Genomic DNA, 57,671 nt, shown 5'->3' on the forward strand with positions numbered 1-57,671 from the left:
TCGGATCCGGCTGGCAGTCCGCCGCCACCGAGATCGGAGCGCCGCGGGCGTCGATTCCGATGACCGAGCTGCCCGGCCCATCCGACCCGTCGGCGCCTCCGCTCACCGACCAGGAAGGTCAGCCAGGTATCACCGGCCCCATCCCCAACACCGATACACCGACGACTCCCGACCAACCCGGGGTATCGCCGCCGGGCTGATCGGTATTCGGGGGCGTGAGATTTCGGCAGTCCAGCTATGTCCGGACACATCACCCAGCGCTCAACCCAGGTGAGCCGGCCGACGACTGCGGAACAGGAGTAGCAGCTCCCGTCGAGGACGTTGTCGTCGGCGCACACACGTAGCCCTCATCCCCAACACCGACACATCGGCGACTCCCGACCACCGGTGTATCCCCGGGGCCGATCGATAGTCGGTCGCGCGAGATTCGGCAGCCGCCGCCGGGCCGGGCGGAACGCGCCCCGCCCGGTCCGGGCACCGCTGTTGATCATCGTGGCGCGGCGGTAGGAACTCCGTCGAGAATGTTGTCGCCGACCGACACGGCGGCATCGATCGCGACGTTTCGACAGCCTTCTCATCGAACGGCTCGGCGGCGGAGCCGGAACGTCCAGAGGCCGAGTGGCTTTCGCGCTGCGGGTACGACTCTCGATCCGGAGCCGAGATGCCTACAGCTTCACCAGATCGTCGGCGTGAATGACGGGGCGTTGCATACCTTCCGGCAGTTCGGAGGTGGAGTGGCCGGCCATGGCTTGCAGTTCGGTGCTGTCGTATTCGACGACGCCGCGCGCTACGGTGCGGCCGTCGGGAGCGAGCAGGTCGACCACATCACCGCCGTAGAAGCGGCCCTTGACGCCGGTGATGCCGGCGGCGAGGAGCGACCGGCGCGAATGCGCGACGGCCCTGACGGCGCCGGCGTCGAGGTGGATGGCGCCGCGGCTGTCGGCGGCGTGCCGGACCCAGAACTTGCGGGCCGACAACCGGACCGGACGCGCGGCGAAGGCCGTGCCCACCGAGGCGTCGCGCAGTGCCAGCGCCGCATCGGAGGCGGCGGCCAACAGGACGGGCACGCCGGCGTCGGCGGCGAGGCGGGCGGCCGAGAGCTTCGACGCCATACCGCCGGTGCCGAGTGCGCCACCGCTACCGGCGATCACACCGTCGAGGTCGGCGCTGTTGCGCACCTCGGGAATGAATGTCGCGGCGCCCTTGCGGGGGTCGCCGTCGTAGAGTCCGTCCACATCCGACAGCAGAACCAGCGCATCCGCACCGACCAGATGCGCCACCAGCGCGGCCAGCCGGTCGTTGTCACCGAAGCGGATCTCCTCGGTGGCGATGGTGTCGTTCTCGTTGACCACCGCGACCGCGTGCAGGGCACGCAGACGGTCGAGGGTGCGCTGCGCGTTGCGGTGGTGTTCGCGCCGGGCGAAGTCACCCGCGGTGAGCAACACCTGCCCCACCACCCGGTCGAATCGGGCGAACGAGGTGCCCCAGGCGTGGGCCAGCGCCAGCTGGCCGACGCTCGCCGCGGCCTGCTTCGTCGCGAGATCCCTTGGGCGGGCGGCCAATCCGAGCGGGGCTATGCCGGCGCCGATCGCACCGGAGGAGACCACCACCACATCCGATCCGGCGCGCATACGGGCCTCGATCGCCTCGGCGAGCTTGTCCAGGCGCGCGTTGTCGAGTCCGCCCTCGAGGCTGGTCAGCGCCGACGAGCCGATCTTGACCACCACGCTGCGCGCGGTCCGGATCGACTGCCTAGTAGTTACCGCTCCCTTATCGTAATCCACCTGTGTCACAACAACACTCACTCACTTGACGCGCCACCACCGTGACGCACGACGACTACCGGACCGGCACGCCCGCACACACCGGCGAAACCGGCGTGGCGGGCGATCACGGTTGGTCCTCGTCCTCCGAGACCAGGCCGCGGCGCACCCGGGAGGCATGCTTGCGCTCGGCGGCGGAGATGCGGTCGGTCTGGTCCAGGCGGGGGTCGGTCCCGCGCCCGGTCATCACCATATCGACGCCGGCCGAGATCTGCGGCTCCCACTCGAAGCTCACATCGCCGATGGTGACCTCGGCGCCGGGCACCGCACCCTGGCGAACCAGCTCGTCCTCGACGCCGAGGCGCGCGAGCCGGTCGGCCAGGTAGCCGACGGCCTCGTCGTTGTCGAACTGCGTTTGGCGCACCCATCTTTCGGGGCGCTCGCCGCGGACGATGAAGCCGCCCTCGACCTCCGGATCGGGTTCGACGGTGAAGCCGGTCTCCCCGGCCACCACCGGCCGGATCACCGGACGCTTCGGCGCCGCCTTCGGATGCGCCTCGCGATACTCGCGGACCATATCGGCGAGCGCGAAGGTCAACGGCCGCAAACCTTCCCGGCTCACCGCGGAAATCGTGAACACCGGCCAGCCGCGCTCGGTGAACTCGGACGTCACCATCTCGGCCAATTCGGCGGCGTCGGGGATATCGGCCTTGTTGAGGATGACCACGCGCGGCCGATCGGCCAGATCGCCCAGGCCGGCGTCGGCCTGCAGGGCGGGGCGATAGGCGGCCAGTTCGGCCTCGAGCGCGTCGACGTCGGAGATCGGGTCGCGGCCGGGTTCCAGTGTGGCGCAATCGACTACGTGAGCCAGCACCGCGCATCGCTCGAGATGCCGCAGGAAGTCCAGCCCCAGGCCGCGTCCGTCGCTGGCGCCGGGGATCAGGCCCGGCACATCGGCGACGGTGAAGGTGGTGTCCCCGCTGGACACCACGCCGAGATTCGGCACCAGCGTCGTGAAGGGGTAATCGGCGATTTTGGGCTTGGCCGCCGAGAGCACCGAAACGAGCGAAGACTTTCCGGCCGAGGGGAACCCGACCAGGCCGACATCGGCCACGGATTTCAGTTCGAGAACGAGATCGCGTTCCTCGCCCTCCTCACCCAGCAGGGCGAAGCCGGGCGCCTTGCGGGCGCGCGACACCAGCGCCGCATTGCCGAGTCCGCCGCGGCCACCGCGCGCCGCCACGAACCGGGTGCCCGCGCCGACCAGATCGGCCACGACCTCCCCGCCGTCGCCGATGACGACCGTGCCGTCGGGCACCTTCAGCAGCAGCTCCGAACCCTGTTTGCCGTCGCGGTTACCGCCCTCGCCGGGTTTGCCGTTGCCGGCTTTGGCGTGCGGGTGGAAGTGGAAGTCCAGCAGCGTGTGCACGTTCGGGTCGACTTCGAGAATCACGTCCCCGCCGTTGCCGCCGTTGCCACCGTCGGGTCCGCCGAGCGGCTTGTACTTCTCCCGATGCACCGAGGCACAGCCGTGGCCGCCCTTACCGGCGCGGACGTGCAGTACCACACGATCGATGAATTTGGACATGCCAGCTGGACCTCTGTGTTTCGGTGGACGGTGGTGGTGAGCCTCCCGGAACGGCGAACGGGCCAGGGTTTATCTGCTAAACCCTGGCCCGCTTCGAAGAATGTGTGGAGAAGGCTCCGGCGCGGCTCAGGCCTGCACCGGCTCCGGTACCACGATGTTGACGGTCTTACGGCCCCGCTTGGTGCCGAACTGGACCGCGCCCGCCTCGAGGGCGAACAGCGTGTCGTCGCCGCCGCGGCCGACGTTGACGCCGGGGTGGAAGTGGGTTCCGCGCTGGCGAACCAGGATCTCGCCGGCCTTGACGGCCTGGCCGCCGAAGCGCTTCACGCCGAGTCGCTTGGAGTTGGAATCGCGACCGTTGCGAGAGCTGGACGCACCCTTCTTATGTGCCATGGCTGAAAACTCCTCGATTCGAAACCGGGTGGTTCCGCTAGGTCGAAATTACTTGATGCCGGTGACCTTCAGGACCGTCAGCTTCTGACGGTGGCCCTGACGCTTGTGGTAGCCGGTCTTGTTCTTGAACTTGTGGATCCGGATCTTCGGGCCCTTGGTCTGCTCGACCACCTCGGCGGACACCGAAACCTTGGCCAGCTTGTCGGCATCGGTAGTCAGCTCGGCGCCGTCAACCACCAGCACCGGCGACAGCGATACGGCCGTGCCCGGTTCACCCTCGATCTTCTCGACCTTCACCAGGTCACCGACCGCGACCTTGTACTGCTTTCCGCCGGTCTTGACGATCGCGTACGTTGCCATCGGTCGGCTGCCCTCTTTCCTCAACTAGTGCTCGGCACTCTGCTCACACGGCCGCCTGCCGGTGGACACCGGAAACCGCCGTACGACTGGTCTGATAGTCACCGCCGCCTCGGTACTTCTTCCGCACCGGAGGGCTCGTTTTCGAGCCGGATCTCATGACAGCGCAGCGTCTTCTCAACACAACACGGTGCTGTCACCGGGCAGCGACTGTCCAAGATTACAGGACTGCCACCCCACGCACCAAACCGGGTCGCCACCACTCCGAACGCGATCCGCGGCGGCGCCCCGCCCGCCGTGCGGGCGGGGCCTGTGCTGCGAGTTCTCCGGTTCGACGCCCCGGATCAGTTCGGCGATTCCGGCGCGCCCGCGGCTCGCCCGGCGGACCGGCGACGGGTCCGCTGCCGCGGGGTCACCTCGGCCGGAGCCAGCTCGTCGAGCGAGAACTTCGGCGCGCTGTCCTGATCGGCGTCGGTCAGGACGAAGACCGCGCCCCGGCTGTCGGTCGACGGAGCCGACGCGGTGCGAGCCACCCGGCGGCGGCCGCGACGGACACCTGCCTCCGGAGCCTGCTCGTCCGGCTTCTTCTCGACCGGCATCTTCTCGACCGGCTTCGTCTCCGCCGGAGCTGGAGTGGACGTGGGCTCGGCCGGCGCCAACTGTGCTCCGATTCGGCCGGTCACCGCGGGCACCCGTTCGGCAGCGGGCTCCTGTGCGGGCCGCTCGGACTCCGCGACCGGCTCGGAGCCGTCTCGACCGGCGGCGACCACGGAATCGGCTGCTTCCGCGGGCACGGGTTCCGCTCGCACGGCTTCGGCTTCAGCGGATTCGGTGACCTCCGCCGCTGCCGCCCTCGCACGTCCCCGGCGCGAATCCCGCGAGCCCTTGGCCTGCGGGCTCGGTTCCGCCTTCGCCTCGACCGGCGCGGCGGCCTCGGCCACCTCGTCGTCGGTGTGATGCGCGGCCATCGCGAGCGCGACCGGATGAGCGCGCTTGACGGCCGCCTCCTCCTCGGGATGCGAATCCGCGGTCTCGGGCGCGGCGGTGCTCGCCTGCTTGGTCTCCTTGTCGCGGTCCTTGTCCTTGCGGCGGCGACGGCCTTCGCGGCGGCCGGCCCCTTCCTCGGCGGGCGCGGTCTCGACCGGGTAGTTGTGCACGATGATGCCGCGGCCGTGGCAGTGCTCACAGGTGGTGGAGAACGCCTCGACCAGTCCGGTGCCCAGCTTCTTGCGGGTCATCTGGACCAGGCCGAGTGAGGTGACCTCCGACACCTGATGGCGAGTACGGTCGCGTCCGAGCGCCTCGGTGAGGCGACGCAGCACCAGATCGCGGTTGGATTCCAGCACCATGTCGATGAAGTCGACGACGATCATGCCGCCGATATCGCGCAACCGCATCTGGCGCACGATCTCCTCGGCGGCCTCCAGGTTGTTGCGGGTGACCGTTTCTTCCAGGTTGCTGCCGCCGGAACCGGTGAACTTGCCGGTGTTGACGTCGATCACGGTCATCGCCTCGGTGCGGTCGATGACCAGGGTGCCGCCGGACGGCAGCCACACCTTGCGGTCGAGGGCCTTCGCCAGCTGCTCGTCGATGCGCAGGCTGCCGAAGACGTCCGCGCCGTTGTTCTCGTAGCGCTCGACCCGGGCCAGCATGTCCGGTGCGACGGTGCGGACGTAGTTCTCGACGGTCGTCCATGCCCGGTCACCCTCGATGACCAGCTTGGAGAAGTCCTCGTTGAACAGGTCGCGGACCACCTTGACCAGCAGGTCCGGCTCTTCGTACAGGGTCTTCGGCGCGCCCGACCCGTTCTCGGCCTGCTTCTCGATGGTCTTCCAGGTGGCCTGCAGCCGCTCGACGTCGCGGGCCAGCTCGGTCTCGCTCACACCTTCGGACGCGGTGCGGATGATCACTCCGGCGTCCTGCGGGACGATATCGCGCAGGATCTCCTTGAGCCGCTTGCGCTCGGTGTCGGGCAGTTTGCGGCTGATACCGGTCGAGGTCCCGCCCGGAACGTAGACCAGGAAGCGACCGGCCAGGCTGATCTGCGTGGTCAGCCGGGCGCCCTTGTGCCCCACCGGATCCTTGCTGACCTGCACCAGGACGGTGTCGCCGGGTTTGAGAGCCTGCTCGATCTTGCGTTCCTTGCCGCCGAGCCCGGCGGCCTCCCAGTTCACCTCACCGGCGTAGAGCACGCCGTTGCGGCCGCGGCCGATATCGACGAACGCCGCCTCCATGCTGGGCAGCACGTTCTGCACCTTGCCCAGGTAGACGTTGCCGACCATGGACGCCGTGCCGGTGTTGGTGACGAAATGCTCGACCAGGATGTTGTCCTCGAGCACCGCCACCTGGGTGGTCGCGCCGACATGCGAGTGTTCACCGGCCGGGAACGACTTCTCGCGGACCACCATGACCCGGTCGACCGCCTCGCGACGGGCCAGGAATTCCGATTCGGTGAGGATCGGCGGGCGGCGGCGACCGGCCTCGCGACCGTCGCGACGACGCTGCCGCTTGGCCTCCAGCCGGGTCGACCCGCTGATGCCCTGCACCTCGTCGACCGCGCGGCGCTTGTTGCGCGGTTCCCGCTCGTGCACGACTGTGTTCGGCGGATCGTCGTCGGCAGGCTCGGATTCGTTGTCCTCACCGGCCTTGCGACGACGGCGACGACGGCGACGGCGGGTGGAACCCTCCGGCGTCGAACCCGACTCGTCGTCGCTCTCCTCGCCGGTCTGCTCGGCGGCCGCTTCCTCGGCGGATTCGTCGGAGTCGGCGTGCGACTCGGCGTCCTCGTCGTCGGATTCGTCGTCGGACTCGTGATCGGCGTGCTGTTCGCCCCGGCCCCGGCCGCGACCGCGACGGCCACGGCGGCGACGACGCGAGCGACCGCCGTCCTCCTGCTCGTCACGCGACTGCTCGTCGTCCCAGTCGCCGCCGGCTTCGGTCTCGGGCTCGGCTGCCGCGACGGACTCGGGCTCCGCCGGAGTTTCCTCCGGCTCGGTGTCGGTGACCTTTTCGCCGGCTTTCTCGGCGGCCTTTTCAGCGGCTTTCTCGGCCGCCTTTTCGGCGGCCTTGGCCTCGCGTTCGGCGCGCCGGCGGCGGCGCATCTCCTCGGCCGCCGCGGCATCCGGCGGCAGGAACAGCGGCGCGGCCGCGATACTCGCCGGCTCGAAGACGACCGGCTCCTCGGGCTGCGCGACGGGCTGCTGGAACGGGCTGGTGAACAGCGAAGTGTGGGGTGCCGATTCGGGCTCGGCGGGGGTCGCCGGCGACTCGGATGTCACTGCGGAGTTCGCCGTGCCGGCGGCCTCGGCGACGCCCGCGGCCTGCACGGTATCGGCGACCTCGGTTTCGGCGACCGCGGTGGAGGCGCCGGACTCGCTCGGCACGGGCTCGCCGGCCGTATCCGGCGCGGTGGCGGTCTGCGCGGTATCGGCCGCGGCGGTGGATGTGGTCGCCGGAGACGCACTCTCGGCGGGCGCCGGAGCAGGCGTCTCGGCCTGTTCGGTCGCGGGCTCGGCCACCGGTTGCTCGGCGCCGGCCTGTGGGGGAACGAGCGCGTCGCGCACGGATTCGGCGACGGTCCGGTCCAGGCTGGATTGGGCACTGCGGGCTTCCGCACCCAGTTCGGTCAGGTGGGCAAGGATGCGCTTGCTGGTGGTTCCCAAAAGTTTCGCCAGCGCGTGCACCCGGATACGTTCGGGCAACTGCGCTGCCTCCCCTACCCCGGCCACCTCGGTCGAGGTGGATTCACCATTGCTCTGCGATGTTCCTTGCGGCTCTTGATCGGCCACGAAATCTCCTCGGGCCCCCGGGCGCGTCCCACTCGTACGAGAGTGACGCGGCCGACGCGGGGGCGCTGTCCGTTCGCCTCACGCCTGTGGCGCAAGGTCTGATGGTCTCGCCCCGCGTGCCCGGTTATCACCTGTCGTACGTCGTTCGGGCTAACTGGTCACGCGGCGCCTGGCTGTTGGCTTGCACACCTGAGCTCGAGCGCTCATCCAGCGTGCCGCCGAACAGCGAGTCTTGTAACCGTCCGGGGCAGCGATGATCGGCGTCGAGCCGCGGTGCCATTCGGTTGCGTTCGCCACCTGCCCCGATAGGTAGGCGTCGATCACATCCGCTTCCAGTATCCCACACAGCGACCCACTGGTACGCCATCGGAGCGCGACCGCCCCGTTTCCGTGGCCCGACCGGCGGCTCTTTCCTACACCTGAGGAGGTCTTTGCCGACCGACGTCGATCACTGGCTGGAGTGTCGCCGCGACCCGCGAGCAAACCGGCTCACCCGGCCCGGAGCGAGTCCTCCGAGCGACCGTTCGCGGCCGGCTCGCCGTCGGATGCCCGAACGGCGAGCCCAGAGGCCGCGAACCCGCCGGTGCGAATCGGAGCCTGAAAGACAGAGCTAGAACCAGAGTGCGATCTCGCGCTTCGCGGATTCGGGCGAGTCGGAGCCGTGCACGAGGTTGAACTGGGTTTCCAGGGCGTAGTCGCCGCGGATGCTGCCGGGAACGGCCTTCTCGACCGGGTCGGTGCCGCCGGCGAGTTGGCGGAAGGCGGCGATGGCGCGCGGGCCTTCGAGGATGGCAGCAACGACCGGTCCGGAGGTGATGAATTCGATCAGCGAGCCGTAGAACGGCTTGTCGGCGTGTTCGGCGTAGTGGGCGGCGGCAAGTTCTTCGGAAACCTGCTCGAGCTTGAGGGCCGCGATCTTCAGGCCTTTGCGTTCGATGCGGGTGATGATCTCACCAACCAGGCCTCGCGCCACGCCGTCCGGCTTGATGAGTACCAACGTCTGCTCAGTCACGGCGCCACTCTAACCGGCGCTGCCACGGGATTCCGAACCGAGCCCTCAGGACGAGCCCTGCATCCGCTGGCTGGGCAGTAAACCCTGGTCCATGCGGCGTTTGACGTCGGAGCGCAGGACCAGAATGAACGCCCACACGGCCGCGAACACGACGCCGATGATGCCGATCGACAGATGGATGAATCCGCCGGCCAGCACCAGCACCTGCAGGCCGAGATTGAACGGCACGGCCCACGAGCGGCGCTGCATTCCGGAGCCGACGAACATCAATACGGCCAGGCCGACCAGGTAGGTCACCGACCACCAGCTCAGTCCGCCGCCGACGGCCCCGACCACCGGCAGTGCCAGCAGCACGGTGATGGCCTCGAGTACCAGCGCACCGGCCATCACACCGCGGAAACCCTTCCACGGGTCGGTCGCGGGCGCGGGTACACCCGGCTTCGGTGCGCCGGCCTCGCCGCGCACATCGTCCTCGCTACCCACGTTGCCTCCTCCGCGCCGCACCGCCGATGCCCTCGACACCAGCTTCCCACTGCACCCTGCATCCACGTTCCGCCGGGCCCGCGAGGTGACGCAAGCTGCCCCACCGCTTCACGCTGTATCCGATGCCGCGTTCCGCCGGGCCCGCGTGGTGACGCAAGCTGCCGCCTCCGGCCCACCGCATCACGCGGGGTCCTTCCCGAACAGCGAGCGCGCCGCACCCGCGGTGACCACCGAGCCGGTGACCACGATGCCCGCGCCGGATACCGGTTCGCCGGCGTCGCCCGCTTCCTCGGCGATGGCGATCGCGGTTTCCACCGCATCGGCGAGGCTGTTCGCGGTGACGACTCGCTCATCACCGAAACGCTGGACGGCCAGGTCGGCGAGTTCGTCGATGCCGAGCGCCCGCGGTGAACCGTTGGTGGTGACAACGATCTCGTCCAGCACCGGCTCCAGCGCGGCGAGAATGCCGGCCGCATCCTTGTCCGAGAGCACCGCGACCACGCCCACCAACTTACGGAAGTCGAATTCCTCGGTGAGGGTCGCGGCCAGCGCCCGCGCACCGGCGGGATTGTGCGCGGCGTCGATGAAGATGGTCGGCGCGCTGCGCATCCGTTCCATCCGGCCCGGACTGGCCGCCGCCGCGAATCCGGCGCGCACCGCGTCGATGTCGAGTTGTTTCTGCGCGCCGGCGCCGAAGAACGCCTCGACCGCCGCGAGCGCCAGCGCCGCGTTGTGCGCCTGGTGTTCGCCGTGCAGCGGCAGGAAGATCTCGTCGTAGACGCCGCCGAGCCCCTGGATCTCCAGTACCTGACCGCCGATCGCGACGCGGCGCGACAGCACCCGGAACTCGGACCCGGCGCGGGCCACCGCGGCATCGGCGTCCACCGCGCGCCGCAGCAGCACCTCCATCGCCTCGGGATCCTGTTCGGCGATAATGGCCACGGTGTCGCGCGGAATCAGCAGATCCTGCGGCGACTTCTTGATGATCCCGGCCTTCTCACCGGCGATCGAGGCCAGATCCGGCCCCAGATAGTCGGTGTGGTCCAGGCCGATCGGCGTGATCACCGCGACCTGCCCGTCGATGACGTTGGTCGCGTCCCACGTGCCGCCCATCCCGGTCTCGACGACCGCGACATCGACCGGCGCCTCGGCGAACGCCGCGTACGCCATCGCGACGAGGACCTCGAATTTGCTCATCCGCGGTCCTGGTCCGTCGCCGAGGGCTCCGTCGGTCGATCGCGCGTCGATCATCTCGACGTAGGGCAGCAGTTCCCGATAGATCTCGACGTAGCGGGCCGGGCTGATCGGCGCGTTGTCGATGGCGATCCGTTCGGTCGCCAGTTGCAGATGCGGGCTGGTGAACCGCCCGGTGCGCCGGTGCAGCGCGGTGAGCAGCGCATCGACCATCCGGGTGACCGAGGTCTTGCCGTTGGTGCCCGCGATGTGGATGGCGGGATAGCTCTGCTGCGGGGAGCCGAGGAGGTCCATCAGGGTCGCGATCCGGGCCAGCGACGGCTCGATCTTGGTTTCACCCCAGCGCTGGTCGAGTTCGGCCTCGACCAGCGCCATTTCGGCGAGGTCCACCGGCGAGGGACCGGTGCGCAGCCGGTCCGCACCGCCGGCGAGCGGTTCGCGGTCGAATCCTTCGCCGCCGCTCACTTCTTCGCCGCCGGCTCCGTGATCTGCGCCAGCCGCGCCCCGATCCGGGCCACCTCGGATTCGGCGACCTCGCGACGGGTGCGGATCTTGGCGACCACCTCGTCGGGCGCCTTGGCCAGGAAGGCCTCGTTGCCGAGTTTGGCGCTGGTGGCGGCGAGGTCCTTCTGCGCAGCCGCGAGATCCTTCTCCAGCCGGCGGCGTTCGGCGTCGAGGTCGACCGAACCGGAGGTGTCCAGTTCGACGGTGACGGTGGCGCCGGACAGGCGCACCTCCACCGCGGCGGTCGCGGAGAAGTCGGCGTCCGGAGCGGTGAGCCGGGCCAGGGTGGCGATCTCCGCGTGCAGCCCGGTCAGGTCGGCGGTATCGATGCCGATCAGTTTCGCGGCGACCTTCTGCTTGTCGGTCAGGCCCTGATCGCTGCGGAACCGGCGGATCTCGGTGACCAGCTTCTGCAGATCCGCGATGCGCTGCGCCGCAACGGTATCGGTGGCGACACCCGAGGACTGCGGCCACGCGGCGGTCACCAGCGAGTCGTCCTCGCCGGCCTCGGTGAGGGCCTGCCACAGCGTTTCGGTGACGAACGGGATGGCCGGGTGCAGCAGGCGCAGCACCGAATCCAGCACGTTACCGAGAACGATGCGCGTGCTCGCGGCCCGTTCCTCCGACTCGGCGAACTGCACCTTGGCCAATTCCAGGTACCAGTCACACAGTTCGTCCCAGGCGAAGTGGTACAGCGCCTCACAGGCCTTGCCGAATTCGTAGCGGTCGAAGGCAGCGTCCACCTCGGCACGCACCTCGTCCAGCCGGTCGAGGATCCAGCGGTCGGTGTCGGTGAGGGTGGCGCGTTCGGGCAGTTCGCCCGGCGCGGCCCCGTTCATGAGCGCGAACTTGCTGGCGTTGAACAGCTTCGTGATGAAGTTGCGCGAGGCCTGCACGTGCGGCGGACCGACCGACAGGTCGCTACCCGGCTGGGCGCCCCGGGCCAGGGTGAAACGTGTTGCGTCCGCGCCGAATTCGTCGATCCACAGCAGCGGGTCGACACCGATGCCCTTGGACTTGGAGTATTTGCGGCCGAATTCGTCGCGGATGAGGCCGTGCAGGAAGACGTCGTCGAACGGAACCTGCTGCCGTCCGGGATCCTTACCGGCGGCGATGACCGGATCGTCGGAGACGAACATGCCGAACATCATCATCCGGGCCACCCAGAAGAACAGGATGTCGTAGCCGGTGACCAGCACGCTGGTGGGATAGAACTTCGCCAGTTCCGGGGTGGCGTCCGGCCAGCCCATCGTGGAGAAGGGCCACAGGCCGGAGGAGAACCAGGTGTCGAGGACATCCGGGTCCTGCACCCAGCCCTCGGGCGCCTGCTCGTCGGGGCCGACACACGCGATCTCGCCCTCGGGGCCGTACCAGATCGGGATGCGGTGGCCCCACCACAGCTGCCGTGAGATGCACCAGTCGTGCATGTTGTCGACCCACTCGAACCAGCGCGGTTCCTGGCTCGCCGGGTAGATCTTCACCGCGCCGTTGCGTACGGCGTCACCGGCGGCCTTGGCCAGCGATTCGACCTTCACCCACCACTGCATCGACAGGCGCGGTTCGATCGGTTCGCCGGAGCGCTCGGAGTGTCCGACGCTGTGCACGTACGGACGCTTCTCGGCGACGATGCGCCCTTCGTCGGCCAGCCGCTCGCGAATCTTGACGCGCGCCTCGAACCGGTCCATCCCGTCGAATTCGGTTCCGGTGTCGGCGATCTTGCCGGTCTTGTCCATGATGGTCGGCATCGGCAGGTTGTGCCGCAGGCCGATCTCGAAGTCGTTGGGGTCGTGCGCGGGGGTGATCTTCACTGCGCCGGAGCCGAATTCGGGGTCGACGTAGTCGTCGGCGACGATCGGGATCTGGCGACCGGTGATCGGGTGGTACACGGTGGTGCCGATCAGCGCCCGGTATCGCTCGTCGTCCGGATGCACCGCGACCGCGGTATCGCCGAGCATGGTCTCCACCCGGGTGGTGGCCACGATGACGTGCGGTTCGTCGTCGTTCAGCGAGCCGTAGCGCAGCGAGACGAGCTCACCCTCGACGTCCTCGTATTTCACCTCGACGTCGGAGATGGCGGTCTCGAGCGAGGGCGACCAGTTCACCAAGCGCTCGGCCCGGTAGATCAGCCCGGCGTCGTAGAGTCGCTTGAAGATGGTCTGCACCGCGCGGGACAGGCCGTCGTCCATGGTGAAGCGGTCGCGGCTCCAGTCGATGCCGTCGCCGAGGCGGCGCATCTGGCCCTGGATGGCGCCGCCGGATTCGCGCTTCCAATCCCAGACCTTGTCGACGAACAGTTCGCGGCCGAAGTCTTCCTTGGTCTTGCCGTCGACGGCGAGCTGCTTCTCGACCACGGTCTGGGTGGCGATACCGGCGTGGTCCATACCGGGCAGCCACAGCACCTCGTAGCCCTGCATCCGCTTGCGGCGGGTGAGCAGGTCCATCAGGGTGTGGTCGAAGGCGTGGCCCATGTGCAGGTTGCCGGTGACGTTCGGCGGCGGCAGCACGATCGAATAGGGCGGCTTCTCGCTCGCCGGGTCGGCGGTGAAGTAACCGGCCGCTACCCAGCGCTCGTACAGGTCGGCCTCTACATCGCTGGGGTTCCAGCTCTTGGGGAGGGCGTCGGCACGATTTCGCGAGTTATCAGGGGCTGCGCTGGTCACCGTGCGATTCTACGGAGTTGAGCAGGAGCACTCGACAGGGCCCTGCACACGGCACCGGAGAAAGATGTAGGGCGGGGTTTTCGGCGGATGAGGGACACCGAAAACCCCGCCCACGTCTTCGAGACTACCGCCCGGATCGGCGCAATACACCAATCCATATGCAATTCTCAGCTTTTGCCCGAATCCGTTGTGCAGGTGCGGGTTTGCCACTCAGCATGCTCGCAGATTCCCCGCCGAGATGCGGAGGCCGCGCCCCGCCTGCGCGCGGCGGGTCACGGCACGAGTATCGCCAGCGCTCCGGGTTCGGCGCGGAAGGTAGCCGGTAGCAGTCCCGCCGGGTCGCCGTCGGCGGTCGCCGGTACCGCGGCGGTGAGGGTGATGGTCCGGGCCCGATAGTGCCCGACCGCCGGATGATCGACGCGCTTGCCGGCGGCCAGCGCCGGGAGCAGACGGACCATCTGCAGCCGCGACATGGCGCCGACCACGGTCAGGTCGAGCAGGCCGTCGTCGACGATCGCGTCGGGGCAGATGAGCATGCCCCCGCCGTAGGTCCGGGTGTTGCCGACCGCCACCATCACGGCCTCGGTCTCGAAGACGCGATCACCGGCCGAACCCGGCTCGCCGGACAGTTCGATGCGGTAGGGCACCCCGAGTTGCCCGAGCAGTTCCGGCACGGCGGCGAAGGAGTACCGCAGCGAGCCCTTCGGCCGGCGCATGCTGTTGGCGCGCAAGGTCACTCGCGCGTCGAAGCCGGTGCCGGCGACGGTGGCGAATCGCATGGGCCGATGCGCGATCGCGGGTTCGATGCCGGCCGCCCACCCCTGAGCGTGCTCGGGGTCGGGCCGGGATTCGATCGCGCCGAGGTCGATGGTGCGCACGGAACCGCCGAGCACGATATCGGCCGCGGCGCGCGGATCGTCGTCGGGCACGCCCAGCTCCCGGGCCAGGTCGTTTCCGGTCCCACCGGGCAGCAGCCCCAGCGGCACCCCGGTCGAGGCGATGGCCTGCAGCGTGACGCAGACCAGTCCGTCACCGCCCGCGCAGACGACTGCGTCGGGACACTCGGGACCCCGCACCGAATCCCGGATCAGGCGAACGGTTTCCGCGGCGTCGGCACCGCGGATCTCGCGTACCCGCACACCGCGTTCGGCGAAGCGGGCGGCGGCCGCGGCGGCCGCGGCCAGTCCCCGGCCGTGGCCGGAGTGCGGGTTGGTCACCAGCGCGACCGATCGGATGGCGGTCATGGAATCAGCTTGCCCGGGTTGAGGATTCCCGTCGGGTCGACGGCGTCCTTGACCGCGCGCAGGATGCGCGCGCCCAGGTCGCCGATCTCGGCCGACATCCACGGCCGGTGGTCGGCGCCGACGGCGTGGTGGTGGGTGATGGTGCCACCGTTTCCGGCTATGGCGTCACCGACGGCGCGTTTGGCCAGCGCCCACTGCGCCAGCGGATCGTCGGCCTGTTTGGCGACGACGGTGAAATACAGCGAGGCACCGGTCGGGTAGGTATGCGAGATATGGCACATCACCATCGCGGGAGTGCCCTGTGCGCCGAGCGATTCGGTGAGTGCGGCGGTGACCGCTGCCTTGAGCCGCTCGACATTCGACCAGCTGGTCGCCGTCTCGAGCGTTTCGCACAGCACGCCGATGTCGAGCAGCGCATCGCGCAGATACGGCGCGGCGAAACGGCCGTGTTCCCATTCCCGCGCCGGCTGTTCACCGAGTGCGGTGCCGCCGGCCGCGGCGAGCAGTGCCGAGGCCTCGGCACTCCGCGCGGCCACATGGGCCGCGGTGCCCTCGAACGTGGTGACGGCCAGGCAGCCACCGACCGACGCCCCGCCGATATCACCGGAACGGGCCAGATTGAGCCCGGTCTCGGCCTCGTCGGACAGGCGCAGCACGGTCGGCGCCGCGCCGTTCTGTACCACGGCGCGCAGCGCGGCGGCCCCGGTGACGAAGTCCGGGAACGACCACGCCTGATAGGCGGTGGTCTCCGGAATCGGATGCACCCGCAGCGTCACCTCGGTGATGACACCGAGCGTGCCCTCGGATCCGGCGAACAACTCGCGCAGATCGGGTCCGGCGGCCGAGGCGGGCGCACGACCGAGATCGACTGTGCCCGTGGGTGTTGCGACCTTCAGGCGCATGATCATGTCGTCGAAGCGGCCGTAGCCGGCCGAGGCCTGGCCCGAGGATCGGGTGGCCGCGAAGCCGCCGATGCTCGCGTATTCGAAGCTCTGCGGGAAATGCCCGAGCGACAGGCCGTGGCCGGCGAGCAGCTTCTCCGCCTGCGGTCCGGTCAGCCCGGCGCCCAGGGTCGCGGTACCGCTCACCGGGTCGACGTCGGACAGTCCGTCGAGGCGCCGCAGATCCAGCGCGATCACGGTGGCGAAGCGACCCCGCGCGGGTTCCACCCCGCCCACCACACTGGTGCCGCCGCCGAAGGGGACGACCGCGACGGCCTGCTCGGCGCAGTAGGCCAGAACGGCCAGCACCTGGTCGTGGTCGGCGGGAAAGACGACGGCGTCGGGTGCGTCCTGCGGCGCTTCGGCGCGGCGGCGCAGCAGGTCGGGGGTGCTCTTGCCGCCCGCGTGCAACAACCGGTCGCGGTGGTCGGTCGACACTCGATCCGCACCGACCACCGCCGACAGCCCCGCTCGATGCGCGGCCGTCAAGCCGGATTCCCGCAGCGGCACGTCGCCCTCATCACGACGGGCCACCGGGTCTCCGGACACTCCGAACACCTGCGCCACCAGGGTCCGGATCCGGTCCGGAAGCGGCGCATGCGCCGAGGCGATGCCCCAGGCATCCCAGACCATACTCGGGCGATCGGACGACTCGCCCGGCGTCGAGTTTTCCGGTTGTACTGCCGATGTGTCCTGTCGCGTGTCGACCATGCGTTACAGTCTGACATAGACTGTCAAGCAGTAACGAACATGAACGTAGTTGACGAATACGGATCGATTGGTGAGTTGTTGATGGAGCCCAACGAATCCCCCGGCCCCGACAGCGAAGTGCCGGCCATCGACCTGGCGATCCTGGAGGCGGGACGCGCCTGTGTCGAGGAGTTCGGTGTACGCCGGACCACGCTGAGTGAAGTCGCCCGGCGCGCCGGCGTCAGTCGCCCCACGGTGTACCGGCGCTGGCCCGACACCCGGTCGCTGATCGCCGAGCTGCTGGTCCGGGAGCTCAGCGAGATCGTGGCGGCGAGCATTCCCACCGAAGGTCCGGCCCGCGCGCGCCTGGTGGAGGGCATCGTCTCGGGCGCGGCCGAGATTCGCTCGAACCCGTTGTTCGCCAAGATCTTCCGCATCGACACCGACCTGATGCTGACCTACGTGTTCGGCCGGCTCGGCCGCAACCAGCGGCAATTGATCCAGGTGTTCTCGACCGCTGTGCGCGAGGGACAACGCGACGGTTCCATCCGCGCCGGCGATCCCGACCACCTGGCCACCATGCTGCTGCTGATCGGCCAGTCCACCGTGCAGTCGGCGAGCACGGTCAGCCATCTGCTCGACGACGCCGGGCTCGATGTCGAGCTCGCCCGCGTCGTCGACCGGTACCTGCGTCCCGATACCGACTAGTCCCGAAAACAGAGAGCGAGACAGCGCATGCTCGACGAGAGCGCATCGACGGCGGGCCACGGGCTCGGCGACACCGCGGGAGATTCGGCACTCAACGCCGCCCGCCGCGGCCGTGAACTGCAGGCGCTCGGCGATGCGGACCGCATCGACGTCCTGGTCGTCGGCGGCGGCGTCACCGGTGCGGGGGTGGCGTTGGACGCGGCCGCTCGCGGCTTGCGAACCGTCCTGGTGGAGGCCCACGATCTGGCCTTCGGGACCAGCCGGTGGAGTTCGAAACTCGTCCACGGCGGATTGCGCTATCTGGCCTCCGGCGGGGTCGGAATCGCCCACGAGAGCGCGGTGGAACGCGACATCCTGCTCACCACCACCGCACCTCACCTGACTCGCTCGATTCCGCAGCTGGTTCCGTCGTTCTCCGGCGGTTCCCTGCCGCAGCGACTGCTGGTCCGCGCGGGCTTCCTGGCCGGAGATGTGCTGCGGCGCAGCGCCGGAACCTCGCCGAGGATATTGCCGCGATCGCGCCGGGTCGCCGCGGCCGAAGCGCTGCGGCTGGCGCCGACACTGCGCCGCGCCGGGTTGCGCGGCGGGATGACGGCCTGGGACGGCCAGCTCGTCGACGACGCGCGACTGGTGGTGACGATCGCGCGCACCGCCGCGGCGCACGGCGCGACCGTGCTCACCCGGGTACGCGCCGAGCAGGTGACCGGTGAGTCCGCGGTCCTGCACGATGTGCTGACCGGTGAAACCCTGTCCGTACGAGCACATTCGGTGATCAACGCGGCCGGGGTGTGGGCCGACCAGGTCGATCCGAGCATCGAGTTGCGGCCCAGCCGCGGCACCCACCTGGTCTTCGACGCCGCGGCCTTCGGCGGGCTCACCGCCTCGCTGACCGTGCCGATTCCGGGCAGCACCAGCCGTTTCGTCTTCGCCTTCCCGGCCGCGCACGGCCGCGTCTATCTGGGCCTGACCGACGAGGACGCACCCGGCCCGGTTCCGGACGAACCGAAGCCCACCGACTCCGAGGTCGATTTCCTGCTCGACACGGTGAACACCGTGTTGCGGGAACCGTTGCGGCGCAGCGATATCCGCGGGTCGTTCGCCGGCCTGCGGCCACTGCTGCGCACCGCCGAGGATTCCACCGCCGACATCTCGCGGGAGCACGCGGTCCTGCACTCCCCCGGCGGCCCGATCACCATCGTCGGCGGCAAGCTGACCACCTACCGGCAGATGGCCGAGGATGCGGTCGATGCCGCCGTAGCCGCCGCCGGCCTGTCCGCCGCCCCCTGCCGGACCAAGCGAATTCCGTTGGTAGGAGCGGTGTCCGGACGCTCACGCGACCGGATCGCGGCACCCGGGGTGCTGGTCGAACGATACGGAGATCAGGCCACCCAGGTGCTCGCCGCACTGCGGGACAATCCGGGCCTCGCCGAACCGGTCGCACCCGGTATCGACGTCCTGCGCGCCGAATTCGCTTATGCGGCAACTCATGAGTGCGCGCTGGACGAGAGCGACCTGCTCGATCGACGCACCCGGATCGGCCTCGTCGACAGTGACCGAGCCGCAGCCCTTCCGGCCGCACAGGAGGCACTCGCCGCCAGCCGGGCCTGAACGACCGCAGCCCGTCGTGACATCGTACCGGGACGGCTGCGCGCCGATCCCGAGGCGGATCACATACCGAGCCGCTCACCGCGGAATCGGTTCGTGACGTCGGCGCTGCGGGTCAAGACCCCGAAACGCCGCCTAGCCCCACAGTTCGGCGATCCGCGCTGCCGCCGACTTTCCCTGCACCCGACCGGCATGCGCCGACGGCACGCGGGAGGCGGTGTCGAGCGGATTCGCCCCGAAGGCGGCGATCGCGGCCTCGTCGGGGACGATCGATTCCACCCGCGCGCCCCGTTCGATGAGTCCCGCGATCTCACCGTCCAGCGCCGGATCGGGCAGCGGCGCAATGATCAGCACCCGGTCGAATCCGGCCGCCAGATCGGCATTGACACTGGTCCGCACGCCACCATCGGTATAGCGCACGCCGTCGACGGTGTGCGGCGGCCAGACCAGCGGCACCGCCGAACTGGCTGTCACCGCGTCGACCAGCGCGACCCCGGAGTCGCGATCGAACACGCGCGGTTCACCCGTGCCGGCGTCGACGGCGGTGATCAGCAGCCGCTGCCGGGGCCATTCGTGCACCGGCAGCCGCGATTCGATCACCGCGCGCCGGGCGGATTCCGGCACGGTATCGGTCGCCAGGGCGAGGTTGCCGAGTCGCCGCCGCGCCACGGCCATATCGCCGTCGCTCTCGGTGATGATCTGGTTGATCGTCTCCCACACCCCCTCGAGCGGATTGCCCTCCGGCACGATCTCGGCGCTCTGCAGCGCCGGGTCGATCTGGCGGCGGAACAGCTCCTCCGGGGTCAGCCCGCTGGTCAGCTGTGCCGCCACATTGGCGCCCGCCGACGTGCCGATGTACACATCGGCGGCGGTGAGATCGATGCCCGCATCGGCCAACCCGGCGATCACGCCGTTCGCCCAGGCGATACCCGCCACCCCACCGCCGCCGATCACCAGCGCCCGTTCGTCCGACATCATCGCTCCCACATCTCGTACCGCGTTCCCGACCGCTCGGGACAACCTCGACGGTAGCGACGACCATTCCCCCGGCGCGATTACCGGACGGGTAATGAAATGTCAGGACGCGTTACCACCCACGCTGAACGCGACACCGCTCGGATCGCGCAGCGCGGCCAACCGTCCGTACGGCGTGTTCTCGGGCTCGGATTCGACCGAACCCCCCAGGCTCACCGCCTGCTTCACCGTCGCATCGACGTCCTCGGCGCCGATGTAGACGCGCCACCCGCCGGGAGATCCCGCGGGCAGATACGCCGCCGAGTCCATCACGCCACCGAGCATCGGCGTCGCGGAATGAATTGTCGTGTAACGGAACTCGGGCGAATCACCGACGGTGAAGGGATCGCGCCAGCCGAACACCTCGCGGTAGAACGTCAACGCCTCGGCATAGGCCGGTGTGTGCAGTTCGAACCACGACGGGTACCCGACGTGCCCGCTCCAGTTGCCGCCACCGGCGACGCCGAAGGAACCGAAACCGCGGTGGACGCCGGGCTGCCACGCACCGACGCCCGCACCGGACGGATCGGTGAGAACGGCCATACTGCCCACGTCGCCGATGGCCATCGGTTCCACCACGACCCGGCCGCCGTGCTCGGCGGCGGAGGCAGCGGTGGCATGGACATCGACGCTGGTCAGATACACGGTCCACTGATCGGGCGCACCGTCGGTGCCGTCGTTGCGCATCCCGCCGGCGACGGCATTGCCGTCCTTGCGGAAGGTGATGTACCCGCCGTACTGCTCATCGCTCTCGGCGGTCCAGCCGAACAGCTCGCCGTAGAAATCGACGGCTCGATCGGTGTCGGCGGTGAACAACTCGATCCAGCACGGATCTCCGGGTTCGAAGGTGTAGGACATGATCGCTCCTCTGGATGGGATTGCGTTCTCTCACCGGTACGACGGCGCCGGACGGACAAACTCATCGGCCCCGGTCCAAGCCTGGCACGATCCAGCGGCAGTCGGCCCGATTTGTGGGTAGCGTTTGTGAACTAACTCTTCTACGCTGCTCTCATGACCGACTGGCATCCGACGGCATGCATCCTGTGCGAGTGCAATTGCGGCATCCAGGTGCTGCTGGGCGCCGACGGCCGCAGCTTCGACAAGATTCGCGGCGACAAGCTGCATCCTTCCTCGGCGGGCTACACCTGCAACAAGGCTCTGCAACTGGATCGGTACCAGAACGGGCGCACCGGCCGCCTCACCGCGCCGCTGCGCCGCAACGCCGACGGATCGTTCACCGAAATCGATTGGGACACCGCTATTTCGGAGATCTCCGCGCGTCTGCGCGAGATCGGCGCCGAATACGGCGGCGAATCGATCTTCTACTACGGTGGCGGCGGCCAGGGCAATCATCTCGGCGGCGCCTACGCTCCGGCCACCATGGCCGCCTACGGCATGCGTTATCGATCCAGCGCGCTGGCCCAGGAGAAGACCGGCGACTTCTGGGTCGGCGCGCGGATGACCGGCCATCCGGTCCGCTCGGACGTCGAACATGCCGAGGTGGCGCTGTTCATCGGTAAGAATCCCTATCAGTCCCACGGTTTCCCGCGCGCCCGCTCGGTACTGAAGGAGATCGCGCGCGATCCGCAGCGCTCGATCGTCGTGCTCGACCCGGTCCGCACCGAGACCGCCGAACTGGCCGATTTCCATCTGCAACTGCGCCCCGGCACCGACATCTATCTGCTGGCGGCGATGGCGGCGATCCTGATCCGCGACGACCTGGTCGACCATGACTGGCTGGCCGCGCGCACCGAAGGTTTCGACGAGGTGGCGGCGGTGCTGCGCACGGTGCCGATCGAGGAGTACTGCGCCCTGGCCGATGTCGAGATCGGCCTGGTCACCGCGGCGACTCACCGCATGGCAGCGGCGGACTCGGTCGCCGCGCTCGAGGACCTCGGCGTCCAGATGAACCGCCACTCGACACTGGTCAGCTACGTCGAGAAACTGCTCTGGCTGCTCACCGGAAACCTCGGCAAGCCCGGGACGCAGTACGCCTTCTCCGGAATGGCGGCGATCGGGCACGATCGCGGCCATCCCGCCGACGCCGGGCCGCGCAGCCCGGTCGTGGGCGCGCGCATCATCAGCGGACTGGTGCCGTGCAACGTGATCACCGAGGAGATTCTGACCGACCATCCCGCCCGCTATCGGGCGATGATCGTCGAGAGCGCCAATCCCGTTCACTCACTGGCGGATTCGGCCCGGATGCGCGACGCACTCGCGGCGCTGGAACTGGTGGTCGTCATCGACGTGGCGATGACCGAAACCGCTCGCGCCGCCGACTACGTCCTGCCCGCGCCGACCCAGTTCGAGAAGTACGAGGCGACCTTCTTCAACTTCGAATTCCCTCGCAACATCTTCCACCTCAGGCATCCGGTGCTTGCGGCTCCGCCCGGCGTCCTCGCCGAACCCGAGATTCACGCCCGGCTCGTCGAGGCCGCCGGGGCGCTGACCGAGGACGATTACCGGCCGCTGCGCGCGGCGCTCGACCAGGGCCGCGAGGCCTTCGCCATGGCATTTCTCGCCGTCCTCGCCGATCCGGCGAAGGCGAAGCTGGCTCCGATCCTGCTCTACCGCACCCTCGGCCCGACACTGCCCGACGGCGCCGCTGCCGCCGCGGTGTTGTGGGGCGCCGCCTACACCTGCGCCCGGAAGAACCCGGCCGGCGTGGAGCGAGCCGGCTACGGCACCGGCCTCGCTGCCGGGGAGCGGCTGTTCGAGGCGATCCTCACCGGCGAACACGGCGTCGTCATCACCGACGACGAGGTCGACGAGACCTGGAACCGGGTGCGCGGCGGCAAAGTCCGGCTCGCCGTTCCGGAACTGCTGTCGGCATTGGCCGCACTCCCCGCACCGGACGAGGACCACGATTGGCCGTTCGTCCTGGCCGCCGGGGAGCGGCGCGCCTTCACCGCCAACACCATCATGCGCGATCCGGCCTGGCGCAAACGCGACCCCGCAGGCGCGCTGCGCATCAGCACCGCCGATGCCCTCCGGCTGGGCCTGACCTCCGGCGACGAGGTGCGGCTCACCACCCGCAACGGCAGTGCGCAGGTGACCGTCGAGCCGACCGACCGCATGCGCAGCGGACATCTGGCGCTGCCCAACGGCCTGGGCCTGTCCGTCGTCGAGGCGGACGAGGTCCTCACCAGCGGGGCCGCCCCCAACGAGTTGACAGCTTTCGACGATCGCGACGAATGGGTCGGCACCCCGTGGCACAAGTACGTGCCCGCCCGGATCGATACGGTGGGTACATGAAGCGCACTACCTTCGCCACCTGGCCCTGTTCGGTCGCCCGCACGGTCGATCTGATCGGTGACTGGTGGACGCCGCTGGTGTTGCGCGAAGCGTTCTACGGCACAACGCGTTTCGACGATTTCGAACGCACGCTGGGCCTGAGCCGCAATGTCCTCACCCAGCGCCTGACGCGGCTGGTCGAGGAGGGGATGCTGGAGAAGGTCCCCTATCAGGATCGTCCGGTCCGCTACGAATACCGCCTCACCGACAAGGGACGCGATTTCTTCCCGGTGCTCACGGCCATGATGCGCTGGGGTGACCGCTGGCTCGCCCCGGAAGCCGGACCGCCGGTGGTCGTCCACCACGACACCTGCGGGCACGACACCCACGCCGAAGTGGTGTGCGCACAGTGCGGAGAACCGCTGCGGCACGCCGAAGTATCGGCTCGGCTGGGTCCGGGCTTTCCGCCGCAGCACCGCGAAAGCGCGCTGCGCAGCGGACGATTCGCCTCCTGAGAGCAGTGCCGCCGCGGCGCTAATCCGCGTTCTCGAGTTTCGGAACCAGACGTTCCAGCAACTCCCGCAGCACCTCTTCGTCCTCCGGCGCCAATTCGGCCAGCGCCTTGTACGCGCGCACCTGTGAGCCGCGGATCTGCGCGGCCAGCTCACGGCCGGCATCGGTGGACACCAGGTATTTGACGCGCCGATCAGCGGGATTCACCGTGCGCTGGACCAGACCGCGCGATTCCATGCGATCGGCGACACCGGTCAGATTCGACGGGTCGCACGCCATCCGGTCGGCCAGTACCCGCATGGGTAGCTCGGCGGGCGGTTCGTTGAGCGCCAGCAGCAGTTTGGCCTGCGTCAGCGTGAGCCCGTGCCCCTCCGCCGCGGTCAGGAAATCCTGCAGGTAGGCCGAGACGAAGCGCGCGATCAGCAATGCCAGCGGGCTCTGCGCTGTGTCCGGTGACATACCTCCGATGCTACCCAAACGATTGACAACGGCTATCAACGACTCCTTAAATACTTGAGGTCTTCAAACATATAGGTCTTCAATTTTCTGGAGGTGGCTGTGGAGCGCAGAGGTTCGCTGCTGACCGGCGTATTGGCCTTCGCGGCGATGATCGTCACGGTCATGCAGACTCAGGCCGTGCCGATTCTGGGCCTGATCGCGACGAAGTTGCAGGTCTCGACCACATCGGTGAGCTGGGTGACCACCGCGACCCTGCTGTCGGCCGCGGTCTTCACGCCGCTGCTGGGCCGCATCGGCGACCTCTACGGCAAGAAGCCCACCCTGCTGGGCGTGCTCGCGGTGGCCACGGCCGGTTCCGCGGTCTCGGCACTGGCGAATTCTCTGAGCGTGCTGCTGGTCGGCCGGGTGCTGCAGGGCGTCGCGACGGCGATCTTCCCGCTGGCCCTGGCCGTCCTCCGGGAGGAGATTCCGGCTCGGCGCCTGCATCATGCGATGGCGATCGTCAGCGGCACACTCGGTTTCGGCGGCGGCCTCGGCCTGGTGTCGACCGGTCTGCTGACCAAGGGGGCCGACCCGGACTACCACATCGTGTTCTGGTTCACCGCGGTGCTGTCGGTGGTGGCACTGGCCGCGGCCGCGGTGGCGGTGCCGGCCACGGGTAAGCGGCATCCGGGCAGCGTCGACCTGCCCGGCGCGGTCACGCTCGGCGGCTTCCTGGTCCTGCTGCTGCTGCCCATTTCCCAAGGGCACGAATGGGGTTGGACCTCCGCGAGTACGATCGCCTGCTTCGCCGGCGCGGTCGCGACGGCGGTGGCCTGGGTGGTAACCGAGCGTCGGGTGCGTACCCCGCTGGTCGATCTGCGGATGTTCACCCACCGGCCGGTGCTGTTCACCAATCTGTCCGGCATGTTCATCGGATTCGCGATGTTCATGCAGTTCATGGGCGTGTCATATCTGGCCCAGATGCCGTCACGGGTGGCCGGCTACGGATTCGGCGCCTCGATCCTGCGCGCCTCGGTCGAATATCTGCTGCCCGCGACACTCTCGTCGATGCTGGCCGCACCGGCCGGCGGAATCCTGGTCGGCCGGCTGGGCGGCCGTCGCGTGCTGGCCCTGTCGGGCGTGATCGGTGCGGCCGGATTCGGCGGGCTGGCACTGGCACACGACGCGACCGGTTCGGTGATCGCCGCGAGCGTGGTGATCGGCGTCGCGATCAGCTTCGCGTACGCGGCGATGCCCGCACTGATCGCGGCGAGCGTCCCGCACCACCAGAGCGGAATCGCCAACGGCATCAATTCGATCTCCCGCACTGTCGGCAGTTCACTGGCCAGCGCCATCATCACCACCCTGCTGACGGCGAAACTGCTGCCGCATCTGCCGCTGCCGCAGGAGAGTCAGTTCACCGTCGCGTTCTGGGTCGGCGCCGCCGCGTGTGCGGCGACCGTGCTGGCCGCCCTGTTCGGCTTGCGACCGGAAGGCCCCGAGGCCGGGGCCGACGAGGTCGAACTCGGCGCGAACGAAACCGCCGGTGGCACAGCATCGTTCGAGCGGCACGAGCTTCCCAGCAGGGTCGGTTGAGATCACCGAGCGCATCCCCCGGCGGTATGGCCGTTCACCGCGCGAACAGCCATACCGCCGTGGCCAGGTGTACCGCCGCCAATCCGACGCAGGTGATCGCCATCGGCGTATTCCGTTGGCGCACACCGATGATCGCGTCGCCCACCTGGGCCAGACCCGCGATCACCAGCACGGGCAGCGTGGCCGCCTCGCCTCCCGCGACCAGCACGGCCACGGTCACCACACTCAGCGGCAGGGCCCGCGCGGCATAGGCGCCGAGAAAGAACGTCGCCGCCGAGGTCAGCTCCTCCCCCTCCGCCAGGGCCAGACGCGGTCGCGCCAGGCCGATCAGGCACGACACACCGGAAATCACGGCCACCAGCGAATTGGCGACCACAGCCAACACCACCATAATAATTCTCTCCACAAATCATTCACAGTCTGAATCATTCAGGCAAAGATATACTCGTGGGCGTGACGCACGTCAAGACCGCGGTTCCCGCGACGATCGCCTTCCGCCTCGGCACGCTGGGCGCGATCGTGACCGATCGGTTCGCCGTGGCGATCGAGGAATTGGATCTCAAGCCGAAACACGTAGGCGTGCTGGTCGCTCTCGATCACGGCGTCGCCGCCTCACAACAGGATCTGGCGACCCGGCTGGGCGTCGCTCCCAGCCTGGTCGTCGCCCTGGCCGACCATCTCGAACGACTCGGTGCGGTCCGTCGCGATCGCGATCCGGACGACCGCCGGCGCCAGATCCTCACCCTCACCGACCACGGGCGCGCATTGCTCGCCGCGACCGAGGAGCGGGCGCGGCGGCTCGACCGCGAATTCACCGGGTCCTTGACGGCCGCACAGCGCACCGCACTGCAGTCGGCCCTGGCCGTCCTCGCCGCCGACGCGGGGCTACCGGGCGCGGGCGGAGTTCATTCGCCGGGTGAGCCCTAACCGCCGGCGACCAGGCAGGCATACCCGAGGTGGATGCCGGTGCCGACCGGAAGAACGAGCGTCGCCGCCGGCATCTGCGCCGGCTGGCCGGCCTGCACCGCACTGAGCGTGTGCTGCCCCGGAACCGCCGGAACCCACGTGATGAGCGCATACGCGCCGCCGGGCGGCGCCACGCCGATGGGAGCTCCGTTGTCGTAGAAGGTGACCGGCGCGACCGGATCGGTGACATTCGCCTGCAGCGTGTAACTGCATCCGCTGCCGTAATTGGTGGCGATGCCGAAGTTCATGTCGGGGGTGGCGCCGAGTCTGGTCACCGCGGCGTTCGCCGTCTGCGGGATCGCCACTGCGAACACCGCCGCGGCGCCGAGGATGCCGCCGGCCACTACGGTGGCGGCCCGACGGCGCACCCGCTGCCGCGGCGGCCCGCTGATCGTCGTCTCGTGCATGATGCCGTCCTCGTCGTAGGCGCCGCAGCGCGCACCGAGACCGTCTGTCGTGCGCGAACATCCCCGACGGCGCCGCACGGTCTGTCGGCACGATACCCCGTAGGCTCGGCCGCGCGGCCCGGTTCGCGGTGTCGATGTCGAGCGATCGGCGGGCCGCAGACGGCGCCCGCACGCGCAGGAGGACGATGGGGCTATGCACCGCACACCGCCGACTCGCGATATCGATGAAGCCAAGCTGGCGGTGACCCCGCCGGAAGAGCAGGCCGCCGGCGTCACGGCCGTCGCGGTCGCCCTCGACCGGGCCGTCGAGCAGATGGGCATCGTTCGCACGGCTCGCACCCTCACCCGGGTCAATCAGCGCCACGGCTTCGACTGCCCCGGCTGCGCATGGCCCGAACCCACCGGCCACCGCCGCCCGGCCGAATTCTGCGAGAACGGGGCCAAGGCCGTCGCCGAGGAGGCGACCGTGCGCACGGTCACGCCGGAGTTCTTCGCCACGCACTCGCTGGACGATCTCGCCGGCAAGACCGGGTACTGGCTGGGGCAGCAGGGACGCCTGACCCATCCGATGGTGTTGCGGCCCGGCGACACCCACTACTCGCCCATCGCGTGGGAGCAAGCCTATCGGCTGATCGCGGACACCCTGCGCGGCCTGGCCTCCCCGGACGAGGCCGTGTTCTACACCTCCGGGCGCACCGCCAACGAGACGGCCTTTCTCTATCAGCTGCTGGTCCGCAGCTTCGGCACGAACAATCTGCCCGACTGTTCGAACATGTGTCACGAATCCTCCGGCGCGGCGCTCACCCGGTCGATCGGCATCGGCAAGGGGTCGGTGTCGATCGACGATTTCGCCGCCGCGGATCTGATCATCGTGGCAGGACAGAATCCCGGCACCAACCATCCGCGCATGCTGTCGGCGCTGAGCACCGCGAAAGCGCACGGCGCCACGGTGATCGCGGTGAATCCGCTGCCGGAGACCGGACTGATCGGCTTCCGGGATCCGCAGACGGTGAAGGGTTTCACCTCCGGCGTCACCATCGCCGACGATTTCCTGCAGATCCGCCTCGGCGGCGATATGGCCCTGTTCCAGGGCCTGGCGAAACTGCTGTTCGACGCGGAGGATCGCGCACCCGGCACGGTGGTGGACCGGGTCTTCGTCGACGCGCACACCGCCGGATTCGCCGAATACGAAAAGCATATGCGCGCAGTCGATCTCGACGAGGTCGTCGAGGCGACGGGTCTGACCCGCGAACAGCTCGACCGCACGGCCGGGCTGCTGGCCCGCTCGAAGTCCACCATCATCTGCTGGGCGATGGGTCTGACACAGCAGCGCCACGGTGTCGCCACCATCGAGGAGGCGACGAATCTGCTGTTGCTGCGCGGCATGATCGGCAAACCGGGCGCGGGCGTCTGCCCGGTACGCGGGCATTCCAACGTGCAGGGCGACCGGACCATGGGCATCTGGGAGAAGATGCCCGAGAGCTTCCTCGACGCGTTGGATTCCGAATTCGGTATCACCGCCCCGCGCGAACACGGCTGGGACACGGTCGATTCCATCCGCGCCATGCGCGACGGGCGCGCCCGGGTGTTCATCGGCATGGGCGGCAACTTCGTCTCGGCGACGCCGGATACCGAGGTCACCGAGGCGGCTCTGCGCGCGTGCGAGCTGACCGTGCAGATTTCGACCAAACTCAACCGCAGCCACGTCGTGGACGGCCGTACCGCCCTGATTCTGCCGACCCTCGGCCGCACCGATCTCGATCTGCAGGACGGGACCAGACAGCAGGTGTCGGTGGAGGATTCGATGTCGATGGTGCATCTGTCCACGGGCCGGCTGCAGCCGGTGAGCGACGATCTGCGCAGCGAGGTCGCGATCGTCTGCGAGCTGGCCGCCGAGTTGTTCGGCCCCGATCACCCCGTGCCGTGGGAGCGGTTCCGGCGCGACTACGACCACATTCGCGACGCCATCGCCCGGGTGGTGCCCGGCTGTGCCGACTACAACCGGAAGGTGCGCGGCCGCAACGGTTTCCAGCTGCCACATCCGCCCCGCGACAACCGCGAGTTCCGCACCGCCTCCGGCAAGGCCAACTTCGCGGTCAACGACCTGCACTGGCCGCGGATCCCGCAGGGGCGGCTGTTGTTGCAGACGCTGCGCAGCCACGACCAGTACAACACCACGATCTACGGCCTCGACGACCGCTATCGGGGCATTCACAACGCCCGCCGCGTCGTGCTGGTGCATCCGGACGATATCGCCGAATTCGGTTTCGCCGACGGCGATCTCGTGGATCTGATCTCCGAATTCAGCGACGGCGTCGAGCGCCGGGTCACCGGTTTCCGGATCGTCGGCTACGCCACGCCGCGCGGCAACGCCGCGGCCTATTACCCCGAAACCAACCCGCTGGTCCCGCTCGACCACGTCGCCGAGCGCTCCAACACCCCGGTGTCCAAGGCGGTCGTGATCCGGCTGGAGCCGCACCGCCACATCACCGCGTGACCGCACGGCGGCACCGACCAGAACTGCGAGGCAGCTTGTGAGCAGAGTAACCGCGCGCAGACCCACCCGGCGCATCACACCCGCCGGCATCGTCTCCCGGCCCGATACGCTGGCCGTGGAGGAGCCGCTGGAACTGCGCGTCGACGGGACGGCGCTGACCGTCACCATGCGCACCCCCGGCCACGACATCGACCTGCTGCACGGATTCCTGTTCAGCGAGAACATCATCGAGTCGGCCGACGACATCGTATCGGCGAGGTACTGCGCGGGCACCGACGACGACGGCCGCAACACCTACAACGTGCTCGATATCCAATTGCGCCGCGCGGTCACCGTCCGGCCCCGCGGATTCGTGACCAACAGTTCGTGCGGGTTGTGCGGCACCACCGCGCTCGATCAGGTGCGCACGCGCAGCCGCTTCCGGCCGCCGGCCGACGCGCCGCGCGTCGATCCGACGCTGCTGGCCACCCTTCCCGGTGAGTTACGTTCGCGTCAGGCGGTTTTCGATGCCACCGGCGGACTGCACGCGGCCGGGCTGTTCACCCCCGACGGCACCGCACTGGTCGTACGCGAGGACATCGGCCGGCACAACGCGGTGGACAAGGTGGTCGGCTGGGCGCTGCGCGAAGGGCGCGTACCGGCTCACGACACACTGCTGATCGTCAGCGGCCGGGCCTCGTTCGAGCTCGTCCAGAAGGCCGTCATGGCGGGCATTCCGGTCCTCGGCGCGGTCTCGGCGCCCAGTTCGCTGGCCGTCGACCTGGCCGCCGACAACGGGCTCACGCTGGCCGGCTTCCTGCGCGGCGACACGATGAACATCTACAGCGGGGTCGACCGGCTCGAGACCGCGCCCGCGGCGGCCACCGGCACCTGAGCCGCGAACCGGCGACCGGATCGACGCAACCCTGCTACCCTGCCAACTAGAACACGTTTCAATTTCCTTGGGAGTTCACATGGCAGCGCAGCAGATCCGCGAAACGGCCGAACGCTACGTGCAGTTGGTGGCCACCGGTCCGACCTCGGAGATCCTGTCGCTCTACGCGCCCGACGCCGTCGTCGAGGATCCGATCGGCAGCGACCCGCGCCACGGTCACGAGGCCATCGGCCAGCTCTATCAGGCGCTGGAGTCGATGGAGCGCAAGACCGAGCTGCACGCCGCCCGGATCGTGGGCAATCACGCCGCCGTCTCGTTCACCCTCGTCGGCGAGGCCGGCGGCCACCGGATGACGCTCTCGGCGATCGACGCCATGGAATTCGACGAGCAGGGCCGGATCATGAGCATGCGGGCCTACTGGGGCCCCGACGACCTGATCAGCGAACAGATCTGAGTCCCGCGACCGCATCGCTGTCACGGTAGGCGTTCCACCTCTTGTTCATCCGTTTTGCCCGGCTTACCGTAAGGCGACAACCGGCGGACGGGAGGGCGCGCGATGCGGATTTCGGTACACGGCACGGGTGAGGGGGTCCGGGTGCGCATGCGCCTGGACGTCAATCGCCGCCGCTGGTTGATCACCAGAATCTCGTTGTGGCTGTTGGCGATCAACGGCGTCGTGGTCGGACTCTGGGCGCTACTGCTGCCGGAACCGTGGTTTCGCAGTTTCCCCGGCTTCGGGCTGAACTGGGTGGGCATGGACGGCCCCTACAACCACCATCTGGCCACCGACGTCGGGGCATTCTTCCTCGGCTTCGGCGCGGTCAGCCTGGCGGCGCTGTACTACCGCGACAGTGTGGTGGCCCGGGTCGCCGGGATCGGCTGGCTGGTCTTCGGAATTCCCCACCTCATCTACCACGCCGCGCACAAGCCGGAACAGATGAGCGGCGGCAATTTCGCCCTCAGCCTGATCGCCGCCGTGCTGCTGCCGGCACTGGCCGCCGCCGTCGTCGTGGCGGCACCCCGGGAGCGCGCGCAACTGCGCGATCCGGCGCCGATGAATATCCGGTTCCCGCGCCGTCGTAGTAGGTGAAGCTACCGCCCAGCCGCCGCCGGGAAAGGCCCTCCGAACAGCAGTAACGGGCTCGCTCCCGTCGGCGATGAGCAAGCATCGGAGAAAAGGTTCAACGGCGAACCACGGAAGGTCAACGGCGATCTTCGGCAACGGGCGCGACGGGGCAACCGGTCGTCACCGCCTCCGACCAGCTCCACGCGCTACCGCCACAACTCGATACTTCTACTGCGAATCCGCGCCGGCATCGACGATGTCGGCGCGGGGAACCACCGCAAGCACCATCAGGGCGTTGAGGAATCCAGCCCGGTCCGCCGCATCCAGGCGGTCGAGCAGCGCTTCTTCCTTGGCCTGGATATCTGCCTGTGCCGCCTGCACCAGGGCCTGCCCCGCCTCGGTCACGGCCAGCAGGCGGGCCCGCCGGTCGGCCGGATCCGGATAGCGCTCGATCAGCCCGCGTTCCTGCAGATCGTCGAGGACGGCGATGATGCGGGTCTTGTCGGCGCCGATCTCCTCCGCGAGCACGCCCTGCCCTCGCGCCGGCCCCCGGCCCAGCGCCAGCAGCACCGAATACGCCCACATCGTCAGCCCGTGCGATTCGAGTACCGGCCGCTCGGCCGCCATCAGGGCGCGTCCGAGCGGCACGATCATCGCCGCCAGATCGGGTCGCTGCGCATCCGCCATGCCGAACAAGATACGTGCTCGCCGGTCCGCTTCCGCCGCGGTCCGGCCGACTTCGCCGGCGCCGCCGGGAGCTCGGGCGCCGGGATACGCAATTCCATTGGGCGAACGCCTATTTCGCGCCTACCGGCCACGACGGCGATCGGCCCAGCAGGCCGAGGATCCGAGCGAGCGGATCGGAGGGGTCGGTATTCGGCACCGCGGGCGCGAACGCCGAACCCGGCTGCAAGCGAAAGTCTCCGTCGGGCACCGCCTCGGCGATCCGCAGCGCGGGCTCCGCCAGTTCCGGATCCAGCTCGTAGGGCAGACCGATCGCCCGGGCCACATCCCACCCGTGTACGACGTAGTCGATGAGATGGAAGCCGATGGCCTGATCGCCCGCAGCGGTGAACCCGGGCCCGAATTCCGGAAGTGCGAAATCCCTTTCCAGCACACCGGTTTCGGAGAAGGCCGCCGTCACATCGGCCGCCGCCTCGCGATACACCGCCACCGGATCCGCCGGCGGATCCAGCTGCCAGACGGCCGGATCGCCACCGTGGCCACGCGCGGCGGCCGCGAAGCCGCGGTGCTGCGCGGCCATATGGGTGAGCAGTTGGGTCAGATCCCATTCGCCACAGGGTGTGGGCCGGTGCAGATCGCCACGGGCCACCTTCGACACGATCGTCACGCTGTAGTCGACCGCCTTGCGATCGAGTTCGGAAATACTAGTCATGAACTTATCGTATGCTGGCGCTGATCATATGTCTACGCTTATGACTTCCTGACTCACCGCGACTACGCTCGGGATTGATGAGACCGGCATCACATTTCTGCCCCGTCACATCGACGGACGGCGTCTCGTCCAAGGGGTGAACCGTCTTCCGAAGGGAGAATCATGAGTGCCACCCGCATCCCCCCGGTGCCGCCGCAGCAGGCGGGCCCACTGACCCGGTTCATGTACCGCGTCGGCAAGCGCAGGTTCGGCGAGGTGCCCGAGCCGATGGCCGTGCTCGCCAATCATCCGAAAATGCTCACGGCGTACGCGGCCCACGAGTCTTTGGTCGGCCGCGCCACCTCCGTCGTCCCCGACGATGTTCTCGAGATCGCGGTCTACCGGGTGGCCTGGACGATCGGCTGTTCCTGGTGCGTCGATTTCGGCACGATGCTCATGCGGCTGAGCCACCTCGATATCGACAAACTGAAGCAGATCGCGGACTACCAGACCTCGGCGGCCTACAGCGCGGACGAGCGCGCCGCGATCGCCTACGCCGACGCCATGACCGCCACTCCCACCACGGTCACCGATGAGCAGATCGAGGACCTGCGGGCCCGCTTCGGCGACGCGGGCGTGGTGGAGTTGAGTTACCAGATCGCGCTGGAGAATTCCCGCGCCCGAACATATTCCGCGCTCGGCATCACCGCGCAGGGCTTCAGCACCGATTCCTGTCGAGTGCCCTGGGCGCAGGACTGAGCGAGAAGCGATTCCGGATCGCGGGCACGAAAAAGGGGCGGGAGGTTCAGACCTCCCGCCCCTTTCGCAGCTTTCGGAAATGCTCCGGCGGTCAGGCCGACTTCTCGCGGCGCTCGGCCGCCTGGCGCTTGCGCGGCACGATGGTCGGCAGCACGTTGTCGTTGACCGTCTCGGCGTTGATGACCACCTTGGCCACATCGTCGCGGCTGGGGATGTCATACATCACCGGCAGCAGCACTTCTTCCATGATGGCGCGCAGACCGCGAGCGCCGGTGCCGCGCAGGATGGCTTGATCGGCCACGGCCTCCAGCGCGTCCTTGGTGAACTCCAGGTCCACACCGTCCATCTCGAACAGCCGGACGTACTGCTTCACCAGAGCGTTCTTCGGCTCGGACAGGATGCGGACCAGCGAATCCTTGTCCAGGTTGGTCACCGAGGCGACCATCGGCAGGCGGCCGATGAATTCGGGGATAAGACCGAACTTGATCAGATCCTCCGGCATGACCTCGGCGAAGTGGTCCGCGGTGTCGATCTCGGCCTTGGACCGGACCTCGGCGCCGAAACCGATGCCGCGCTTGCCGACCCGGTCCTGCACGATCTTCTCCAGTCCGGCGAAGGCGCCGGCCACGATGAACAACACGTTCGTCGTGTCGATCTGGATGAACTCCTGATGCGGGTGCTTGCGCCCGCCCTGCGGCGGCACGCTCGCCTGGGTGCCCTCCAGGATCTTCAGCAGCGCCTGCTGCACGCCCTCACCGGAGACGTCACGGGTGATCGACGGGTTCTCGCTCTTGCGGGCGATCTTGTCGACTTCGTCGATGTAGATGATTCCGGTCTCGGCCCGCTTGACGTCGTAATCGGCGGCCTGGATCAGCTTGAGCAGAATGTTCTCGACGTCCTCGCCGACATAGCCGGCCTCGGTCAGCGCGGTGGCGTCCGCGATGGCGAAGGGGACGTTGAGCATCTTGGCCAGCGTCTGCGCGAGGTAGGTCTTACCGCAGCCGGTGGGGCCGAGCATGAGAATGTTCGACTTCATCAGCTCGACCGGCTCGCCGCGGCTGTCGCGGCCCTTGTCACCGGCCTGGATGCGCTTGTAGTGGTTGTAGACGGCCACCGCCAGCGTGCGCTTGGCCGAATCCTGGCCGATCACGTACTGCTCGAGGAATTCCCGGATCTCGGCCGGCTTGGGCAGCTCGTCGAGTTTGACCTCACTCGACTCCGCCAGCTCCTCTTCGATGATCTCGTTGCAGAGGTCGATGCACTCGTCGCAGATGTACACCCCTGGTCCCGCAATGAGCTTCTTGACCTGCTTCTGACTCTTTCCGCAGAACGAGCATTTCAGCAGATCGCCGCCATCACCGATGCGCGCCATCTCGTGGGTCCCTACTTCCTTGTCCGCGTGCAACCGTCTGTCCCGGATGCCGACAAGCCGCCTTCGAACAACGCTACCCGCCGTGCATCCGATCAGTGTCGCGCGTCGATCGGATTCTCGCACTTCGGCGTATGTCGTCCGGGTCGGTCGTTTGTGCCGACACCCCATGAGCCAAGGTCCCTAGACCGACCGTACCCGGTCGACGCGACGGAGGTCGACAACTCGAGGATGTTTCTCGCGGAGAGAGTGTCGGAAAGCTCACCCGACACGCTCGCCACGACCCATCCCGGCTGCCGATCCGGGCGGTGCCGACCTCGCTCCGCCGCCCGGACCAGCGTCCGCGGAGCCCGCTCGCGAGCTCCGCGGCGGGGTCACTTCTTCTGGGCGCTCAGCTTGCGGTAGTCGAACACCGTGTCGATGATCCCGTAGTCCTTGGCCTCGTCGGCGGTCAGGATCTTGTCGCGATCGGTGTCCTTGCGGATGGTGTCGGCATCCTTGCCGGTGTGGCGGGCCAGCGTGGTCTCCATCAACCGGCGCATGCGCTCGATCTCGGCGGCCTGGATCTCCAGATCGGAGACCTGGCCCTGGATGCCACCCTCCAGCGACGGCTGGTGGATCAGCACGCGGGCGTTGGGCAGGCAAGCCCGCTTACCCGGAGTGCCGGCCGCCAGCAGCACCGCCGCCGCCGAGGCCGCCTGGCCCAGGCAGACCGTCGCGACATCGGCACGCACGTACTGCATGGTGTCGTAGATGGCCATCAGCGAGGTGAAGGAACCACCGGGCGAGTTGATGTACATCGTGATGTCGCGGTCGGGATCCAGCGACTCCAGCACCAGCAGCTGCGCCATGATGTCGTTGGCCGAGGCGTCGTCCACCTGCACGCCGAGGAAGATGATGCGCTCCTCGAACAGCTTGTTGTAGGGGTTGGACTCCTTGACGCCGAAGCTCGAGTGCTCGATGAACGACGGCAGAATGTAGCGGGCCTGCGGGCTCGCCGGTGCGATACCGGACAGACCGGCACGCGGATCGATCAGGGTCATCTTCTTCTCCAAAGTCGATGGGGGATGAGCGGTTTCGCGCTCAGTTACCGGCGCCGTTCGCCTGCCGTGCATTGGTGATCACGTGGTCGATGAAGCCGTACTCCAGGGCCTGGGCCGCGGTGAACCAGCGGTCGCGGTCGGCGTCGGCGGTGACCTGCTCCACGGACTGGCCGGTGTGCAACGCCTGCAGCTCGTTCAGTTCCCGCTTGGTGTGGGCGAGCTGTTCGGCGTAGATCGAGATGTCGGCCGCGCTGCCGCCGATGCCGGCGGAGGGCTGGTGCATCATGATCCGGGTGTGCGGCAGCGCGTAACGCTTGCCCTTGGTGCCCGCGGTGAGCAGGAACTGGCCCATCGAGGCCGCCAGGCCGAACGAGATGGTCGCGATATCGCATTCGGCGAACTGCATGGTGTCGTAGATGGCCATACCCGCGGTGACCGACCCACCGGGCGAGTTGATGTAGAGCGAGATGTCGCGGTTCGGGTCCTCGGCCGTGAGCAGCAGGATCTGCGCGCACAGCTTGTTGGCGATGTCGTCGTCGACCTGGGTGCCCAGGAAGATGATGCGGTCGCGGAGCAAACGCTCGTACACCGAATCACTGAGGTTGAGCCCAGCAGTCGCGGATGTCATGACCGGCCCCGACTTCAAAGGTGCCACAGCCTGATTGATTGTCACGGATACCTGCCCTCTCTCGCCGGCACGATGCCTGCCGGCACAGCCTCTGTCCAATATGCGGTCTTCCGGGGCCCTTCGTGGTTACGCAAGCTACCGCCTCCGTCCCCGACGCTCGACCGCGGCCTGATTCGGTTGACACAAACCCTAACGAAACAAGGCGGCACCGAACTCCCGGTACCGCCTTGCTTCGCTTACAGCTGACTCATATGTCGCCGATGGCTACTCGGCGGCGTTCTCGGCGCCCTCGGAATCGGACACCGCCTCGGCGGGCTCACCGAACATCTCGGCGGTGTCGACCGCGTTGCCCTCGGTGTCGGTGACCTTGGCCTTGATCACCACGCCGGCCAGCGCCTTACCGCGGCGCACGTCGGCGAAGATCGCGCCGAGCTGCCCGGCCTGCTGGATCTGCTGGATGAACTGTTCCGGCGCCATGCCGTAGCGCTGCGACTGGAACAGGATCCGCTCGGTCAGCTCCTGCTGGCCGACCTCGGTGTTCTCGGCTTCGGCGACCGCGTCCAGCAGCAGCTGGGTCTTCACCGACTTCTCGGCGGCCTCCTTGGAGTCCTTGTCGAACTCCTCGCGGGTGCTGCCCTGGGCCTCGAGCGCCTCGGCGAACTTCGCCTCGTCGTGGTCGAAGCCGTGCACCGCGTCGTGCAGCACGGCGTCGACCTCGGCCTGCACCGCGGCCTCGGGCAGCGGCACCTCGGTCTTGTCCAGCAGCGCCTCGAGCACCTTGTCCCGGATCTCGCCGGCCTGCTGCACCTTCTTGCTCTGCTCGACCCGCTTGCGCAGGTCTTCCTTAAGCTCGTCGATGGTGTCGAATTCGCTTGCCATCTGGGCGAATTCGTCGTCGGCCTCGGGCAGCTCGCGCTCCTTGACCGAGTTCACCTTCACGGTGATGACGGCTTCCTTACCGGCGTGCTCGCCGGCCACCAGGGTGGAGGTGAAGTCCTTGGACTCCTCCGCCTTCAGGCCGACGAGGGTGTCGTCGAGGCCCTCGATCAGCTGGCCGGAGCCGACCTCGTGCGACAGCCCGGAGGTGGTCGCCTCGGAGACCTCTTCGCCGTCCACGGTGGCCGACAGGTCGATGGAGACGAAATCACCCTCCTGCACGGCGCGCTCGACGCTCTTCAGGGTGCCGAAGCGCTGGCGCAGCGACAGCAGCTGCTGCTCGATGTCCTCGTCGCCGATGCTCAGCGGATCGACGGTGACCTCGATGCTCTCGAAGTCGGGCAGCGCGATCTCGGGACGGACGTCGACCTCGGCGGTGAAGGCCAGTTCGTCGCCGTCCTCGATCTTGGTGATCTCGATTTCCGGCTGGCCGAGCACCTTCACCTCGGAGGCGGTGACGGCCTCGCTGTAGCGCGCCGGCAGCGCGTCGTTGACGACCTGCTCCAGGATGGCGCCGCGACCGAGACGGGCCTCGAGCAGCTTGGCCGGGGCCTTGCCCGGGCGGAAGCCGGGAATGCGAACCTGCTGCGCCAGCGCCCGGTACGCCTTGTCGAAGTCCGGCTTCAGCTCCTCGAAGGGCACCTCGACATTGATGCGGACCCGGGTCGGGCTCAGCTGCTCGACGGTGCTCTTCACGGACATGCTCCTTGTTCGTTGTTCACTGGTCTGTGTGGCCGCCGGACGGAGGTGTGATCCGCCGGCGACGATGTTCGGGTGCCGTGTGACGACGGCGTCGTTTCCCCCCGAAATCGCATCCCGATCAGGGTAGTCGACACCGGCCTGCACCCGACAATCGGCTATCCCACGTCCGGCGGGCGGGACTCAGCCGACCTTCACGGCATCGGTGACGAACACCAGGGTCTCGTTGGGCTTGACGCCCTGCCCGCCCTGGCCGTAGCCGAGGTCCGGCGGGATGATCAGCAGGCGGCGGCCGCCCTGTTTGATGCCGATCAGACCCTGGTCCCAGCCCGGGATGACCTCACCGGTGCCGAGGGTGAGCGGGAAGGTCTGGCCGCGATCGAAGGAACTGTCCAGCTTCTTCTTGTCCGACCAGGTGACCAGCGAATAGTTCATCTCCACCGGCCGGCCGCTCGCCGCCGCCGGGCCGGTGCCCTCGACGAGATCCTTAATGACCAGCTGCTTCGGCGGATCGCAGTTATCGGGAATGGTGATGGTCGGCGCCTGGCCGAAGCCGCCGGTGACGCCGATGTCGTCGGCGGTGCATTCGCGGCCGTGGCTCGCCGTCGGAGCCGCGGCGGCCGAGGTCGCGGCCGGGGCGTGGGTGCCGGGCGCGGTGGTCGACGGGCTCGCCGAGTTGTTGTCGTTGCCCCCGCAGGCGGTGAGGGCGACCGCGGCCACCGCGACGGCGGCCGAGCCGATGATCCTGGCCAAAGTCTGCATGCGCGGCACCCTAATCGGTGCGCACGGCGCTCTCGCGGTGGGCCCGGTAGCCTGGCCTCGAGTCTCCATCCGATGCGGTTACCGAACACCCCAGTGTGAGGAGCACGATCGTGACCGACTTGGCGAGTTCGGAAGGACGGGTCCCGGCCACCGATCCGACCGGAGCCGATACGGCGGCCGACAATATCGGCGGCAGCGGTGGCGCCACGATCGCGCCCGAACCGTATCGGCTGGCCGAGGTTCCCGGCCCGCTGTCACCGGACGAACTCGCCGATCTGGACGCGTGGTGGCGCGCGGCGAACTATCTCGCGGTGGGCCAGATCTATCTGACGGACAATCCCCTGCTGCGCACCCCGCTGACGGCCGAGCACATCAAACCGCGGCTGCTGGGGCACTTCGGAACCGTGCCGGGACTGAATCTGGTGTGGGCACATGCCAATCGGGCGATCCGGGCCCGCGATCTGGACGCGGTCTTCGTCGCCGGACCCGGCCACGGCGGCCCCGGACCCAACGCGTGTGCCTGGCTGGAAGGCACGTATTCCGAGCTGTACAGCAATATTTCGCGCGACGCGACAGGAATGGGCGCGCTGTTCGCGCAGTTCTCCTATCCCGGCGGCGTACCCAGCCACTGCGCGCCGGAGACGCCGGGCTCCTTCCACGAGGGCGGCGAACTCGGCTACTCCCTGTTGCACGCCTACGGCGCCGCGCTCGATCACCCCGACCTGACCGTGTTCTGCGTGGTCGGCGACGGCGAGGCCGAAACCGGGCCGCTGGCGACCAGCTGGCACGCGAACAAATTCCTGAATCCGGCGCGCGACGGCGCGGTACTGCCGATTCTGGCGCTCAACGAATACAAGATCGCGAATCCGACCCTGCTGGCCCGCATTCCGGAAGCCGAACTGCTCTCGCTGCTGCACGGTTACGGCTACGACCCGATCATCGTCGCCGGGCACGACCCGGCGACCGTTCACCAGGCGATGGCCGCGGCGCTGGATCGCAGCCTGGACCGCATCGCCGAATTCCAGCGCGCCGCGCGCGAGAGCGCCGACGGCACGCGTCCCCGCTGGCCGATGATCGTGCTGCGCACGCCGAAGGGCTGGACGTGCCCGCCGGTGGTCGACGGCGACCGCGTCGAGGGCACCTTCCGCGCCCATCAGGTCCCGCTCCCGGCCGCGCGTACCGACGACGATCACCGCCGCGTGCTCGGGCAGTGGCTGCAGTCGTATCGCCCCGCGGAACTCTTCGACGAGGACGGCCGGCCGTATCCACAGTTGCTGCGCCAGGTTCCCCCGGGGCCGCGGCGGATGAGTGCCAATCCGGTGGCCAACGGCGGCGCCACGATGCAGGATCTGCGACTACCCGACTGGCGCCGCTACGGCGTCGAGGTTCCCGCGCCGGGCGCCACCTCGCACGAGGCCACCCAGGTGCTGGGCACCTGGCTGCGCGACATCACCGACGCCAATCGCGACAATTTCCTGATCTTCGCACCCGACGAATTGGCCAGTAACCGGCTTCAGGACGTGCTCACCGTGACCGGCCGCAATTGGCAGGCCGAGATCGGCGAATTCGACGTGAAATTGGACCGCCGCGGCCGCGTGATCGAGGTGCTCTCGGAACATATGTGCCAGGGCCTGCTGGAGGGATATCTGCTCACCGGACGGCACGGCGTCTTCACCTGTTACGAGGCGTTCATCCACATCGTCGACGCGATGTTCAACCAGCACGCGAAATGGCTGGACGCCAGTGGCGCGGTGCCGTGGCGCCGGCCCATTCCGAGCCTCAATTATCTGCTGACCTCTCATGTGTGGCGGCAGGATCACAACGGATTCACCCATCAGGACCCCGGTTTCCTCGATGTGGTGATGAACAAGCAGCCGTCGATCGTGCGCGTCTATCTGCCGCCGGACGCCAATACGCTGCTGTCGACCTACGACCATTGCCTGCGCTCCCGCCATTACGTGAACGTGGTGGTGGCCGGCAAACAGCCGCAGGCGGATTGGCTGTCGATCGAAGAGGCGAGGCTGCATTGTGCCCGCGGCGCCGGAATCTGGGAATGGGCCGGCCACAACGACGAGTCGGGCACGACACCCGATGTGGTGCTCGCCTGCGCCGGTGACGTACCTACTCTGGAGACGCTGGCGGCCGCCGCCATTCTGCGAGAACGGCTGCCGCAGTTGCGCATTCGCGTGGTGAACGTGGTCGATCTGATGCGGCTGCTGCCGGCGGACGAACATCCGCACGGCCTGCCCGATCGCGAATTCGACACCCTGTTCACCCGGGATCGGCCGATCATCTTCGCCTTCCACGGCTATCCCTGGCTGATCCACCGGCTCACCTATCGGCGCACCAACCACTCCGAGTTGCACGTGCGCGGATACAAGGAGAAGGGCACCACCACGACTCCGTTCGACATGGTGATGCTCAACGACCTCGACCGCTATCACCTGGTGATGGACGTGATCGACCGGGTTCCGGGGCTGGGCACCCAGGCGGCCGGCCTGCGCCAGGAAATGGCCGACGCCCGGTTGGCCGCGCGCATCTGGACGCGCGAACACGGCGCCGATATTCCGGAGGTGGCCGACTGGCGCTGGCCGTACGGCCGATAACCCTCGTCGTACCCGTCGAACAGCGCGGGCGGCCGTTCGGAGTTAGGCTCCGCATGTGCCCGCCGGGACGGGGGTGCGAACGAGGAACGGAAATACCGCATGGAACTGCGCTCTACCCCCGCGGTGGTCCCCGCCGTGCCGCCTGTCGATCCGACGCCCGCGGGCACGGCATCGTTCACCTTGCATTTCACGGGTTATCTCTATGCCGTCGGATTGCGCGACGCCTTCGCCGATCTGATCGCACGCCACGAACAGTTGCGAACGGTATATCCGATGCCCGGCTCGAGTGCCGCGCCCCGGGTTTTGTCCGCGACCACCGCGGTGTTGCCGCGACTGGTGCCGACGCCGGTGCCCGCCGCCGAATTATCGGCGGCGATCACCGAATTCGTGGAGACGGAAACGGCGGCGCCACTGTCGGTTCCGGTGCGGGCGAGAACTTTCCGGCCGCTCGGCGACGCCGAGGAGATTCCGCAACATCTGCTGGTGGTGATTCTGCGGCGGGCCGCGGTCGACCGCGTATCGCCGGCCCGGCTGGCACGCGATCTCATGACCGCCTACGCCGCCCGCCGCCGCAATCTCATCCCGGCCTGGGACACGGGGCGCCCCACGCATCGGCTGACCGTCCACGAACTCCAGGGCGTACGGCTCATCGAAGCCGGCGGCGAGCGGTTCGCGGACACCTACCGCTGAACCTCAGCCGGCGGCGAGTACCTCGGTGAGCCGGTCCAGAAACGGCCGCTGACCGGCGACGATCTTCTCGCGAGCGAGTTCCGGTTCGAGCCACTCGACCCGATCGATCTCCGGGAACCTCTGCATCCGACCGGATCTCGGCGGCCACTGCATCTCGAAGGTGCCGGGGACCACCTGCTCCGGATCCAGGTCACCGGCCACGGCCCACACGGTGACCTGCTTGCGGGAACGACCGCTGCCGTACTGCGACTCCCCCAGCGCGATCCACTCGCCCTCGGGCACGGGCAGGCCCAGTTCCTCCGTGAACTCCCGCGCCGCGGCGGTCCGGGCATCCTCGGAATCCGGCTCGTACTCCCCCTTCGGCACCGACCAGGCGCCGGCATCCTTGCGTGCCCAGTACGGACCACCCATGTGCCCGAGCAGGACCTGCAGCCGCGGAGCCTGCCGGAACAGCAGAACGCCCGCACTGTATTTCGACGCCGTGGCCATGGTCGCAGTCTGCCGTACCGGACGGGGGTCGTGGCGATACAGGGCCGCCACCGCCGCCCTGTACCGCCCGGATTACCGGGTCGGCGCCGTCAGGTCGTACACCTTGGTGCCGCCGACATCGGTGGCCGCGTAGGTACTCTCCACCCACTGGGCGATCCGGCTCGCCTCCGACGTCGCACCCGATCCCGGGCCGCGGCGCTCGGAACCGACGAAGTAGTGGATCCGTCCCTGTGCGACATCGGCACGGAATCGATCGAGGGTCGGGGACGGATCGCCGCCACCGAAGCCGCCGATCGGCATGACCGCGTAACCCGAATCGAGCTGCAACTCCGCGGCACCCATCGAGCTGATGGCCGCGGCCGCCCACGTGTACCCGGCGCCGTTGTTCTTCAGCAGATCGATCAGCTGCTGATTCGTCCGCTGCCCTATACCCGGACCGGCCGGACGGTCGGCGGCACCGCGTTCCGTGGCACCGGGTCCGGCGGCCGCCGGGTCGCCCGGTCGCGACATCCGGCCCGGTTGTGCGGGAGATCGGTTGGCGCCGGCCGAATCCGAGCCGTCGTCCGCCGGCCCGCCGCTGGGCCCCGCCGGGGCACATCCGCTCGGCCCAGCGGGACCGCACGCGCCGGCCGGCCCGCCCGGTCCGAAACCGAATCCGAAGCCACCGCTGGTCTTCGGTCCGGCGAGGACGATGCCGCCGTTGTGGGCGGAGGCGATGGTCTGGGTCGAATAGGCCACCGGTGCGGCGATCGCGACGAGCACCGCGAGAACGGCCGTCCAGGCCGCCGTCCGGCGCGGCTGCGGTATCACCAGCGCGACGGTCGCGACCGCGCCCGCGACGCCGACGATCCACCGCAACCACGGCACGAAATCCGAAGTGCGATCGAGCACGATCATCGCTGTGACCGTGGTCAGCGCGGTGGCCGCGGCCAGCACGACGCGGACGCCGAGCCGATCACGCTGCCGCCACAGCACCACCGCCCCGATCGCGGACGCGCCGGCGACACCGGGTGCCAGGGCGACGGTGTAGTACTGGTGGAAGATTCCCTTCATGAAGCTGAACACCAGGGCGGTGACCAGCGCCCAGCCGCCCCACAGCAGCAGTGCGGCGCGCCGGGTATCGGTGCGGGACGCCTTGCCGCACAGCACGACAGCCGCGACGCACAGGATCAGCGCCGCCGGAATCAACCAGGCGATCTGACCGCCGACCGTCTCGCTGAACAGTCGCGTGATCCCGGCCTCCGAACCGAACGACGGTCCGTGGCCGCGGCCGCCGGGTCCGGGCGGACCGCCGAACCCACCGCCGGAATCAACCCCGAGTCGCTGCAGCCCGTTGTAGCCGAGGGTCAGCTCGATGATCGAATTGTGTTTCGAACCACCGAAGTACGGCCGTGAATCGGCCGGCCACAACTGCGCGACCAGCACCCACCAGCCGGCGCCGACCACCACCGCGGCTCCGGCGGCCAGCAACTGCAGCAAGCGCTTACCCAGCCGGGGCGGCCCGGCGAACAGATAGGTCAGCGCCAGCGCGGGCACGACCAGCAGCACCTGCAACTGCTTGGCCAGGAATCCGAGTCCGACGAAGCCGCCGCACAGCAGCAGCCAGCGCCACCGGCCGTCCTCCAGGGCACGCGTCATCGCCCATACGGCGGCGATCATCAGCAGAACCAGCAGCGCGTCCGGGTTGTTGTAGCGGAACATCAGCGTGGCCACCGGCGTCACCGCCAGCGCGAGCCCGCCGAGCAACCCGGCGCCGGGGCCGAAGGTCCGGCGTAGCGTCGACCAGAGCAGGGCGACCGCGGCGACCGCGATCAGCACCTGCGGGATCAGCATGCTCCAGCTGTTCATCCCGAAGAGTCGGGCCGAGATCTCCATCGGCCACAGCGACGCCGGCGTCTTGTCGACGGTGATCGAATTGCCCCAGTCCGAGGAACCGAAGAAGAACGCCTTCCACGATTTCGCCCCGGACTGCACCGCGGCGGCATAGAAGGAATTGGCCCAGCCGTTCGCGCTCAGATTCCACAGATAGGCGATCGCGGTGCCGCCCAGCAGCGCGGCGAGTCCCAGATACTCCCACGGCAGGCTCCGGGTCCCGCCCCGGCCGGGCGTCGCCACCCCGTCCGCGGGGCGGCCGGGCGCGATAGCAGTTTCGGTCATGGCTGCCATGATGGTCGGCCGTGCCCCCGCTGTGCTGGGACGCCGCTGGGAGAAACCTGTGAACCCGCCCCGTGACATCCCCCGCCGCCCGGTCATCCACACCGGTTGTCGAGGAGAGAACCGTCACCCTCGCGCGATGGGGGAGAAACGGCCCCGACGGGATAGTCTTAACCGGGAGTATCGGTTATTCGTACTCCCTCCGTCGTGGATGTCTACTCTTCGCGTCGGCCACCCAGCGGTCAGCCTTCGTGCGGGCCACGAAGCTCAGCGTCGCTGCAACCGCGGCTCCGCTGCCAACCCAGCGCCGCTGCGGTTCACCTCTGCTGCTCGAAAGGCACCACGACTACTCATGACGACTCGTTCATCGACGCCTGCCGCCACCTTCGACACTCTCGGCGTCGGCGCGCCCCTGTTGCGCGCGCTGGCCGCGCAGGGTTTCAGCGCACCGTTGCCGATTCAGGCCGCTACGCTTCCGGACACGCTGGCCGGCCGCGATGTGCTCGCTCGCGGGCGTACCGGCAGCGGTAAGACCCTCGCCTTCTCGATTCCCATGGTCGACCGGCTGCACCGGCTCGGTCACCGGCGCCTCCCGGGCCGCCCCGCGGGTCTGGTGCTGGCGCCCACCCGCGAGCTCGCCACTCAGATCGCGGCGACTCTCGAACCGCTGACCGATGCGTGCGAGTTGCGGGTGGTGACGGTGTTCGGTGGCGTGCCGCAGGCCCGGCAGGTCCGCGAATTGCGTTCGGGCGCGGATATCGTCGTCGCCTGCCCGGGCCGCCTGGAGGATCTGATCAAACAGGGCCTGGTCGCCCTGGACGAGGTGCGGATCACCGTGTTGGACGAGGCCGACCACATGGCCGATCTCGGCTTCCTGCCCGGTGTCACCCGAATCCTCGCCGCGACCCCGGCCGACGGTCAGCGGATGCTGTTCTCCGCCACCCTGGACAACGGGGTGAACAAGCTGGTGCAGCGCTTTCTGCGAAACCCGTTGTCGCACACCGTCGACGAGGCCCACTCCCCGGTGCCCGCGATGACCCACCACGTCTTCGAGATCGGCGACAGCGAGGCCAAGCGCGAACTGGTCCACACCCTTGCCTCCGGAACCGGGCGGCGAATTCTGTTCATGCGCACCAAACATCACGCGCGACGGCTGGCCAAGCAGCTCACCACCGCCGGAATTCCGGCCGCCGATCTGCACGGCAATCTGTCGCAGGTCGCACGCGACCGCAATCTGGCGGCCTTCGCCGACGGCACCACACGCGTGCTGGTCGCGACCGATATCGCCGCCCGCGGCGTCCACGTCGACGACGTCGAACTCGTCGTGCACGTCGATCCGCCCGCCGAGCACAAGGCCTACCTGCACCGCTCCGGGCGCACCGCCCGCGCCGGCAGCAGCGGCGACGTGGTGACGATCATGCTGCCGGAACAGCGCAAGGACGTCGCGGTCCTGCTGCGCAAGGCCGGACTCGACGTCCGCCCGCAACAGGTGCGTCCGGATTCCGCTCAGGTCACCGCACTGGTCGGCACGGTCGCCGCGCCGGTGGCTCCCACCGCCTCGAAACCCGGACGCGCCGAACAGAATTCACGCCGTCCCGCCTCGGGCGCCGACAGCCCGTCTCGCAGGCCGAGGCGGAGCCGCGGCCCGGCGGCGCGGAGCGAACGCCGCGAATCCGCGAACCACAGCGCCGCGACGGTATCCGCGGGCCGCACGGCAGCCGGACGCCACCGATCCGGGCACGACGGCGACCGAATGACGACGGCCACCACGGATACCGCGGCCGGTGGCCGAACCACGGCAGCGCGAAACCGGCGCACCACCGCCGGCGAGCGCCCGGCCGCATCGGACACCGGACGCGCGGGCGCGCGCACGGGTCGCGGACACCGGGGCACCGCCGACGTGCCCGCCCGCACAGGTGGCAAACCCGCGCGCGAACGCACGGCGGCGGCCCCCGGCCGGACCGAGCGCGGCTCGTCCGCCCGCTCGACCGGCGGAACGAAACATGTTCAGGCGCATGCTCGTTCGGCCGGATCACCGCGGCCGGCGCGCGGCAACCGATAGGGAACTTCCACCGACCGGCGGTCCCGGCAGGCGAGCGCTCACCCATCCGGGTGAACGTCGCGGCCGGGACGCCGCCGGCGGGTTCGGTGATCCTCGACCGGCTATCCGGTCAGTTTCAATCCCACGACGCTCGCAACGATCAACAGCAGCAGAGCGATCTTCACCAGCGACGCTTGTTCGGCCCCGGTGACCATCGCGTACAGCACGGTGAGCGCGGCCCCGATGGCTACCCACACCGCGTAGGAGGTGCCCACGGGCAAGGTGCGCATCGCATAGGCGAGACCCGACATCGAGGCCACCAGCGCGGCCGCGAAGACGACCGACGGCACGATGCGGGTGAAGCCGTGTGATTTCCCCAGCGCGGTGGCCCAGACGGCCTCGAAGACTCCGGACAGCACCAATACGATCCAGGCCATAGCCGGTCATTCCCTTCGGAAATACCGTCTTGTCGGGGTCCGAGTACGGTTGCGATCGTCCGGTCGGCCGCAGAACGCGGCCTCACAATTCCAGCGCCCACGATCGGGCGAAAATTCCCGGTCGTCCGTGGTCGGGATGACAGGATTTGAACCTGCGACCCTCCGCTCCCAAAGCGGATGCGCTACCAAGCTGCGCTACATCCCGTTTCCGTCCAGCGGCTCCGCTGGCGCCTCCCGATGGACGGGATCCGGCGGCCGGGGATTGCCGACAATCCCCTCATCGGAGCGGGTGACGGGAATCGAACCCGCACCATCAGCTTGGAAGGCTGAGGTTCTACCATTGAACTACACCCGCAGGCATACGACACCAATGGGATCGCCACGATGTCGTCTGCGTGTAGGACTGTACCGAACTTCACTTCCGGAATGCCAATCGCACACCCGGTTTTCGCACGGCGCGTCCGCCGGACTGCGCACCGGCGCTCCCGACTCCCTCCGCAGCCGGCCCACAGCGACTGCACAGCAACCGCGTCGGCCTGTCGAGGTGGCGCCTTCCGAGCGGTTCACGGCACGACCGCCGTCACCGCCGAAGGCAAGGTCGCCACCGGCGGTCGGGCGCACCCATCCGCCGCCGCCTGTTCCCACACCTGGGCACAACCCGGTGCCGCAGCGACCCCCACGCGCAGGCGGAGCATCGAACGTTCACTCCACGACCGAACCTCGCCAGCTCGCTGTGATACTCGTCACCAGCGACTCGCCGCCGCCGCTCGATCCGGTGCGATGTCGAGCCCTCTGGCCTGCGATAAGAACGATTCGCGAAGACGCGCCCACCCGCGGGTGAACGTCGGCGCCAACACACCGGGCGCGACACGCTGGGGCAAGGTGTAACGCCGCAGGCCCGGCGTCGATCACACTGCCGATCGCCATTCGCGACGTATCGGAACAGGTTGTAAAACAGCGTTTTTCGGTGCCGAGTGGCTTGCTAGGATCCTTTTTGCCGGACGGGGGTATCTGGAAAGGGGGCGGTGAGCGTGCGCCGAAGGTGTACTCGACCGCGAAGCAGTGAGCGCGTTCCGGAGGGCGTGACCGGCCGGAGCGCCGGCGTCGACGACGTCTGCGCGAGGTGATCGGCGATGCCTGCCGAACTCGACACGCAGACCGCCGCCATCGTGGCGGCGACGACACGGGACTGGGTTCGTGCCGTCTATCCCGGCAGCGGGCTGACAGTCGGTCCGGAACACCTCGAGCAGGTGTTCGCGGCCATCGTCGACGAATTGTTGAATCTTGCACAGTCCGAACCGTTTCCGGTATCCGCCGCCCGCGCGATCGGGCGACGGCTGGCCGAGGCGCCCCTCGACCGCACCCGCATGCTCGCTCCTGCCACCAGAGCGCTGCTGGGCTTCGCGCCGGGTGATTCCGGCTCCCTGGTGGCGACCCGGTGGCCGTTCGTGGCCAGCCATGCCATCGACAGCTATGCCGAGGCCCTGCAGCAGCGCGCCCTGGCCCAGCAGGAGCGGAATCTGACGGCGGCGGTTTCGGTGCGAGTGCAGGAGATCGCCGCGCTGCAGGACCGGCTGCGGCACGAGGCGACGCACGACGCGCTCACCGACCTCGCCAACCGCTCCCTGCTGCAGGAGCGGGTGCGGCTGATGGCCACCGACCACACCCGCGGTGTCGGCTTGCTGCTGATCGATCTGGACGATTTCAAGCAGATCAACGACGGCTACGGCCATTCCGTCGGCGACGAGGTGCTGGTCGAGATCTCGCGGCGGCTGCGGGCGGCCTGCCCGGACGAAACGGTCGTATGCCGCTACGGCGGCGACGAATTCGTCATCGCCCTGCCCGCCCGCCGCAATACGCTCGCCGAGGTGGCGATGCGCGTGCTGACCGCCCTGCACGATCCGGTGCCGACCGATGCCGGGCCGGTGCCGGTGTCGGCGAGCGTCGGCACGGCGTTCTCCCCGCCCGGACGTCCGTGCGACTTCTCCGATCTGCTGCGCAGCGCGGACCGGGCGATGTACTCGGCCAAGACGGCCGGCAAGCGGCAGTTCGCACTGTCCGAACTGAGCGATTCCGACGGCGAGCCGGGCGGTTACGGCGCCGCCCGACTCGACTACGACGCGGCCGTCGCAGGCTGAGAGCAAGCCTCGGGCAAACCGTCGACGCGTACCCTGGTCGATGTGTGGCTCCTGCTGATTCTTCTGGTCGTCGTGCTGATCGCGTTCGTCGCGATGGCGGTCGCGGGGCGTTCGAACCAACGCACCCGGGAGAACAACCAACTCGCCGACGCGAAGGCCGACGCCCGCCGGTTGACCGAACGCCTCGGCGGCCAGGTCTACAACCTCACGGGGACCGATCAGGCCTCCAAGCAGGCGCTCGCGGATGCGGGTGAACGGCTCAACGCCGCCGGCTCGCAGATCGATCAGGCCACCACCGTCACCCAGGCGCGGCTGGCCAAGGAAACCGCGATCGAGGGCCTGTACTACGTGCGCGCGGCGCGGACCGCGATGAATCTCGACCCCGGCCCACCGGTCCCCGAACTGGACGGGCAGCGGTCCGCCGGACGCGTCACCGAGGACCGCACCGTCGACTTCGACGGCCGCCGCATCGAGGCATCGCCCACACCCTCCCCGCAAACTCCGAACTACTACCCGGGCGGCCGGGTCGCCGGTCGTCCGGTGCCGGCCGGCTGGTACTCCGAGCCGTGGTGGAAGACCGCACTGGTGGCCGGTGCCTGGGGCGTGGGCTCGGTGCTGCTGTTCGACGCGCTGTTCGGCGGCATGCACGGCGTCGGTTACGGCGCGGCCGGCTTCGAAAACGGTTACGGCGCAGGGTATGACGCCGGATTCGACGCGGGGCAGGACGCCGGTCAGGATCCCGGGCAAGGCTTCGACGGCGGTGACCAGGGCGGATACGACACCGCCGGATACGACGGCGGCGGCTACGACCAGGGCGGCGGGTACGACGGCGACGGCTTCGATGGGGGCGGCTTCTTCGACGGCGGGGGTGGCTTCGACGGGGGCGACTTCGGCGGATTCGACGGAGGTTTTTAGCTTTCCGGTAACCGGAAGTTGCGCCTCCGTTTACGTTGTGTTATCGATCTTCAGTGTTGATCGACCACGAGGCGAGGGTAGTTCCCTCGTCGTCGTTATCCGGGGGTGGGAAAAAGCCCCGACTACGGGCCGCTGCCGCATTCGCCGCCGCTGTGGCCCTGCTCACCATCGCCCAGGTGTGGGCATCCGACCACGGCGCCCTCGGGCCCTTTCGTAGTCTCCTCGCCGATTACGCGGCCGATCCGCAGTCGGCGTTCGTCTCCTGGGCGGGGCTGGGCCTGGCCTGTGTCGGTGTGCCCGCGCGCATCCGGGTCGTCAGCCTCGCCTCGGCGGCGGTGCTGGACCTGCTGGTACTCGGCGTGCAGGCGCTGTGCGGCTGGCACCTTTCCATCGGAACCGGACCCACGCTCGTCTTGACCGCGCTGGCACTGACCGTCGCCCGGTGGCACGGCCGGCCACGGCGGATCGCCCTGCGCGCCATCGCCTTCGGCGTGTTGCTGATCATGGCCTCGAAGCTCGCCGATACCTGGCTGCTGGTGAGCATTTCCGCCGGTCCCCGCGTACTGGATCAGTACGTGCAGTATGCCGATCGGGCACTGGGAGATCCGGCGTGGGCGGTGGGCAGCATGCTCGACGCCGCGGGCCCGATTCCGTCGAATGTATTGCACGCGGTGTACATCCAATTGCCGGCGGCGGCCGTGGTGGTCGCGGTCTGGCAGCTGCGCCACGTGACGACGAAGCCGTGGCCGCGGCACAACCTGCTGCTCACATTCCTGGCACTGGGCATCGTCGGGCCGCTCGTCTATGTACTGTTTCCCGTGGTCGGCCCGGTCTTCGCCTACGGTCCACTGGGCCACGGCCTGCAGATCGGCGACTGGCCGCATACGGTGCCGACGATATCCGGCACCCCGGCGCCGATGCTCTTCGATTCCGGCACCGCTCGCAACTGCATGCCGTCGATGCACACCGCTTGGGCCACAGCGCTGTTCGTTCATTCCCGCTCTGGGCCGCGGTGGCTGCGCTGGGGCGGGGCGGTGTGGCTGGTGTGCACGCTGCTGGCGACGCTGGGCTTCGGCTACCACTACGGCTGCGATCTCGTGGCGGGGGCGGTCCTGTGCCTGACCGTGGAATCCGCACTGCGCGAACCCGAACGCGGCTGGGACGGCCACCGGATCCGGATGGTGACGCTCGGCGCCGGGGTTTTCGCGGGGCTGCTGCTGTCCTATCGTTTCCTCGCGGAGATCATGGCCGCCCACCCGCTGCCGTCCGGACTCGCCGTCCTGGCCGCGCTGGCCGCCGTGATCTCTCTCTTCTACACGACGTGGTTCGCCGCGCCCGAGCGCCGAACGGCGAACATCGAAAGGTCGGTCTCAGCTTCATGATCACGGTGCGGACGGAGCGGCGCCAGCTGCTCCGCCACCAGCATTCGGACGACACGAGATATTTCCCCCGCATTCCGATCGTGATCGGAATTCTGCTCTCGGTGTCGGCCGCCCTGCTCATCTCGGCGCTGCACGGTTTCCTCGATCTGCAGGTCTATCGGGTCGACACCCTGGCCTGGTTGCACCGCGGCGCACTGTACGGTCCGCCGCTCCCGGTGGCCGGCCATACCGATCTGCCGTTCACCTATCCCCCGTCGGCGGCGGTACTGATGGCGCCACTGGCCGTGATGCCGCTCTGGCTGGCGGAGATCGCGGTGACGGCCAGTTCGCTGGCCTGTCTGTCGGTGACCGTCTGGCTCGTGCTCTCCCGGATCCGGCCCGATCTCAGCCCCCGGTCGAAAGCAACCCTGACCACTCCCGTCGTCATCGCGATGGCGGCACTCGAACCGGTGCACACGACGCTGTGGTTCGGGCAGATCAACATCATCCTGATGGCCGCGGTGGCGCTGGACTGCCTGACCGTGAAACCCCGCTGGCCCCGAGGAGTGCTGATCGGCATCGCGGCCGTCACGAAACTGACTCCGGCGGCCTTCGTGCTGTATCTGCTGATCCGCCGGGACTGGAAGGCGGCGGGAACGGCGGTGGCGACCGCCGCGGGAGTGGTGCTCGCCGGATTCGTGCTGTTCCCGCGGACGTCCACGCAGTACTGGCTGCACGCGATCGTCGAAACCGGGCGCATCGGCGCGCCCTACTACGCCGGTAACCAGTCCCTCAAGGGCATGATCTATCGACTCGGCCTGCCCGAATCCGCGGCCGTGGCGGTTTGGCTCGGACTCGGGCTCGCCGTCGTCGCCGCCGGCGCGGTCGCGATGCACCTGCTCCTGCGCGCCGAGCGCACCGCCGACACCGGCCCGCTCGCATCCGGGAATGCCCCCGCGATCACGAAATTCTCGGTCGCGGCCCTGCTGCTGAATGCCGCAGTGCTGCTACTGGTTTCGCCGGTCTCGTGGACCCATCACTGGGTCTGGGTGGCGCCCGCACTGGTGACCGCCGCCCTGTGGTCCGCGAGCAGATCCGCGGTGGCGGTGGCCGGCGCGATCGCCGCCGTCACCGCCCCGTTCCTGATCGGACAGGTGCTGGTGCCGGGCGGCGGGGACCGGGAGCTCGACTGGAATTGGTGGCAGCACCTGCTGGGCAATACCTACGTCCTCGTCGCCGTCGCGCTGCTCGGACTCGCGCTCACGCGTCTGCTCCGGCGCCGCGCCCCGGCGATACCGGCTGCTCAGTCCGGCTGACAGGTGGGGCACCAGAACAGGTTTCGCCCCTCGAGCACGGCATGGGCGACGGTGGTTCCACAGATCCGGCAGGGCTCTCCGGCACGCCGATAGACGTAGGTGCGGGGTTTGCCGACCGCATAGGACGGCGCGCCGCGGTCGTGTTCGGGGCGCACCACCACGATGGCGCCCCGGCGCACGCCGACCTTCATCAGCGCGACCAGGTCCGCCCACAGCGCCTCCCACTCCCCGGCCGTGATCGCGCGGCCGGGGCGTTGCGGTGACATGCCGTGCCGGAAGAGCACTTCCGCGCGGTAGACATTGCCCACGCCCGCCACCACCGACTGATCCATCAGCAGCGCCGCGATCGACCGGTTCGAGCGGCGGATCCGCTGCGCCGCCCGATCGAGATCGGCATCGCGCCGCAGCGGATCCGGCCCGAGCCGGGCGGTGAGGACGTCGACTTCCGGTCCGTGCAGGACCTCGCACGCGGTCGGGCCGCGCAGATCGGTCCCGTACAGCGTGGTCGCCGACTTCCCGGCGCCGATCATCCGCATCCGCACCTGGCCGACCGGGTCGCTCAGGGGCGCGGGCGATTCGGTGAAGGTGCCGTAGAGACCGAGGTGCACATGGACCACCAGGCCCGAATCGTAATGGTGCAGAAGGTGTTTACCCCACGCCTCGGCCTTGGTCAGCGTGGCTCCGTCGACCAGGGCGGCACCGTCGGCGAAGCGCCCCTGCGGACTGGATACCCGCACGACACCGCCCGCGAAACGCTGCTGATGCAGCTTCGCCAGGCGATGCAGCGTATGCCCCTCAGGCATCGACCGAATTCCGTTCCACTCCCACCGGCCCGCGGCCGGACGGGCCGGACGGCGCCGCCCGGCCCGGTTCGGTACCTGCTAGCTCTGCACCGCCGGCGGCTGACCGGTCTTCTCGTATTCGGCGATGATGTCGATGCGCCGCTGATGCCGCGCCTCGTCCGACCACGGCGTCGCCAAGAACGCATCGATGATCGCGAAGGCCTCCTCGGTGCTGTGCATCCGGCCGCCGATGCCCATGAGCTGCGCATTGTTGTGCTCACGAGCCAGCTTCGCGGTCTCCACGCTCCAGGCCAGCGCACAACGCGCGCCCGGAACCTTGTTCGCGGCGATCTGCTCGCCGTTACCGCTGCCACCGAACACGATGCCGAGGCTGCCCGGGTCGGCGACGACGCGACGGGCGGCGTCGATGCAGAAGGCCGGGTAGTCGTCGACGGCGTCGTACTCGTGGGCTCCGCAGTCGACCACGTCGTGACCGGCCTGCGTCAGATGATCCTTCACTTGGTTCTTCAATTCGAAGCCGGCATGGTCGGCACCCAGGTATACGCGCATGGCTGAGATTCTGTCAGGTGGGTGGTTTCGCTCCACATGGGGTCGTTTCCCGATCCTCTATAGAGTTCAGCCCATGCAGTCCGAAGATCAGTGGGCCGATCAGTCACCACAGCAGGGGCGCGGACCGGGGTGGAATCCGGTGACCGGTATGGCGGGGTGGGATCCTCGGCTGGGACCGCCGGGATGGGGTCCGCAGCAAGCGTTTTCGCCGCCGCACATCCCTCCGTACCAACCGACGCGGGGACTGTCCCCGTGGGGTATGCCGGCCCGGCACAGCTGGGAGATCCCGCTGCTGATCGTCGTGATTCTGGCCACCGTCAGCGGATATCTGATCGCGCTGCTGTTCCTGCTCGTCGGTGCGGTGAACTATTACGTCCTGCTGCTGATCCTCGCGCCGCTGCTGCTGTGGTTCGGCCGCGGCACCAATTATTCGATGCAGCGGCTCAATGCCGTGAAGATGTCGCCCACCCAGTTCCCGGAGGGATACCGGATGGTGGTCGAGGCGGCCGCGCGCTTCGGCATGGCGACCGTCCCGGATGCCTACGTGGTGCTGGGCAACGGGCAGATCAACGCCTTCGCCTCGGGACACGGATTCCGACGCTACGTGGTCGTCTACAGCGATCTGTTCGAGGTCGGCGGTCAGGCTCGCGACCCCGACGCGCTGGCCTTCATCATCGGCCACGAGGTCGGACATATCGCGGCCGGCCATGTGTCGTACTGGCGCCAGCTGGGCATGTTCCTCGTGCCGTTCCTGCCGATCATCGGCAACTCGCTGATTCGCGCGCAGGAGTACACCGCCGACAATCACGGTTTCTGCAACCGTCATCTCGGCGCTCCGGGCGCGATGAAAACCCTTGCGGGCGGCAAATACCTGAACTCGCTGGTCGATTTCGACGAGATGGCCGACCGCGCGCCACAGGACAAGGGGTTCTTCGTCTGGATGGTCAACGCCATGTCCTCGCATCCGGTGCTGACCTGGCGGATGTGGGCGCTGCGCGACCGCAGCCGGCACGGGCGGATGTTCCTGCGGCCGAGCGGTCCGCCGGCGGCCCCGCCGCCGCCGATGCCACCGGCCGGACCGCCCGTCCAGATGGGCAGCTACCCCGGATACGGCGAAGTTCCGGGGCTGCCGCCGCGGTAGCCGTGCGCCCGGCACGGGGCGCGCGTCGCCCCGTGCCGTCGATGCACTAGTCGAACTGCGGGTCCTCGGTCCGGGTCCGCTTGAGCTCGAAGAAGTGCGGGTAGGACGCCAGGGCGACCGCCCCGTCCCACACCTTCCCCGCCTCCTCGCCGCGCGGGATCCGCGACAGCACCGGGCCGAAGAACGCGGTGTTGTTGATGTGGATGGTCGGCGTGCCGACATCCGGCCCGACCTTGTCCATGCCGGCGTGGTGGCTCTTGCGCAGCGCCTCGTCGTAGTCGGTGCTCGTGGCGGCCTCGGCCAGTTCGGCGGGCAGCCCCACCTCGGCGAGAGCGTCGGCGACGACCGCGGCCAGGGTGTCGGCCTGGTTCTCGCGCTCGTACTCCTCCCGGCGATTGTGGATGCGGGTGCCCATCGCGGTGTACAGCGGTGAGAGCACCTTCTCACCGTGCTGTTCGGCCGCGGCGATGGCCACCCGGACCGGCCCCCACGCCGATTTCATCATCTCGACGTAGCGCTCGGGGAGGTCCTCACGGCCCTCGTTGAGCACGGCCAGGCTCATGACGTGGAAGTGCGTGTCGATATCGCGGACCTTCCCGACCTCCAGAATCCAGCGCGAGGTGATCCAGCACCACGGGCACAGCGGATCGAACCAGAAATCGACGCGGTCCCTGGAACCGGCGGTGGTCGTCTGATCGCTCACATTTCGTCCCTTCGAAGAAGCAGTGGGGAGGCCGCACGCCACCCGCCCTCAGCATTGGTCAACGCCGCGAAGTTGGCGATATTTCCCGATCGCCGCGGGATCGCACAGTAGGGTCGGATGCGACCCTGGTTGCCCGCTGCCCGGAGGTTTTCCCCAATGCCCACAGATTCCAGGTTCGTCATCGTCGGTGGCGGTCTGGCCGCCGCGAAGCTGGCGGAGTCGTTGCGCGACAACGATTTCGACGGCGCCATCACGTTGATCGGCGAGGAGGCGCAGCTACCCTACGAGCGGCCGCCACTGTCGAAGGAACATCTGCTCGGCAAGAAATCGCTCGCCGATTTCACCGTGCACACCGAGCAGTGGTATCGCGATCACGAGGTCGAACTGCTGCTCGGCACCACCGTGACGGCCATCGACCGCTCGTCGAAAACGGTTGCGCTGCCGGACGGTTCGACCCGGCCCTACGACAAACTCGCCCTCGCCACGGGCTCGCGCTCGCGTCGATTGCCGATCCCCGGCGCCGATGCCGAGGGCGTGCACATGTTGCGCACGATCGGGCAGTCCGATGCGCTGATCTCACTGTTCGGCTCGGCTCGGCGGCTGGTCGTCGTCGGCGCGGGCTGGATCGGCCTGGAGGTCACCGCGGCCGCGCGCACCGCAGGTCTCGAGGTGACCGTCCTGGAGGTCGGCGCGGTCCCGCTGCAGGGCGCGCTCGGCGAGGAGATGGGCGCGGTCTTCGGCGAGTTGCACCGCGCGCACGGCGTCGACCTGCGCTGTGGCGTGAAGGCCGCCGAGATCGTGACCGCCGACGGGAAGGCCACCGGCGTCCGGCTCGACGACGACACGGTCGTGGACGCCGATGCGGTGCTGATCGCGGTCGGCGCCCGGCCGAATATCGAACTGGCCGCCGACGCGGGTCTCGCGGTCGAGGGCGGCGTGCTGGTGGACGAGAGCCTGGCCAGCAGCGATCCCGATATCGTCGCGGTGGGCGATATCGCCGACCAGCAGCATCCGGTGCTCGGGCAGCGAGTGCGGGTCGAACACTGGGCCACCGCCCTCAATCAACCGGCCGTGGCGGCGCTGACGATGCTCGACCGGCCCGCGACCTACGATCGGCTGCCGTACTTCTTCACCGACCAGTACGACCTCGGCATGGAGTACACCGGTTTCGTCGCGCCGGGCGCGACCACGTCCGTGGTGGTGCGCGGCGACACCGCGA

The 57,671-nt window shown here is 68.7% G+C and carries 49 protein-coding genes, 2 tRNA genes, 1 pseudogene and 1 riboswitch (1 of these 53 running past the window's edge); of the genes and pseudogenes, 21 read left to right on the forward strand and 31 right to left on the reverse strand.

The window, feature by feature from the left end; translation table 11 throughout:
• Positions 1–200 (forward strand): annotated as a pseudogene (locus tag A5780_RS41670) (hypothetical protein); the annotation flags it as partial.
• Positions 201–665: 465 nt separating this feature from the next.
• On the opposite strand, the gene proB reads toward A5780_RS41670, so the two are convergent.
• The 11 genes from proB to A5780_RS01065 all read right to left on the reverse strand — a co-directional run bounded on the left by proB (position 666) and on the right by A5780_RS01065 (position 16,560).
• Positions 666–1,784, reverse strand: coding sequence for a glutamate 5-kinase (proB, locus tag A5780_RS01015; protein ID WP_063017715.1), 1,119 nt, complete (start codon positions 1,782–1,784; stop codon positions 666–668).
• A 106-nt stretch (positions 1,785–1,890) separates the two neighbouring features.
• The gene (gene obgE, locus A5780_RS01020) at positions 1,891–3,351 is read right to left on the reverse strand and encodes a GTPase ObgE (RefSeq protein WP_064901607.1); all 1,461 of its coding nucleotides are present in this window, start codon (positions 3,349–3,351) and stop codon (positions 1,891–1,893) included.
• Between the two features lie 126 nt (positions 3,352–3,477).
• The gene (gene rpmA / locus A5780_RS01025) at positions 3,478–3,744 is read right to left on the reverse strand and encodes a 50S ribosomal protein L27 (RefSeq protein WP_030512747.1); all 267 of its coding nucleotides are present in this window, start codon (positions 3,742–3,744) and stop codon (positions 3,478–3,480) included.
• A 48-nt stretch (positions 3,745–3,792) separates the two neighbouring features.
• On the reverse strand, positions 3,793–4,104 hold the full coding sequence (gene rplU, locus A5780_RS01030; RefSeq protein WP_030512746.1) for a 50S ribosomal protein L21: 312 nt from the start codon (positions 4,102–4,104) through the stop codon (positions 3,793–3,795).
• A 341-nt stretch (positions 4,105–4,445) separates the two neighbouring features.
• Complete coding sequence (locus A5780_RS01035) at positions 4,446–7,889, reverse strand: translation initiation factor IF-2 N-terminal domain-containing protein (RefSeq protein ID WP_064907491.1); 3,444 nt, start codon at positions 7,887–7,889, stop codon at positions 4,446–4,448.
• Positions 7,890–8,499: 610 nt separating this feature from the next.
• Positions 8,500–8,901 (reverse strand): nucleoside-diphosphate kinase, encoded by a 402-nt coding sequence (gene ndk / locus A5780_RS01040; protein ID WP_030512744.1) that lies wholly within the window; start codon positions 8,899–8,901, stop codon positions 8,500–8,502.
• Between the two features lie 45 nt (positions 8,902–8,946).
• Positions 8,947–9,288, reverse strand: coding sequence for a DUF4233 domain-containing protein (locus tag A5780_RS01045; protein ID WP_082857361.1), 342 nt, complete (start codon positions 9,286–9,288; stop codon positions 8,947–8,949).
• 276 nt (positions 9,289–9,564) lie between these two features.
• Positions 9,565–10,953, reverse strand: coding sequence for a folylpolyglutamate synthase/dihydrofolate synthase family protein (locus tag A5780_RS01050; protein WP_064907507.1), 1,389 nt, complete (start codon positions 10,951–10,953; stop codon positions 9,565–9,567).
• A gap of 86 nt (positions 10,954–11,039) precedes the next feature.
• A complete protein-coding gene (locus A5780_RS01055) occupies positions 11,040–13,742 on the reverse strand; it encodes a valine--tRNA ligase (RefSeq protein ID WP_063017688.1) in 2,703 nt (900 codons plus the stop codon).
• 272 nt (positions 13,743–14,014) lie between these two features.
• A complete protein-coding gene (locus A5780_RS01060; RefSeq protein ID WP_064907492.1) occupies positions 14,015–14,986 on the reverse strand; it encodes a diacylglycerol kinase family protein in 972 nt (323 codons plus the stop codon).
• Positions 14,983–16,560: an FAD-binding oxidoreductase gene (locus tag A5780_RS01065; RefSeq protein WP_064907508.1), complete on the reverse strand. Its 1,578-nt coding sequence runs from the start codon at positions 16,558–16,560 to the stop codon at positions 14,983–14,985. Before A5780_RS01065 ends, A5780_RS01060 begins: the two co-directional genes overlap by 4 nt.
• 117 nt (positions 16,561–16,677) lie before the next feature.
• On the opposite strand from A5780_RS01065, the gene A5780_RS01070 reads away from it, so the two are divergent.
• Both A5780_RS01070 and A5780_RS01075 read left to right on the forward strand, forming a co-directional pair.
• Entirely contained in the window at positions 16,678–17,325 is a 648-nt protein-coding gene (locus tag A5780_RS01070) for a TetR/AcrR family transcriptional regulator (RefSeq protein WP_227462926.1), read from the forward strand.
• A gap of 27 nt (positions 17,326–17,352) precedes the next feature.
• A complete protein-coding gene (locus tag A5780_RS01075) occupies positions 17,353–18,933 on the forward strand; it encodes a glycerol-3-phosphate dehydrogenase/oxidase (protein WP_064907493.1) in 1,581 nt (526 codons plus the stop codon).
• 132 nt (positions 18,934–19,065) lie between these two features.
• On the opposite strand, the gene A5780_RS01080 is transcribed toward A5780_RS01075, so the two are convergent.
• Both A5780_RS01080 and A5780_RS01085 read right to left on the reverse strand, forming a co-directional pair.
• Entirely contained in the window at positions 19,066–19,908 is an 843-nt protein-coding gene (locus A5780_RS01080; RefSeq protein WP_342749139.1) for a patatin-like phospholipase family protein, read from the reverse strand.
• A 99-nt stretch (positions 19,909–20,007) separates the two neighbouring features.
• On the reverse strand, positions 20,008–20,802 hold the full coding sequence (locus A5780_RS01085) for a VOC family protein (protein WP_064907494.1): 795 nt from the start codon (positions 20,800–20,802) through the stop codon (positions 20,008–20,010).
• Between the two features lie 153 nt (positions 20,803–20,955).
• Between A5780_RS01085 and A5780_RS01090 the strand changes: the two genes are divergently transcribed.
• The gene (locus A5780_RS01090) at positions 20,956–23,199 is read left to right on the forward strand and encodes a molybdopterin-dependent oxidoreductase (protein ID WP_064907495.1); all 2,244 of its coding nucleotides are present in this window, start codon (positions 20,956–20,958) and stop codon (positions 23,197–23,199) included.
• Positions 23,196–23,693, forward strand: a complete 498-nt coding sequence (locus A5780_RS01095; RefSeq protein ID WP_030512733.1) for a helix-turn-helix domain-containing protein — start codon at positions 23,196–23,198, stop codon at positions 23,691–23,693. The genes A5780_RS01090 and A5780_RS01095 overlap by 4 nt, the downstream gene beginning before the upstream one ends.
• Before the next feature lie 19 nt (positions 23,694–23,712).
• Here A5780_RS01095 and A5780_RS01100 read toward each other — a convergent pair whose 3' ends face one another.
• The gene (locus A5780_RS01100) at positions 23,713–24,150 is read right to left on the reverse strand and encodes a MarR family winged helix-turn-helix transcriptional regulator (protein ID WP_030512732.1); all 438 of its coding nucleotides are present in this window, start codon (positions 24,148–24,150) and stop codon (positions 23,713–23,715) included.
• A gap of 99 nt (positions 24,151–24,249) precedes the next feature.
• Between A5780_RS01100 and A5780_RS01105 the strand changes: the two genes are divergently transcribed.
• Positions 24,250–25,728 (forward strand): MFS transporter, encoded by a 1,479-nt coding sequence (locus tag A5780_RS01105; protein ID WP_227462927.1) that lies wholly within the window; start codon positions 24,250–24,252, stop codon positions 25,726–25,728.
• 34 nt (positions 25,729–25,762) lie between these two features.
• Here the strand turns inward: A5780_RS01105 and A5780_RS01110 are convergent, their stop codons facing one another.
• Entirely contained in the window at positions 25,763–26,119 is a 357-nt protein-coding gene (locus A5780_RS01110) for a hypothetical protein (protein WP_063017677.1), read from the reverse strand.
• A gap of 62 nt (positions 26,120–26,181) precedes the next feature.
• Between A5780_RS01110 and A5780_RS01115 the strand changes: the two genes are divergently transcribed.
• Positions 26,182–26,655 (forward strand): MarR family winged helix-turn-helix transcriptional regulator, encoded by a 474-nt coding sequence (locus A5780_RS01115; RefSeq protein ID WP_064907510.1) that lies wholly within the window; start codon positions 26,182–26,184, stop codon positions 26,653–26,655.
• Here the strand turns inward: A5780_RS01115 and A5780_RS01120 are convergent.
• Positions 26,652–27,101, reverse strand: a complete 450-nt coding sequence (locus A5780_RS01120; protein ID WP_146098774.1) for a hypothetical protein — start codon at positions 27,099–27,101, stop codon at positions 26,652–26,654. The genes A5780_RS01115 and A5780_RS01120 overlap by 4 nt on opposite strands.
• A 193-nt stretch (positions 27,102–27,294) precedes the next feature.
• On the opposite strand from A5780_RS01120, the gene A5780_RS01125 reads away from it, so the two are divergent.
• The 4 genes from A5780_RS01125 (at position 27,295) to A5780_RS01140 (ending at position 31,562) form a co-directional block, all read left to right on the forward strand.
• Positions 27,295–29,598, forward strand: a complete 2,304-nt coding sequence (locus A5780_RS01125) for an FdhF/YdeP family oxidoreductase (protein ID WP_064907497.1) — start codon at positions 27,295–27,297, stop codon at positions 29,596–29,598.
• Between the two features lie 37 nt (positions 29,599–29,635).
• Positions 29,636–30,472, forward strand: a complete 837-nt coding sequence (gene fdhD, locus A5780_RS01130; RefSeq protein WP_063018955.1) for a formate dehydrogenase accessory sulfurtransferase FdhD — start codon at positions 29,636–29,638, stop codon at positions 30,470–30,472.
• 79 nt (positions 30,473–30,551) lie between these two features.
• Positions 30,552–30,926 carry a nuclear transport factor 2 family protein gene (locus A5780_RS01135; protein ID WP_064907498.1) on the forward strand — a complete coding sequence of 125 codons (375 nt, stop codon included), beginning with the start codon at positions 30,552–30,554 and terminating at the stop codon, positions 30,924–30,926.
• A 102-nt stretch (positions 30,927–31,028) separates the two neighbouring features.
• The gene (locus A5780_RS01140; RefSeq protein WP_064907499.1) at positions 31,029–31,562 is read left to right on the forward strand and encodes a hypothetical protein; all 534 of its coding nucleotides are present in this window, start codon (positions 31,029–31,031) and stop codon (positions 31,560–31,562) included.
• Between the two features lie 204 nt (positions 31,563–31,766).
• Here A5780_RS01140 and A5780_RS01145 read toward each other — a convergent pair whose 3' ends face one another.
• Positions 31,767–32,225, reverse strand: coding sequence for a MarR family winged helix-turn-helix transcriptional regulator (locus tag A5780_RS01145; protein WP_063018949.1), 459 nt, complete (start codon positions 32,223–32,225; stop codon positions 31,767–31,769).
• Positions 32,226–32,334: 109 nt separating this feature from the next.
• Positions 32,335–32,934: a TIGR03086 family metal-binding protein gene (locus tag A5780_RS01150; protein ID WP_063018947.1), complete on the reverse strand. Its 600-nt coding sequence runs from the start codon at positions 32,932–32,934 to the stop codon at positions 32,335–32,337.
• Between the two features lie 162 nt (positions 32,935–33,096).
• Between A5780_RS01150 and A5780_RS01155 the strand changes: the two genes are divergently transcribed.
• On the forward strand, positions 33,097–33,672 hold the full coding sequence (locus tag A5780_RS01155; RefSeq protein WP_063018945.1) for a carboxymuconolactone decarboxylase family protein: 576 nt from the start codon (positions 33,097–33,099) through the stop codon (positions 33,670–33,672).
• Between the two features lie 91 nt (positions 33,673–33,763).
• Here the strand turns inward: A5780_RS01155 and clpX are convergent, their stop codons facing one another.
• From clpX to A5780_RS01180, 5 genes are all read right to left on the reverse strand, one after another.
• Positions 33,764–35,044 carry an ATP-dependent Clp protease ATP-binding subunit ClpX gene (gene clpX, locus A5780_RS01160; RefSeq protein WP_063001068.1) on the reverse strand — a complete coding sequence of 427 codons (1,281 nt, stop codon included), beginning with the start codon at positions 35,042–35,044 and terminating at the stop codon, positions 33,764–33,766.
• Between the two features lie 371 nt (positions 35,045–35,415).
• The gene (locus A5780_RS01165; protein ID WP_062962775.1) at positions 35,416–36,084 is read right to left on the reverse strand and encodes an ATP-dependent Clp protease proteolytic subunit; all 669 of its coding nucleotides are present in this window, start codon (positions 36,082–36,084) and stop codon (positions 35,416–35,418) included.
• A gap of 40 nt (positions 36,085–36,124) precedes the next feature.
• Positions 36,125–36,712, reverse strand: coding sequence for an ATP-dependent Clp protease proteolytic subunit (locus A5780_RS01170; protein WP_062962776.1), 588 nt, complete (start codon positions 36,710–36,712; stop codon positions 36,125–36,127).
• A gap of 264 nt (positions 36,713–36,976) precedes the next feature.
• Positions 36,977–38,344, reverse strand: a complete 1,368-nt coding sequence (gene tig / locus A5780_RS01175) for a trigger factor (protein ID WP_063018961.1) — start codon at positions 38,342–38,344, stop codon at positions 36,977–36,979.
• A gap of 186 nt (positions 38,345–38,530) precedes the next feature.
• Positions 38,531–39,109, reverse strand: a complete 579-nt coding sequence (locus A5780_RS01180) for an FKBP-type peptidyl-prolyl cis-trans isomerase (RefSeq protein WP_064907500.1) — start codon at positions 39,107–39,109, stop codon at positions 38,531–38,533.
• Between the two features lie 110 nt (positions 39,110–39,219).
• Between A5780_RS01180 and A5780_RS01185 the strand changes: the two genes are divergently transcribed.
• Positions 39,220–41,715, forward strand: coding sequence for a phosphoketolase (locus A5780_RS01185; RefSeq protein ID WP_369829501.1), 2,496 nt, complete (start codon positions 39,220–39,222; stop codon positions 41,713–41,715).
• A gap of 99 nt (positions 41,716–41,814) precedes the next feature.
• Entirely contained in the window at positions 41,815–42,405 is a 591-nt protein-coding gene (locus A5780_RS01190) for a hypothetical protein (protein ID WP_063018942.1), read from the forward strand.
• A gap of 3 nt (positions 42,406–42,408) precedes the next feature.
• Here A5780_RS01190 and A5780_RS01195 read toward each other — a convergent pair whose 3' ends face one another.
• On the reverse strand, positions 42,409–42,894 hold the full coding sequence (locus tag A5780_RS01195) for an NUDIX domain-containing protein (RefSeq protein ID WP_063018940.1): 486 nt from the start codon (positions 42,892–42,894) through the stop codon (positions 42,409–42,411).
• Between the two features lie 72 nt (positions 42,895–42,966).
• The gene (locus A5780_RS01200) at positions 42,967–45,051 is read right to left on the reverse strand and encodes a glycosyltransferase family 39 protein (RefSeq protein ID WP_082976220.1); all 2,085 of its coding nucleotides are present in this window, start codon (positions 45,049–45,051) and stop codon (positions 42,967–42,969) included.
• A 349-nt stretch (positions 45,052–45,400) separates the two neighbouring features.
• Here A5780_RS01200 and A5780_RS01205 point away from each other — a divergent pair, with 349 nt between their 5' ends.
• A complete protein-coding gene (locus A5780_RS01205; RefSeq protein WP_082976221.1) occupies positions 45,401–47,110 on the forward strand; it encodes a DEAD/DEAH box helicase in 1,710 nt (569 codons plus the stop codon).
• Positions 47,111–47,211: 101 nt separating this feature from the next.
• On the opposite strand, the gene A5780_RS01210 is transcribed toward A5780_RS01205, so the two are convergent.
• From A5780_RS01210 to A5780_RS01220, 3 genes are all read right to left on the reverse strand, one after another.
• The gene (locus A5780_RS01210; protein WP_064907502.1) at positions 47,212–47,526 is read right to left on the reverse strand and encodes a multidrug efflux SMR transporter; all 315 of its coding nucleotides are present in this window, start codon (positions 47,524–47,526) and stop codon (positions 47,212–47,214) included.
• Between the two features lie 18 nt (positions 47,527–47,544).
• A riboswitch (guanidine-III (ykkC-III) riboswitch) is annotated at positions 47,545–47,612 on the reverse strand.
• Between the two features lie 42 nt (positions 47,613–47,654).
• Positions 47,655–47,731 (reverse strand) — tRNA-Pro (locus tag A5780_RS01215).
• A gap of 79 nt (positions 47,732–47,810) precedes the next feature.
• Positions 47,811–47,881: transfer RNA gene (locus A5780_RS01220), tRNA-Gly, on the reverse strand.
• Between the two features lie 778 nt (positions 47,882–48,659).
• On the opposite strand from A5780_RS01220, the gene A5780_RS01225 reads away from it, so the two are divergent.
• The 4 genes from A5780_RS01225 (at position 48,660) to A5780_RS01240 (ending at position 53,256) form a co-directional block, all read left to right on the forward strand.
• The gene (locus A5780_RS01225) at positions 48,660–49,664 is read left to right on the forward strand and encodes a GGDEF domain-containing protein (protein ID WP_063017525.1); all 1,005 of its coding nucleotides are present in this window, start codon (positions 48,660–48,662) and stop codon (positions 49,662–49,664) included.
• A 93-nt stretch (positions 49,665–49,757) separates the two neighbouring features.
• Positions 49,758–50,579: a hypothetical protein gene (locus A5780_RS01230; RefSeq protein WP_064907512.1), complete on the forward strand. Its 822-nt coding sequence runs from the start codon at positions 49,758–49,760 to the stop codon at positions 50,577–50,579.
• Between the two features lie 53 nt (positions 50,580–50,632).
• Positions 50,633–51,961 carry a phosphatase PAP2 family protein gene (locus A5780_RS01235; RefSeq protein WP_064907503.1) on the forward strand — a complete coding sequence of 443 codons (1,329 nt, stop codon included), beginning with the start codon at positions 50,633–50,635 and terminating at the stop codon, positions 51,959–51,961.
• A complete protein-coding gene (locus A5780_RS01240) occupies positions 51,958–53,256 on the forward strand; it encodes a glycosyltransferase family 87 protein (protein ID WP_082857346.1) in 1,299 nt (432 codons plus the stop codon). The genes A5780_RS01235 and A5780_RS01240 overlap by 4 nt, the downstream gene beginning before the upstream one ends.
• Here A5780_RS01240 and A5780_RS01245 read toward each other — a convergent pair.
• Positions 53,244–54,059, reverse strand: a complete 816-nt coding sequence (locus A5780_RS01245; RefSeq protein ID WP_064907504.1) for an Fpg/Nei family DNA glycosylase — start codon at positions 54,057–54,059, stop codon at positions 53,244–53,246. The two genes, A5780_RS01240 and A5780_RS01245, sit on opposite strands and share 13 nt — an antisense overlap.
• Positions 54,060–54,137: 78 nt before the next feature.
• Positions 54,138–54,608 carry a ribose-5-phosphate isomerase gene (locus tag A5780_RS01250; RefSeq protein WP_062962784.1) on the reverse strand — a complete coding sequence of 157 codons (471 nt, stop codon included), beginning with the start codon at positions 54,606–54,608 and terminating at the stop codon, positions 54,138–54,140.
• 73 nt (positions 54,609–54,681) lie between these two features.
• Between A5780_RS01250 and A5780_RS01255 the strand changes: the two genes are divergently transcribed.
• Entirely contained in the window at positions 54,682–55,749 is a 1,068-nt protein-coding gene (locus A5780_RS01255; RefSeq protein WP_063017519.1) for a M48 family metallopeptidase, read from the forward strand.
• A gap of 46 nt (positions 55,750–55,795) precedes the next feature.
• Here A5780_RS01255 and A5780_RS01260 read toward each other — a convergent pair whose 3' ends face one another.
• Positions 55,796–56,452 carry a DsbA family protein gene (locus tag A5780_RS01260; protein ID WP_030512703.1) on the reverse strand — a complete coding sequence of 219 codons (657 nt, stop codon included), beginning with the start codon at positions 56,450–56,452 and terminating at the stop codon, positions 55,796–55,798.
• A 156-nt stretch (positions 56,453–56,608) separates the two neighbouring features.
• Between A5780_RS01260 and A5780_RS01265 the strand changes: the two genes are divergently transcribed.
• On the forward strand, positions 56,609–57,671 hold the 5' portion of the coding sequence (locus A5780_RS01265; protein WP_064907505.1) for an NAD(P)/FAD-dependent oxidoreductase. Its footprint extends 158 nt past the window's final position; the window shows 1,063 of its 1,221 coding nt (coding positions 1–1,063); it begins with the start codon at positions 56,609–56,611; its stop codon lies off the right edge, out of view.

The sequence above is a fragment of the Nocardia sp. 852002-20019_SCH5090214 genome, assembly GCF_001665865.1.
Classification (GTDB): Bacteria; Actinomycetota; Actinomycetes; order Mycobacteriales; family Mycobacteriaceae; genus Nocardia; species Nocardia nova.

Bases quoted from the DNA above. Each gene is read 5' to 3' on its own strand.
- A5780_RS01170 (WP_062962776.1), bottom strand. From the start codon at position 36,712: ATGACATCCGCGACTGCTGGGCTCAACCTCAGTGATTCGGTGTACGAG.
- A5780_RS01230 (WP_064907512.1), top strand. From the start codon at position 49,758: ATGGCGGTCGCGGGGCGTTCGAACCAACGCACCCGGGAGAACAACCAA.
- obgE (WP_064901607.1), bottom strand. From the start codon at position 3,351: ATGTCCAAATTCATCGATCGTGTGGTACTGCACGTCCGCGCCGGTAAG.
- A5780_RS01255 (WP_063017519.1), top strand. From the start codon at position 54,682: ATGCAGTCCGAAGATCAGTGGGCCGATCAGTCACCACAGCAGGGGCGC.
- clpX (WP_063001068.1), bottom strand. From the start codon at position 35,044: ATGGCGCGCATCGGTGATGGCGGCGATCTGCTGAAATGCTCGTTCTGC.
- A5780_RS01200 (WP_082976220.1), bottom strand. From the start codon at position 45,051: ATGACCGAAACTGCTATCGCGCCCGGCCGCCCCGCGGACGGGGTGGCG.
- rpmA (WP_030512747.1), bottom strand. From the start codon at position 3,744: ATGGCACATAAGAAGGGTGCGTCCAGCTCTCGCAACGGTCGCGATTCC.
- rplU (WP_030512746.1), bottom strand. From the start codon at position 4,104: ATGGCAACGTACGCGATCGTCAAGACCGGCGGAAAGCAGTACAAGGTC.
- A5780_RS01065 (WP_064907508.1), bottom strand. From the start codon at position 16,560: ATGGTCTGGGATGCCTGGGGCATCGCCTCGGCGCATGCGCCGCTTCCG.
- A5780_RS01155 (WP_063018945.1), top strand. From the start codon at position 33,097: ATGAGTGCCACCCGCATCCCCCCGGTGCCGCCGCAGCAGGCGGGCCCA.
- A5780_RS01100 (WP_030512732.1), bottom strand. From the start codon at position 24,150: ATGTCACCGGACACAGCGCAGAGCCCGCTGGCATTGCTGATCGCGCGC.
- A5780_RS01150 (WP_063018947.1), bottom strand. From the start codon at position 32,934: ATGACTAGTATTTCCGAACTCGATCGCAAGGCGGTCGACTACAGCGTG.
- A5780_RS01045 (WP_082857361.1), bottom strand. From the start codon at position 9,288: ATGGCCGGTGCGCTGGTACTCGAGGCCATCACCGTGCTGCTGGCACTG.
- A5780_RS01210 (WP_064907502.1), bottom strand. From the start codon at position 47,526: ATGGCCTGGATCGTATTGGTGCTGTCCGGAGTCTTCGAGGCCGTCTGG.
- A5780_RS01060 (WP_064907492.1), bottom strand. From the start codon at position 14,986: ATGACCGCCATCCGATCGGTCGCGCTGGTGACCAACCCGCACTCCGGC.
- A5780_RS01090 (WP_064907495.1), top strand. From the start codon at position 20,956: ATGACCGACTGGCATCCGACGGCATGCATCCTGTGCGAGTGCAATTGC.
- A5780_RS01240 (WP_082857346.1), top strand. From the start codon at position 51,958: ATGATCACGGTGCGGACGGAGCGGCGCCAGCTGCTCCGCCACCAGCAT.
- A5780_RS01110 (WP_063017677.1), bottom strand. From the start codon at position 26,119: ATGGTGGTGTTGGCTGTGGTCGCCAATTCGCTGGTGGCCGTGATTTCC.
- A5780_RS01190 (WP_063018942.1), top strand. From the start codon at position 41,815: ATGGAACTGCGCTCTACCCCCGCGGTGGTCCCCGCCGTGCCGCCTGTC.
- A5780_RS01075 (WP_064907493.1), top strand. From the start codon at position 17,353: ATGCTCGACGAGAGCGCATCGACGGCGGGCCACGGGCTCGGCGACACC.
- A5780_RS01195 (WP_063018940.1), bottom strand. From the start codon at position 42,894: ATGGCCACGGCGTCGAAATACAGTGCGGGCGTTCTGCTGTTCCGGCAG.
- A5780_RS01085 (WP_064907494.1), bottom strand. From the start codon at position 20,802: ATGTCCTACACCTTCGAACCCGGAGATCCGTGCTGGATCGAGTTGTTC.
- A5780_RS01140 (WP_064907499.1), top strand. From the start codon at position 31,029: ATGCGGATTTCGGTACACGGCACGGGTGAGGGGGTCCGGGTGCGCATG.
- A5780_RS01245 (WP_064907504.1), bottom strand. From the start codon at position 54,059: ATGCCTGAGGGGCATACGCTGCATCGCCTGGCGAAGCTGCATCAGCAG.
- A5780_RS01070 (WP_227462926.1), top strand. From the start codon at position 16,678: ATGAACGTAGTTGACGAATACGGATCGATTGGTGAGTTGTTGATGGAG.
- A5780_RS01125 (WP_064907497.1), top strand. From the start codon at position 27,295: ATGCACCGCACACCGCCGACTCGCGATATCGATGAAGCCAAGCTGGCG.
- A5780_RS01080 (WP_342749139.1), bottom strand. From the start codon at position 19,908: ATGATGTCGGACGAACGGGCGCTGGTGATCGGCGGCGGTGGGGTGGCG.
- A5780_RS01180 (WP_064907500.1), bottom strand. From the start codon at position 39,109: ATGCAGACTTTGGCCAGGATCATCGGCTCGGCCGCCGTCGCGGTGGCC.
- A5780_RS01225 (WP_063017525.1), top strand. From the start codon at position 48,660: ATGCCTGCCGAACTCGACACGCAGACCGCCGCCATCGTGGCGGCGACG.
- A5780_RS01050 (WP_064907507.1), bottom strand. From the start codon at position 10,953: ATGGCGCTGGTCGAGGCCGAACTCGACCAGCGCTGGGGTGAAACCAAG.
- A5780_RS01095 (WP_030512733.1), top strand. From the start codon at position 23,196: ATGAAGCGCACTACCTTCGCCACCTGGCCCTGTTCGGTCGCCCGCACG.
- A5780_RS01135 (WP_064907498.1), top strand. From the start codon at position 30,552: ATGGCAGCGCAGCAGATCCGCGAAACGGCCGAACGCTACGTGCAGTTG.
- A5780_RS01145 (WP_063018949.1), bottom strand. From the start codon at position 32,225: ATGGCGGATGCGCAGCGACCCGATCTGGCGGCGATGATCGTGCCGCTC.
- A5780_RS01120 (WP_146098774.1), bottom strand. From the start codon at position 27,101: ATGCACGAGACGACGATCAGCGGGCCGCCGCGGCAGCGGGTGCGCCGT.
- A5780_RS01165 (WP_062962775.1), bottom strand. From the start codon at position 36,084: ATGACCCTGATCGATCCGCGTGCCGGTCTGTCCGGTATCGCACCGGCG.
- A5780_RS01205 (WP_082976221.1), top strand. From the start codon at position 45,401: ATGACGACTCGTTCATCGACGCCTGCCGCCACCTTCGACACTCTCGGC.
- A5780_RS01250 (WP_062962784.1), bottom strand. From the start codon at position 54,608: ATGCGCGTATACCTGGGTGCCGACCATGCCGGCTTCGAATTGAAGAAC.